The organism is Brevundimonas sp. (assembly GCF_044239655.1).
GTDB lineage: Bacteria > Pseudomonadota > Alphaproteobacteria > Caulobacterales > Caulobacteraceae > Brevundimonas.
In genome coordinates, this window is the sequence record NZ_JBIIAY010000005.1 from 1 (window position 1) to 54,357 (window position 54,357).

The following is a 54,357-nucleotide window of genomic DNA, read 5'->3' on the forward strand; positions in this document are numbered from 1 at the left end:
TAGCCGAGCCCCGCCGCCGTACCATTGACCGCACAGATGATCGGCTGGGGCATCGAACGCATCAGGATCGGGATCTGACCCAGCAGTCGCATCGTGTATTTGCCGGACTGGATACGGCCCAGGCCTGGCCTGACCCAGGCCGGCTTCGATCCTGCCCGCACATCATGTCCGGCGCAGAAGGCGCGCCCTTCTCCCGTCAGGATGATCACCCTGACGTCCGGATCATCGCGCAGCCCCTCGAATGCGACCGTCAGCGCCTCGTACATGTCGAAGGTGAAGCTGTTCAGCGCCTCCGGCCGATTCAGGGTGATCCGGGCCACGCCCTCGGCGGGGGTGTCGATCAGGATGTTGTGTTCGGTGTCGCTCATGAGGGACCTTACCGCGGCAGACCGAGCGCGCGCTCGGCAATCACGGTCTTGAGGATTTCATTGGCCCCGCCCGAAATAGTCCAGGCGTAGCTCAGAACGAAGTCGTGCATGACATTCCCCGTCTGGTGCCCGCCGCCGAACACGATGGGTGCCTTGATCTGTCCGTCCAGCCCGGCCAGGCGCACCCTGAAATCGGTGTAGCGGCGAAGAAGCTCCGAAAAATGGACCTTGATATAGGTCGGCATCGTCGGAGAGACCGTGTGCGGATCGGCTTCGACCTCTTCCATCATCGCCCGGATCATCAGACGCAGCGCGATCATATCGCTATAGGCCTTTGTAAATTCTCGCCTCAGCTGATCATCCTTCAACCAGGCCGCATCAGTGCGTTTCGCCTCCGCCAGATCGGCGTCCAGCGTTCTCGCCATCCGCTCCGACAGCTCGAAGATGATCAAACCTCGCTCGGCCGAGAGTGTCGACTGGGCGATGGTCCAGCCCGCATTCTCCTCGCCGATCAGGTCCGCAACGGGGATTTCGACATTGTCGAGGAAGACCTCGCAGAACTCGGCCTGGCCGGTCGCCTGACGGATCGGGCGCACGGTCACGCCCGTGGCCTTCATGTCGAGGATGAAGTACGAGATCCCCTGCTGCTTCTTGGGCGCATCCGGATTTGTCCGGGCCAGCAGCAGGCAATAGTCGGCGAAGGCTCCGTACGACGACCAAACCTTCTGGCCGTTGATCACATAGACGTCGCCCTTGCGCTCGGCACGGGTCCGCAGGGACGCCAGGTCGGATCCCGCTCCCGGCTCGGAAAACCCCTGACACCAGACCTCGCCCCGCTCCTTGACCCCCGTCAGATAGCGGTCGCGTTGGGCCTGCGAACCATGGCCGAACAGGGTCGCGGGCAGGTGATAGAGCGAAATCACAAACAGGTCAGGGTTCGGTGCCTGGGCCCGGGCGATCTCCTCGAAGATGATGATCTGGTGCCGGATGCCGATGTCGGCTCCACCCCAGTCGCGCGGCCAGTGCGGTGTCGCCAGACCCACCTTGCCCATCTCGGCGAACCACCAGCGCTGGAAGGCGACGTAGTCGGCCTCGGACGCGCCGCGCATCCGGTCATGCCAGTCGGCAGGCACAACGTCCTCGAGCCAGGCCCGGACCTCGGCGCGAAAGGCGTCCAGATCATCCTTGTGTGCCAGCGGATCGAACGAACCGTCGGTCGAAACGGGCGCGAGAACTGCGGTCATCGTCATCTCCGTCAAGCCGCCGCCAGCAGGCGATCCGAGACCGCGTCGAGCCACACCGTCGGCCCGCCGAACAGCTGCTCGTTCAGCTTGGCGCGCTTGAGATACAGATGGCAGGTGTGCTCCCAGGTATAGCCGATGCCGCCGTGCAACTGGACCGCATCCTGGGCGATCCGGGCATAGACCTCGCAGGCCAGGGCCTTGGCCGACAGGGCGTAGCGATAGGCGTCGGGTGTCCCGGCAGCGGCCCTGGCGACTGCCTCGGCAACCAGAGCGCTCGCCGCCACCAGAACGATCTTGTGATCGGCGCAACGGTGCTTCAGGGCCTGAAACGAACCGATCGGCTTTCCGAACTGCTGGCGCGTCTTCAAATATTCCAGCGTGATGTCGAGGATCGCTTCAGCACCGCCGATCGAGTCGGCTGCCAGGGCCAGACCCACATGCTGGATCAGGACGTCTGCGATGGTGCCCGCGTCTCCGGCCAGAACCCGCCCGACAGGTAGAGCGACACCCTCGAACACCGCCCGCCCCAGATGCCGGGTACGGTCCATCAGTTCGACCTTCTCAAGCCTCACACCATCCACGGCGGGTTCGACCAGAACCCAGCGCAGTGTGTTACCCTCCCGCGCTGGCAGCAGCAGGACACCCGCCGCCGCACCGTCCAGCAGAGTGTCCACGACGCCGTCCAACACCCAGCCTCCAGTGCCCTCCGACGACAGGGTCAAGGTCGTGGAGAACCCGGCGGCCGTGAGCAGCGGGACCGTGCCGACCAGATCCCCGGCCGCCAGACGTGGCAACCACGCGGTCTGCTGATCCGCATCGCCGCCCTGAATCAAGCCCTCGACGACCAGCAACGTCCCAAGCATCGGCAAGGGCGCGACCGCCCGGCCCAGCTCCTCGTACACCACCGACAGCTCGCGGGCGCCCAGCGCCAGGCCGCCGTGATCCTCGGGCACCAACAAGGCCAGCCACCCCAGCTCCGCTGAAAATCCCCACAGCGTCTGGTCCAACGTCCCTTGCCGGTCCGTGAAGGCTACGACCGCCTCGTGCGACGCCTGTACCGACAGCACCCCGCGCACGCCGTCGCGCAGAGCCTCCAGATCCATGCCGCTGTCGCTGTCGGTCATCGGCCGCTCCTCAGAACAGGACGTCGGTGGTGAAGTTGGCGGGGCGCTTCTCGACCATGGCCGCCATGGCCTCGGTCGCCTCGGCACCGAAGAAGTTGACGATCTCCAAGGCGGACGACAGCTCGAAGATCGCCGCGTTCTGGCGCAGCCAGTGATTCAGCACGTGCTTGGTCATTCGCACCGCCGTCGGCGCAGCCGCCGCCAGTTCCGATGCAACCTCGATCGACGTCGTCTCAAGCGCCTCGGCATCCACAGCCAGCGAGACGAGGTTGTTCCGTTCGGCCTCCTCGCCGGTCATCGTCCGGTTGGTCAGCAGATAGTATTTGGCTTTGGCCATGCCGCACAGCAGCGGCCAGACGATCGCTGCGTGATCCCCCGCCGTAACCCCTATGCGCACGTGGCCGTCCAGCAACTTGGCCGTCCTGGACGCGATCGAGATGTCGGCCAGCAGGGCCAGCGCCAGCCCGGCTCCGACCGCAGCCCCGTTGATGGCTGAAACGATCGGCTTTCGCGCGTCGATGATGTTCTTCACCAGCCGCGTCGCATTCCCGAAATCCAGAGAGAACTGCTGGCCCCGATCCAGCGCCCCTGTCTCGTCCGGCATGTCATCCAACGCGCCGCCGCCACAGAAAGCCCTGCCTTCACCGGTGATGATGGTCACGCGCGTCTCGGGATCGGCATCGATCGCCGCCCAGACCTGTTCGAGCTGATGATGCATTCGGGGCGTAATGGCGTTGGCCTTTCCCGGATTGCTCAGGGTCAGGCGCAGCACCCCGGGCGCGGGCCAGTCGAACTTCAGTCGGTCAAAGGCGGCGTAGCGGTCGGTCATCAGTCGATCTCGAACAGACCGGCGGCGCCCATGCCCCCGCCGATGCACATGGTCACGACGACCCGCTTCGCGCCTCGCCGCCGACCTTCGATAAGCGCATGTCCGGTCAGACGCGAGCCGCTCATGCCATAGGGGTGGCCGATGGCGATCGCGCCGCCGTCCACATTGAACTTTTCCGGGTCGATACCGAGCGTGTCCCGGCAATAGAGGACCTGAACCGCAAAGGCCTCGTTTAGCTCCCACAGGTCGATGTCGCCGACAGTCAGCCCATGTCGGGCCAGAAGTTTCGGTACGGCCACGACCGGACCGATACCCATTTCGTCCGGCTCGCAACCCGCGACGGCGAACCCCTTGAATCGTCCCAGCGGTGTGAGGCCACGCCGCCGGGCCTCGTCCGTCGACATGACCACACAGGCGCTGGCCCCGTCGGACAGCTGGGACGAATTCCCGGCGGTAATGAGGGCGTCCTCGCCCATGATCGGCTTCAGACCCGACAGGCCCTCCAGTGTCGTCTCCGGACGATTGCCCTCATCCCTGGTGAGCAACACGTCTTCCTCACCAGTGACCTGACCGGCTTTGTCGGTGAGTTGTTTCAAACTCTTCAGCGGCGCGATCTCGGTGTCGAAGCGGCCGGCGGCCTGGGCGGCGGCCGTGCGCTTCTGGCTCTCCAGCGAATAGGCGTCCTGCGCCTCACGGCTGATCCCGTAGCGTAGCGCGACCGTATCAGCCGTCACGATCATCGGCGCATAGATGTCGGCCTTGTGCTCCAGCAGCCAGTCGCTTCGGTTGCGGTGGCGATTGATGAAATGATGGGTCAGCGAAATGCTTTCGACCCCGCCGGCGACGAAGACGGCCCCCTCACCCGCGATGACGCGCTGGGCCGCCAAGGCGATGGCCTGAAGGCCCGACGAACATTTCCGGTCCAGGGTAAAGCCCGGCACCGACACCGGGCAGCCTGCGCTCAATGCGGATTGGCGCGCTATGTTGTTCCCGGTCGGCCCCTCAGGCGTGGCGCAGCCCAGGATCACGTCCTCAACGGCGGATGCCTCGACGCATGCCCGCTCCAGCGCCGCCGCGACGACGTGACCGCCCAGGTCGGCCCCATGGGTGTTGTTGAAGGCCCCGCGAAAGGCCCTCCCGATCGGCGTACGCGCGGTGGAGACGATGACGGCTTCAGGCATCGGGGAATCTCATCATGGTTATGCTGCGTCCGACCGCCGGGTCAGTTCGGGCCACAGGCCGTCGGGACCGAGCGCGGCGACCCGGCGGCCGAGACGCTCTGCCCAGAAGCGGTCGCCGCCGAACTCGCATCGCCAGCCGGTCAGGCGACGTGTCAGCAGGTGCAGTGGATATTCCAGCGTGAATCCGATCGCGCCGTGGACCTGGTGGGCCAGGGCCGCGCCATGCCCAGCCGCCGTATTGGCCCGCAGCTTGGCCGCGGCGAACTCCAGCCCGGCGTCGCCCGCGTCCGCCGCTCGCGCCGCAGCCTGTGCTGCCGAGTTTACCGCTGCTGCCTCGACGGCGAAGATCGCCAATGTCTGCTGGACCGTCTGGAACTTCGAGATCGGCTTGCCGAACTGGACCCTGTCGTTGGCATAGGCGATCGAGGCAGCCAGTGCGGCGTCCAGCGCGCCCGCGATCTGGGCCGTTCTGAGGAAGGCTCCGCAGGCGAACAGATCGATGTCGGTCGGCGCGCTTTCCACGAACGTCCTCTCGAAGGTCAGATCCGCGCGCGGCTCACCGGCGGGGCTGACCCGCGGCTCCACCGAGGCGTCGGCGGTCGACAGCCGAACCAGCATGCCTTTCAGCACCGCGACGACGACCTCGGCCTCAGCACCCCAGGGAACCCCGCTCAGGACGCCGCTAAACCGGTCCACGGCGATCTCGCCCTCGGCGCTGCCCGCAATCGTCGCTGCGCCTACCACCGGCGTCAGGCCCGCGCTGTCCAGTGCCCAGGTTGCCAGCGCCGCTTCTCCGATGGGTAGCGGCAGCGCGTGAAACCCGGCCAGACGCGCCACGGCGAAAAGATCGCCCCAATCACCCCCGAACCCGACCCTGTCCTCGGACAGCAACAGATTGGCGAACCCCGCCTCGGCGACAGCGGGCCAGAGCGCCTCGAAGCCGCCCTCGCGGCCTCCGGCGAGGTCGGCGAACAGTCGGTCGGCCATTTCGACCAGAAGGGTGCGAGCGTCGCTCATCTTAGGCCCAGCCCCCGCGCGATGATGCCGCGAAGGATCTCGCGTGTGCCGCCCCTCAACGAGAACGACGGCGACACCTGCAACAGCAGCGCCAGCACCCGCGCCAGATCATTGCCTGCCGACAGGTCCCCCGAGCCGTCCAGAGCCGCTTGGATCGCGCGCGGCACCTCCTGCTCGAAACTGTTGCCAAGGTCCTTGACGATCGCGGCCTCCAGCGCGGGGTCGTCGCCTGTCGCCAGCTTGGCAGCCGTCGACTGGCTCATCTGGCGCAGCGTCCACAACTCGGCCGTCAGCCGCCCGATCAGGCCAGCCAGCACCGGCTCCGGTTCCGGTCCGGCGAACCGGATGAGTTCAGTCAGGGCGGCATAGCTCGACAGGTACCGTTCCGGCCCCGACCGCTCAAGCGACAGCTCGGCCGTCACCTGCTTCCACCCGTTCCCCTCGTGCCCTACTCGCGCCGAATCCGGCACCAGGACGTTGTCGAGGAACACCTCGTTGAAGTCGTGCCCGCCGACCAGGTCGATGATCGGCCGTACGATGACGCCGGGCGTGTCCATCGGGACCAGGAACTGGGTCAGACCCTCGTTGCGCTGCGAATCCTCGACGGTGCGCACAAGGGCGATCATCAGATGGGCGTTGTGGGCGTTGGTCGTCCAGACCTTTTGGCCGTTGATCCGCCAACCGTCGCCTTCGCGCACGCCTGTCGTGCGGATGGCTGCCAGGTCCGATCCGGCACCCGGCTCGCTCATCCCGATACACACATAGGTCTCGCCGGCAGCGATCGACGGCAACCAGCGCTGCCGCTGTTCCTCGGTCCCGTATCGAAGCAACAGGGCCCCGCTCTGGCGATCGGCGATCCAGTGCATCCCCACAGGCGCGCCCGCCGCCAATAGTTCTTCCAGCACGACGTAGCGATGCAGGGGATGCCGCGCGCGGCCGCCGTATTCCTCGGGCCAGATCATCCCGATATAGCCTGCCCGACCCATGGCCCGGCTGAACCCGGCGTCGCAGACCGCCCATGAGTTCGCGCGACCCGCAGCGTCGCTCGCCGGGGCTTCGCGCGCAATGAACTCGCGCACTTCGCGACGAAGCGCGTCAACACCCGCAGGCGGATCGAAAGGATGAGCGTCAAAGGTCTGCACAGGGTCCAGATTGCCCGACCGCCCTCGCCCGACAAGATCGGCCCGGTCCCTATCGCAGCCGCGATATGGCCCCGTCGCCGGCCCCGCTTCGGCTCGTCATGACCGAGTAGCCGGTGCTAAGCCGATGCGCATTCAAGGAGTGAAATGACATGGCCATCGACCTGACGATCGAAGACGGCGTCGCGATCATCACCATCAACCGGCCGGAGCGGAAGAACGCCATCCTGCTGGCGATGCGCATCGACATCGAACAGGCCTTTCTGAAATGCCAGGACGACGACAGCGTTCGCGCCATCATCCTGACCGGGGCCGGATCGGACTTCAGCGCCGGTGCCGACGTGGGCGAAATGGGCGGCGGCGGGGTGCGGGGCTCGCTCTACCGCATGCGCCACATGCACCGGATGTCGCGCGCCATCGCCAGCACAAACAAGCCCGTGATCGCGGCCGTCGAGGGCGTCTGCATCGGCATGTCCTGGGCCATGGCCCTGTCGACCGACATGGTCGTGGCGGCCGAGAACGCGCGCTTCCAGTTCGCCTTCCGCCATATCGGCCTGGCCCCCGACGGCGGTGCCGCCTTCCTCCTGACCCGCTATGTCCCCATCCAGCGCGCCAAGGATATCATGTACTCGGGTCGCTTCGTCAGCGGCACCGAGGCGGCCCAGCTGGGTCTGGCCCTCCACGCCACTCCACCAGGTGAGGCCCTGGCGAAGGCAAAAGAGCTGGCGGCCAGCTTCGCCGTCGCCCCAACCATCGCCATCGGTATGGCCAAACGCCAGTTCGAGGCCGCCACCGCCCAGACCTTTGATCAGGCCCTGGACTTCGAGGCCAATATCCAGCCGCTGATGGTCCAGACCGAGGACTTCAAGGAGGGGACGACCTCCTTCAAGGAGAAGCGCAAAGCCGTCTTCGTGGCGAACTGATCCCGTGTCCGCCGACGCCCTTCCCGTTACCCATCCCGACATCGAGTTCCGCGCCTTCCTGGCCGAGGGCCGGTTCATGATCCAACGCTCCAGAAGTTCCGGCGTATCCGTCTTCTATCCCCGCGCCGTCGCTCCGGGCACGGGAGCGCGCGATCTGGAATGGGTCGAGGCGTCGGGCCGGGGTGTCGTCTATTCGACGACCGTGGTGCGCAAGAAGCCGCCTGAGCCCAACTACAACGTCGCCCTGATCGACCTGGCCGAAGGGCCGCGGATGATGAGCCGAGTCGACGGTCTCGATCCTACAGCCGTCAGAATCGGGTCAGCCGTGCAGGCCCGGATCATCAACCAGGAGGGCGAACCCGTCGTGGTCTTCGACCTGGTGGAGCAACCGGCATGAGCGACTTTCCGCGCGGCCGCACCGCCATCGTCGGGGCGGCTACCTTCGGCCAGGGCAAGGCCCCCGGCTACGAAGCGTCGGACCTCGCCGCCATCGCCAGTTCCATGGCGCTCGAAGATGCCGGCCTGTCCCTCGCCGACGTCGACGGCCTGTTCTTCTGCCACCCGACAGACACCATGGGCGGCCTGTCCTTCGCCCAGTACCTCGGCATCCAGCCCAGGGTCACCGACAACAATCGTACAGGTGGTTCGGCCTTTCAGACCTATGTCGAACACGCCGCCTATCTGCTGGATGCGGGTGCCATCGACTGCGCCCTGATCGCCTACGGCTCCAACCAGGCCACCTCGACCGGAAAGCTGGTCTCGACGGTTCTCCCGATGCGTTACGAAGCGCCCTACAAGCCGTTGAATCCGGTCAGTTCCTACGCCCTCGCCGCAGCCCGCTACATGCACCAGTACGGCGCGACCCGCGAGCAATTGGGGGCCGTCGCGGTCGCGGCACGTCAGTGGGCGATGCTGAATCCCGAAGCTTTCAAGCGCGAACCGCTGACCCTCGACGAGTACCTCGCATCGCGCTTGGTGTCGGATCCGCTGTCGGTCCTCGACTGCTGCCTGGTCACTGACGGGGCCGCCGCCGTGGTCATGACCCGGGCCGACCGTGCGCGCGATCTGAAGAAGACGCCCGTCGCCGTCCTCGGTGCCGCCGCCGAAACCCATCACCGAGAGATCGGCTGGCTCGACGACCTGACCGTCACCGCCGCCAGACGCTCTGGCGAACGCGCCTACGTCCGCGCCGGCCTGACGCCGGCCGACATCGACGTGGTGCAAGTCTATGACGCCTTCACCATCAACACGATCCTGTTCCTGGAAGACCTCGGCTTCTGCCCCAAGGGCGAGGGTGCCCATTTCGTTCAGGACGGCCGGATCGCCCCCGGCGGCCAGCTTCCCGTCAACACGAACGGCGGTGGCTTGTCCTGCTGTCACCCCGGCATGTACGGCCTGTTCCCCATCATCGAGGCGGTGCGCCAACTTCGCGGTGAGGCCGGAGACCGCCAGGTTGCCGACGCCGCCCATGCGATAGCCCACGGCAACGGTGGAGTCCTGTCCAGCCAGGCCACGGTGATCCTGGGCCGGGCATAGACCGAAAAAAAGGCCGCGCCTTTCGACGCGGCCCTGTGAAGGTTCAGGAGGAGTCGGTTCAGGCGAAGCGGCGCTGAGGCTCGGCATCGAGATTGAGCGGCTCGGCCAAGGGACGCGGTGCCGTCGGATTCGTCAGGCGCGCGATCGACCCCCGCGTCATCTGCAGCAGCCAGTCGCGGTTCTCGGCAAAGAAGGCCGCGTCGCCATGGATGGTCAGGACCAGCGGCGCAGCGTCGCGCGACAGCGAGACCAGCATCGACAGGCTGGCCAGATCATCTTCGACCGCCATGGCATAGCCCTGGATGCTGGCGGCACGCAGTTCGTCCGCCAGTTCAGTCGCACAGATACGCGGAGCCGACTCGTGAGCCTCAGCATTGATGCGGTGGACCAGCTTGCGGACCAGGTTGGGATCGAAGGTCGCCAGCAAGGCCTTGCCTGCGGATGACGACGCCAGACCAGTCGCCGTACCAACACCCGCAGGCGTAGCGTGACCGGCCGGGCGAACCAGGTGGATGTACTGCATCGACATCCCGACCTTGTGGGCCAAGGTCACCGCGACACCGGCCTCTTCGGCCAGGTGATCGAGGATCGCCAGGAGACGACCCTTGCGGAACAGGTCGGGCTGGACCGAGGATCCGATGACGGCGACACGCGCGGTGGGGCGATAGGTCCGGGCGTCACGATCACGGTCCAGATAGCCGAGGGCCACCAGGCAACCTAGCAGTTCGGACGTGCTGGACTGCGGGTAGTTCATGGAGCGCGCGATATCCATGACCGTGGCGGTCGGACGCTCGTCCGTGAAATACTCCAGCACCTCCAGGGCGCGTTGGGCGGACTTGATCTTTTTCGGGTCCAGAGACTTCACGACGACCTCCCTTGTTTCTTTCTTATGATGTCATGCTGTCATAACAAGTAGAGTCGCGCAATGGGTCGCACGGCAATTTTCATTTTTCTCGAATGGTGTTCAGTTATCGCGCCGCGATGGCAGCCGGTGTCAGGCGCGGCTATCGGCGTTGAACTCGATCACATAGCTGTAGCGTGACGGGTGATAACGAACGAACGCCGCCTCGATCACCTGACCGTTCGGCAGGAAGTAGGCGCGCGTGACCAGCAAGACAGGATCTGACGGCTGAAGTTCCAGGTGCGCGGCGGCGACTTCTCCGGCGACGCCCGATTCGATCTTCTGTTCGGCCCGGCTGACCCGCACGTTCAGGCGGCGCTCCACCGCCCTGATGATCGGCACCCCTGCGGTCTGGAAGTCTGTCTCTTCAAGCTGACGGCCCACTTCGTTCGGGAAATAGATTTCCAGATAGGCTGCCGGTTCGCCGCCGATCCGGCTGAGCAGCTTGACGCAGGTCAGTTGGGCGTCATCGGGCAGGTTCAGGATCGCCGCCGCAGTCGGGTTGCGCGCATCGCGCGTCAGGGAAAGGTGATCGGGCTCCATCACCCCGGCCCCCGACAGGAATTCATCCAGCGAGCCCTTCAAACGAATGGACCGTGCGCCGACGCGGGCTTCGGCGACGAAGGACCCGACTCCGCGTCGCTTGACGATAAGCCCTTGGGCAATCAGGGCGTCCAGCGCCCGGCGGACCGTGATCCGGCTGACGCCGTACTGCTCGCAGATTCGCTCTTCCGACGGCAACAGGTCGCCCGGTTGGAACTCGCTGCCGTTCACCCGGGCGCGCAGGTCCTGTTCCAGCTGGTGATATAGGGGAAGAGGCCCGGCCTGGAGCAGCATTCGATACCCGACGTGTCAGCGCCGATCAGGGCGTATCGACAACCTAACGTCCCTTTCGCCAGCATCAAACTATGGACGTTTCAAATCGCGCCCCTGATCGCTGCGATGCAGCATCAATCCTTGCGCAGGGATACGATTCCGTCGCCGAAAGGCGCGTCGCGATTGGTCAGCGCGGTCTTCAGGCCATGCTCGGCCATGTCGGCCTTAAAGCCCGTTCGGCGCGGCCCTTTGGACAGATGTGCGCGGGCGTCGTTCTCGGCCGCCAGCCTCTGGATCGTCCGGGCACCCATACCCTCAAGCGCCAGGTTGACGATCCGCTTGTGCGCGGAGAGCAACTCGTTATCCACGAACGACAGCCGTCGGGCTAGCTCGTCCACGGCCGCGTCCAGCTGATCGGCCGGTGCCGATTCGAGAGCCAGGCCTATGGTCACGGCGTCCTGCCCGCGAATGCTGTCGCCGGTCATCAGGATGCGCTTCGCCCACTGCGGCCCGCAATGATAGATCCACATATGGTTCGGCGGCGAGCCGTTGGCTCGGGTCGCCGGAAATCCGATCTTCGCCTCATCCGAAACGATGACAAAGTCGCACATCAGGGCCAGGTCGGTGCCTCCGGCCAGACAGTTGCCCTGCACCCGGGCAATGACCGGCTTGTGTAGGTCGAAGATGACCGTCGTCAGCGCCTGCTGTCGTTCCATGAACCATGCGTCGTCGTCATAGCTGCCGGACGAGCTGCGATAGGCGGAAGTGTCGATCTCGCTTTCGGCCCGCCGGCCGGCATAAACCCCCGCCAGATCGTAACCCGCGCAGAAGTCCTTGCCTGCGCCTTGGAGGATGATGACGTTGACGTCCAGCCGGTCGTCGGCCTCCAGCATGGCGTCGTGCATTTCCTGGAGGGTCAGCGGCGACAGGGCGTTGCGCTTGTCGGGCTTGTTCAGGGTGATGCGGGCGATCCGGTCGGAAACCTCGAAAAGGACCTCCTGGGGGTCGTTCAGCCATTTGCCGCGATAGGTCATCAGACGCGTCCGGTCACGGGGATCAGGGCGCCCGTCACCGCGCTGGCCGCATCGGAGCCCAGGAACAGGATCACCGATGCCAGCTCATCCGGGCTGACCCAGGTCGAAAAATCGGCGTCCGGCATGTCTGCGCGGTTCGCCGCCGTGTCGATGATCGACGGCAGGACGGCGTTGACGGTCGCCTTACCCTTGTACTCCTCGGCCAGGGCCTCGGTCAGGCGATGAACACCCGCCTTGGATGCCGCGTAGGCCCCCATGCCGGTCCCGGCCTTGACCGCGCCGTTCGCCCCGATGTTGACGATCCGTCCAGCCGCACTCTGGACCAGCAGCGGCATCGCCGCGCGACAGGCGTTCAAGGTTGTCATGACGTTCAGGCCGTGCAGTCTGTCCCAGGTCGCGACATCCCCCTCCCCGACCGTCTCCCAGGCGAAACCGCCAGCAATGTTGATCAGGACATCGACCCGCCCGGCTGAGGTGATCGCCGCCTGGGCGGCCATTGCGTCGGACAGATCGACTTCGCCCTTGATCAGCGCACCTTCACCCAGGGCCTCGACCAGGCCGGCCGGAGGCTCGGGCGCATAGTCGACGGCGACGACGAGCGCTCCCTCTGCAGCGGCTCGCGCCGCGACAGTCCGGCCCAGAGCGCCGAAGGCTCCGGTGATGACGACGATCTTGCCCTGCATGTCGACGGCTCCGGTCAGGCGCCGGTGAACGCCGGCTTGCGCTTTTCGGCAAAGGCGCGAATGCCTTCCTTGTAGTCCGAGGACGCATAGCAGGTCTGGAACATCTCCTCGCACTTGGCCAGATCACGATCCGCCGGATCCTTGAGGATGTTGGCCAGAGTGAACTTCACCTGCTTCGCGGTCAGGGGGGCTCCACCGGCGATCTGGACCGCCGTCTTCTTGATGAAGGCGTCGAACTCCTCGCCCTCGGCGACGACCCGACCGACCAGGCCCTTGGTCAGGGCTTCCTCGGCGGTGAATTGCAGCCCCCCTAGCAGCATGTCCTTGGACGCCGGCACACCGATGATGTCCACCAGCCGCGACAGGCTCTTGTAGCGATAGCCGATGCCGTAGCGCATGGCCGGCTGACCGAACTTCGACTTGGACGAGCAGTAGCGCAGGTCGCAGGACACGGCGACCGAGATGCCGCCGCCGATGCACCAGCCGTCGATGGCCGCGATCGTCACCTTCTCAGAGTTATAGACCGCCGACAGACCGCGTTCGCCCGTCTGGGCATAGTGTTCCTGGGCGTTCTCGCCCATCCGCTCTTCCTCGTATTTCGAGACGTCAGCACCGGCGATGAAGGACACGCCGCCGGCGCCCGAGATCACGATGACCCGGACCGAGGGGTCGCTTTCGAAGTCGGCCATGATCGTCGACATGCCTTCCCACATCTCCAGAGAGATGGCGTTCAGCTTGTCCGGATTGTTGAAGATCATGTGGCCGATCGCGCCGTCCTTGCGGCTGAGAATCTTGTCGGTCATGGCGGTGGTCCTTGAGGTGCAGTGGCGCGTACGCCGGGAGGGGTCAGACGGCGCGGGCGCGCCGAAGTGCCTGGATTTCGTCGGGCGAGTAACCCGCCCCGGCCAGAATTTCGTCGGTGTGCTGGCCGACGAGGGGCGGCGCGGAATAGTCCTCGATCGGAGTCTCGGACAGCCGGATCGGATTGCTTAGCACCTTCATGGAACCGGCGACCGGATGGGCAATCTCGCGCACCATCTCGCGGTGCTGGATCTGCGGATTGGCCAGGGCGTCGGCGATGTCGTTGACGATGCTGGACGGCACGTCGGCCGCGTCCAGGCGTTCCAGCCAGTCGGCCGCCGTCCGGGTCAGGAAGACCGCGTCCACGATGTCCAGCAGAGCGTCGCGGTTGCAGATCCGGCCGGCGGTACTGTCGAACCGGGGGTCGGCGATCAGGTCAGGTCGCTCCAGAACCCGACACAGGCGCGCGAACTGGGGATTGTTGCCCGCCGTCAGAAACAAGTCGCGGTCCGAGCAGCGGAAGGTCTGGGACGGGATCCCGCCGTATCCGCCGTTGCCGCGCCGTGTCGGGATGTCCCCCGACACCAGATAGCTCATGGCGAAGTGGCTCAGAGAGGCGACGCCGCAATCCAGTAGCGACAGATCGATGTGCTGTCCCGGGCCGTTCGACACATCCCGGTGATGCAGGGCCGCAAGGATCGCGCTCGACGCATAGAGGCTGGTCAGGATGTCGACCATGGAGATGCCGACCTTCATGGGGCCGCCGCCCGGCACGCCGTCGGGCAAGCCGGAGACGCTCATCATCCCGCCCATGGCCTGAAACACCCCGTCGTAGCCGGGCTTGTGAGACAGGGGCCCCGTCTGGCCGAACCCGGTGATCGAGCAATAGATCAGCTGCGGATTGACTGCCTTCAGGCCTTCGTAGTCGAGGCCGTACTTCTTCAGCGCCCCGGTCTTAAAGTTCTCGAGCACGACGTCGCTGTTCGCGGCCAGTCTCCGAATGACCTCCTGACCGTCGGCCGAGGCCAGATCGACCGTAAGCGAGCGTTTGTTGCGGTTGCAGCTCAGGTAGAAGGCGGCGTCGGTGGTCGGATTGCCGGCCTCGTCGGCCAGGAAGGGCGGGCCGTACTCGCGCGATTCGTCGCCGCCGCCGGGGCGTTCGACCTTGATGACCTCGGCGCCGAGGTCGGCCAGCATCTGGCTCGCCAGCGGCGCGGCGAGCACCCGGCTCAGATCCAGGATCCTGACACCCTGCAGGGTCTTGGACGACATAGGCGAAAACTCCTCCCTCACGCCCGCTGCCGAGCGCACCTCTCAGCCTCTCATGGTCGTGAAGTCGCCCCGGGAGACAAGGCGTGGCGGTGCGTCATCGTGTGACCGATATGTCTGGCCCGGATCGGACGTGGTGCTTGTGGCAGGATGCGTTTCCCGGTGGTTTGCCGCCACGCAACCCCGGCCTCCGGGAGGAAGACCTACGCCATGCGCGAACCCTTCGTTCTCTACGAAACCCGGGGCCGGATCGCCCTGCTGACCCTCAATCGACCCGACAGGCGCAATGCGATAGGCGAACATTCCGATTGCGCCGAACTGGTCGAGGCCGTGGAACGGGCCAATGCCGATCGCAACGTGTCCGTGCTCGTGCTCACCGGCGCAGGATCGGCCTTTTCCGCGGGCGGGAACCTTGAGGGCATGCGCGACCGCAACGGCATCGGCCCCCTGGCGACCCCCGCCGATACCCGCGACAACTACAAGAAGGGCGTCCAGAAGATCGCCCTGGCCTTTGCGGGGCTGGAGATCGCCTCCATCGCCGCGGTCAACGGCCACGCCATCGGCCTGGGCTGCGACATCGCCTGCCTGTGCGACATGCGGGTGGCGTCGGATGCTGCCAAGTTCGCGGCCAGCTTCGTCAAGATGGGCATCGTTCCCGGTGACGGCGGGGCCTGGATCCTGCCGCGCATCGTCGGCTATGCGAATGCCGCTGAGATGATCCTGACCGGCGATACATACACGGCCGCAGAGGCCAGGGGCATGGGCCTGGTCAACAAGGTGGTTCCCGCCGACCAGGTCATGGACGAGGCGTTCAAGCTGGCCGACCGGGTCGCCGCCAACCCTCCCCGGGCCGTGCGCATGGCCAAGAAGCTGCTGCGCGAGGGCCAGCATTCCCGCTTGCCCGACGTGCTCGAGCTTTCGGCCGCTTTCCAGGCCCTGGCCCACGAGACCGCCGATCACAAGGAAGCCGTCGAGGCCTTCCTCGACAAACGCCCGCCCAACTTCACCGGGGCCTGAGACCGACATGAGCCATACCGACCAGATCACGCCACTGACCGCCCGCCCGGCCCAGCCCTATATCCGCGTCGACGACAGCGGGGCCTGGGTCGAGGGGCGGCGCTGCACCGTCTGTGATGCCCGGACGGCCGCCGTCCACCTGGCCTGCCCCGCCTGTGGCGCCCGAGGATCCATCGAGACCTATCGCGCGCCCACGACCGGAAAGCTCCATGCCTATTCGATCGTGCGCCGGTCCTATCCCGGCGTGCCGGTTCCGTTCGTCTCGGCCATCATCGACCTGGACGACGGCCTGACGCTGAAGGGCAATCTGATCAATGTCGCGGCAGAGCCGGAGGCCCTGCCGGCCGGCCTGCCCGTCCGCATGGTGTTCGACGACGCCATGGGCCGCACCGACAAGGACGGCGCGTCCTATGTCGCCTTCTTCTTCGAACCCGCCTGAGGACCTGACATGAGCGAGACCGTCTACATCCTCGGCATCGACATGCTGAAGTTCGGCAAATATCCGGACCGCACCTTCGCCCAGCTGGGTGGCGAGGCGGCGCTTCTGGCCCTCGACGATGCGGGCCTGACCGTCCACGACGTCCAGGCCATGTATTGCGGCTCGGTATTCGGGGCCTATGACATGACCGGCCAGGCGATCATGCGCGAGATCGGCCAGACCGGCATCCCCGTCACCAACATCTCCAACGCCTGCGCGACCGGTGCCTCGGCGTTCCGCGAGGCCTGGATCGCCGTGAAATCAGGGCTCTATGACGTCGTCCTGGCGGTCGGGGTCGAGAAGATGCCGCGCGGCATGCTGGGCGCGGGCCACGAGACGGGCATCTCGCTGGAGGGCCTGTTCGGCTCGGCCTCCATGCCCGCCGTCTTCGCCGAATCCGGCATGGAGCATGCAGGGCTGTGGGGCACGACCTTCGAGCAGTTCGCCAAGGTGTCGGTGAAGAACCACCACCACTCCACCATGAATCCCAAGGCCGTCTATCAGAAGGAGACGCCTCTCGAAGAGGTCATGGCCTCTGAGATGATCGCCTATCCCAACACCAAGCTGATGTGTTCGGTGAACGTTGACGGGGCCGCGGCCGTGGTCGTGGTGTCCGAGAAGAAGGCGCGCGAGATGGGCCTGACCCGGGCGATCCGCGTCCTGGCCTCGGCTCTCGCGTCCGATCCGTGGAACCCGCGCAATCCCATCATGCCGGACGTCAACGGCTGTACGCAGCTGGCCGCGAAATCAGCCTATGAGCAGGCGGGCATTGGGCCGTCGGACGTCAGCCTGATCGAACTGCACGACTGTTTCGCCACGGCCGAACTGCTGCACTACGAGAACCTGGGCATCTGCGAGCCCGGTCAGGCGGGGCGGCTGATTGACGAGGGGGTCACCGCGCTCGGCGGCCGCGTGCCGGTCAATGTCTCGGGCGGGCTGCTGTCCAAGGGCCACCCGCTGGGCGCGACCGGGATCGCCAACATGTACGAGGTCGCCCTGCATCTGCGCGGCGAGGCGGGGGCCCGTCAGGTCGAGGGGGCCAGGGTCGGCCTGACCCACGTGGTCGGCCTGGGTACCGCGGCCGCCGTCCATCTGTTCGAGAAGGCCTGAGGCCGTGGCCGAGCCCAGGACGCCCCAGGACGAACGGCGTGGCGACTATCGCTGGTGGCTGGATATCCCGACCCGCTGGGCCGACGGCGACCCCTACGGCCACGCCAACAACATCATCTATTATAGCTGGTTCGACACGGCGGTGACGCGGATGCTGTTCGAGCGGAAGGTGATCTGGTTGCCGGACTCGCCCTCGATCGGCCTGTGCGTCGAGAGCCATTGCAATTTCCTGGCCCCCGTCGAGTTCCCCGAGATCGTTCAGGCGGGGGTCCGCATCGGCCGTCTCGGGGACAAGTCCCTGCGTTTCGAGATCGGCCTGTTCGGCGAGGGTCGCGAGGGCCCGGTGGCCGCCGGATACTTCGTCCACGTCTATGTCGATCGAGCAACCCGCAGACCCCTCTCGCTGACGGCGGAGCAGAAGGCCTCGGTCGCCGACCTGGTGGTCGGCTAGGTTGATCGACACACAGGTCGGATCGGGTGTTCACGGATGGCGGTGGCGGTCTTGAAAACAGGCCGCCAAAGCGCCAAACCGCCACGGTCGTACAAGCAAAAACAGTGACTTGGGCGGCAGGCCCGGAAACCACCGCCAGATTATGTGAAATCCGATGCTGTCGCGACTTCCTCCACGATCTGACTTTTCAAAAAATCGACAAGGCAGATGGTGGTGACAGATGCAGGACGCAAGGGCGAAGAAGGAATAAACTCCTCAAGCTGCTCGGATTGCCGTGAAGCCGCAGACATCCTGCCGGCCTGAGGCCTGGACCCGGGCGACATCGCAGGACCGATCCCCTGCGCCCGCGCTTGACATTCGAGGCTGAATACAGAAAACGGAACGTCATTCGACTTTTGATGCCGACCCTCGATCGGCTGGAGGCTGTTCATGTCCGCCCAGGACCTTTCCGACATCCAGAACGCCGGCTGGCGCTACAAGGGCCCGATCTTCGACGCCGACACCCATCTGTATGAAACGCCCGAGGCCTTCGACGTCTATGTGCCCGCCAAATACAAGGCCGACTGGGGCCTGAACTACAAGGTCGCGGACGACGGCCAGTTCGCCCTGCACGTCGGCAAGCGCAAGGTCGAGATCAGCGCCGACTATATGACCGAGGACTTCCTGATCCCGCCCCCCGGCAAGCTGCACGAATGGCTGCGGGCCCAGAAGGAAGGCAAGGCCGAGGTCGATCTGCGTGTGCCGATCACCCCCACCATGACCGACCCCGTCGAGCGCGAGAAGATCCTCGACAAATGGGATGTCCGCTCTTCGATGCTCTATTGCGGCAATTTCGTCTCGGCGATCAGCTATCTGGACGAGCCGGACCCGGCCTACGCCATCCTGAATGCCTATAATCGCTGGATGCTTGACCAGTGGAAGTTCAACTACAAGAACAAGATCTTCTCATGCCCCGTGGTGACCCTGGCTGACCTGCCCCAAGCAATCGAACAGGCGAAATGGGTCGTGGCCAACGGCGCGAAATTCGTCCTGATGCCGATGGGTCCCTACAACGGCAAGGCTCCGGCACACCCTGACCATGACCCCTTCTGGGCCATCCTTAACGAGGCCGGCATCGGCGTCGTCTTCCACGTGTCGGAGGCCATCTATCTTAAGGATCATATGGCCGTGTGGGGCGAGCCGATGCAGAAGTCCCGCCTGCGCCAGACCGCCTTCATGTGGATGCACGGCTATTCGGAACGGCCGGTAATCGAGACCCTGTCCAGTTTCATCCTGCTGAACTTCTTCGAGCGGTTCCCGAACATCACGCTGATTTCGGCCGAGAACGGCGCCGAATGGGTGCCGTCCATGCTGGTCAAGATGGACAAGGTCCGGGGCATGGCCAAGAACGGCTACTGGCCCGCCGGCCAGCTCAAGGAGCGGCCGTCGAAGATCTTCAAGCGGCACGTCAAGATCGTCGCCTATCCCGAAGACAACATCGGCGAAATCGTTCGCCAGACCGGCGACGCCGACTGGCTTCTGATGGGGTCCGACTATCCCCACTCCGAAGGGGTCGAGGAGCCGCGCATTTTCGCTGACGAGGCCTGCAAGGACCTGACCGACGCCGACACCGCCAAGGTCATGTACGGGAACGGGATGAAGATGGCCGGCCTGGCCGTCTGATCCCTCCGACGTCGCGGGAACCCGCAAGTTCCTCCGCGATCAGACGGCCGCCATGCCTCCCGAGGCATGCGCGGCCGTCTTGACGACCGCCGCCGTCAGGGCCTCCCGGTTGGCGACGAGCCGATCGGACGGCGCGCCCAGCGAAATGGCGGCCAGGATCGCACCGTCAGGTCCAAAAACCGGTGCCGCCACCGCGGCCGAATCCTCGACCGACTCGCCCAGGCTGACCCAGAGCCCCGTCTGTCGCACCTCTTCAAGCTGACGGCGCAGCACATCGCGGTCGGTGTTGGTTCGATCGGTCAAGGCGACCAGCTTCGCCTTGGCGATATAGTCGTCCTGATAGTCCGGCGTCTGATAGGCGAGCAGCACCCGACCCGCCGCCGTCGAATACAGGGGACCGCTCATCCCGAGCCGCATCGCGTACCGGACCGGCCGCGAACTCTCGATCACGTCGATATAGACGAAGCGGCGCATCTCCTGATCCAGCACGGCCAGACAGACCGATTCCTGCGTCTCTTCGGCCAGCGCACGCAGATAGCCCCGCACCATGCGCGGAAGATCATAGGCCGAGCCGATCGTCGCCGCGAGCCGGAACGCGCGCGGTCCCAGCCGGTAGAGGACGCCCTCGACCACCAGGAAGTCATCGACTACCAGCGGCCTGAGGCTGTTCAATAGAGTGCTCTTTGGAACCCCCAGCGCGACCGAGATGTCGGCCAGCGGCAGTCCCACCGGCGTGCGCGCCAGCAGCTCCAGCAGGGCCAGCACGCGGCCCATGGCGCGCGGCCCGCCGCTTTCACCCTTGTCAATTTCGTCCGCCACGGCGACTCCTTGTTCCGACGACAGGTTAAGCGAGGTCGCCGGTTCGCGACACCCGTCAGGACGCTCTCTGATCGCGCTCACGATCCTGTCGCCGCAAGCCTTCCCCGAACGCCGCCCCCGTGCTTTCGCAGGCGTCATGGATACGATCGAATGCGTGGTGATCGGGGCCGGGGTCGTCGGTCTCGCGGCGGCGCGCGCCCTGGCGATGGCGGGGCGCGAGGTCATCATCCTGGAGCGGGAAACGCACATCGGATCCGGCGTCAGCTCGCGCAATAGCGAGGTCATTCATGCCGGCATCTATTATCCGCAGGGCTCGCTCAAGGCCCGGCTGTGCGTCGAGGGCAGGCAGGCCCTCTATGACTATTGCGCCAGCCGCCACATCCCGCACCGCCGCTGTGGCAAGCTGATCGTGGCGACCCATGCCGATCAGATCCCGGAGCTACACCGAATCGCCGCAGCCGCCGCGGCCAACGGCGTCGATGACCTGACCTGGCTCACAGCCGAGCAGGCCCGGGCGATGGAGCCGGCCCTGGCCTGCGTTGCCGCCCTGCTCTCCCCGTCGACCGGCATCATTGATTCCCACGCCTATATGCTGTCCCTGCTCGGCGAGGCCGAGGCCGGGGGCGCGATGATCGCCTATGGCACGCCTGTCACGAGGCTGCGGCTGGATGCCGACGGCGTGGCCCTGACCACCGGCGAAGACGACGAGCCGCGCCTAAAGGCGCGGCTGGTGGTCAACAGTACGGGTCTCGACGCCCCCGACCTGGCCGATCGCGTCGAAGGCCTGACCCCGGATCACCAGGCGACCGCTCATTACGCCAAGGGCAGCTATTTCACCCTGTCGGGCCGTTCGCCGTTCAGCCGGCTGATCTATCCGACCCCCGAGCCCGGCGGACTGGGCGTCCACCTGACCCTCGACATGGGCGGTCAGGCCAAGTTCGGACCCGACGTCGAATGGGTCGCGGCCCCCGACTATGACGTCGATCCTGCCCGGGCGGACAAGTTCTACGGCGCGGTACGCAGATACTGGCCGGCCCTGGCCGATGATGCGCTGACCCCCGGATACGCGGGCGTGCGGCCCAAGATATCGGGGCCTGGCGAACCGGCCGCCGACTTTCGCATCGACGTCGCGCCGGGTGATCAGCGGACCGGGCTGATCAATCTGTTCGGCATCGAAAGCCCCGGCCTGACCTCATCGCTCGCCATCGCCGATGTCGTCGCGGCCCATGCGGCGGAGATCCTCGATGTCTGATCTGGGCGCCTTCGACTTCATCATCGTCGGGGCGGGTTCGGCGGGCTGCGTCCTGGCCAATCGGCTGAGCGCCGACGGCCGTCACACGGTGCTGCTGCTCGAGGCGGGCGGCGCAGACACCAATCCCTGGATCCATATCCCGCTGGGCTACGGCAAACTGTTCAACGACCCCAAGGTCAACTGGCTCTACAAAACCACGCCGCAACCCGGCCTGAACGACCGGATTATCAACCAGCCGCGCGGCAAGGTTCTGGGCGGGTCGAGCTCGATCAACGGCCTGGTCTATGTCCGGGGCCAGCACGAGGATTTCGATGGCTGGCGTCAGCAGGGCAATGTCGGCTGGGGCTTCGACGACGTCCTACCTTTCTTCAAGCGGGCAGAGGATCAGGCCCGGGGCACCGACGCCTGGCACGGTCAGGGCGGCCCTCTGCCCGTCTCGGACCAGTCCGAGCCCCACCCGCTGTGTGACGCCTTTATCACCGCCGCCGAACAGGCCGGCCATCCGCGCAACCCCGACTTCAACGGCGCGACCCAGGAAGGCGCAGGCTATTATCAGACGACCTCGCGCCACGGCCTGCGGGTCAGTTCGGCGGTGGCCTATCTGAATCCGGCCAAGCGTCGTCCGAACCTGACCATCGTCACCAAAGCCCATGCGGGGCGCATCCGCTTAGACGGCCGACGCGCCGCCGGTGTCGAGTGGACCGTCGAGGGGCGGCCCTTTCACGCCTCGGCTTCGCGCGAGGTCGTTCTCTCGGCCGGGGCCATCGGCTCGCCGCAACTGATGCAGTTGTCCGGCGTCGGCCCGGGCGCGCTGTTGCACGGCGTCGATATCCCGGTCATCCATGACCTGAAAGGCGTCGGTGACGATCTCCAGGACCATTTGCAGGTCCGAATGGTGATGCGCAGTACCCGCGCCTTCACCTTCAACGACGACATGCGTAATCCCTTCCGGATGGCGCTGGTCGGGCTGAAATTCGCCTTGCAGAGACGCGGCCCCCTGACGGTCAGCGCGGGCTATGCGGGAGCCTTTCTCAAGACCGATCCGGCCCTGAGCCTGGCCGACACCCAGATCCACTTCATCAACTTCTCGACCACCAAGATGGGCGACAGGCTGCATGACTTCTCGGGCTTCACCGCCTCGGCCTGCCAGTTGCGTCCCGAAAGCCGGGGCACGCTGAAGATCGTCAGCCGGGATCCGTCGGTCCAGCCCGCCATCGACCCCAACTATCTCGCCACCGAGACCGACCGGCGCGTCACGATCGGCGGCCTCAAGGTTTTGCGCGACATTCTTCGTCAGCCCACCATCGCCCCCTTTGTCGCGGCCGAGGTCGAGCCGGGTCTCGAATGCATGAGTGATGAGCAGTTGCTGGCCTATTGCCGGGCCTCGGGAAGCACCATCTATCATCCGACCTGCACGGCCCGGATGGGAGCCGATCCCGGCGCGGTCGTGGACGCCCGGCTGCGCGTCCATGGCCTGACGGGGCTGCGGGTCGCCGACGGCTCGATCATGCCGTCGGTCCTGTCCGGCAACACCCACGCCGGCATCGTCATGATCGCGGAAAAAGCCGCCGCCATGATCCTCGAAGACGCCCAGGCCTGAAGGCCCAGAAGGAGAGACCGATGGCTGACTATACGGCGCTCGCCCTGTTCATCGACGGCCGCTTCCGTTCCGGCGAAGGCCGCGCCAGCGAGCCTGTGTTCAACCCGGCCACCGCCGCATCCCTGGCCGACCTGCCCCACGCTTCGGCCGCCGATCTGGACGAGGCGCTGGCGGCCGCCCACCACGCCTTCCCCGCCTGGGCCATGACGACGGCGCTGGAGCGGTCCGCCGTCATGCGCCGCGCCGCCCAGCTGATCCGCGACCGCATCGAGGCGAGCGCGGTCATCATGACGCTTGAGCAGGGCAAACCGGTCGCCGAATCGCGAGGCGAACTGAACCACGCCGCCGACGTCATCGACTGGTATGCCGAGGAGGGTCGCCGCACCTATGGCCGGGTCGTCCCCAGCCGCGTGCCCGGCGTGCGCATGACCGTGACCCAGGAGCCGGTCGGCCCGGTCGCGGCCTTCACCCCCTGGAACTTCCCGGCCCTGACCCCGTGTCGCAAGATCGGCGGGGCGCTCGCGGCCGGCTGCACCATCGTGCTCAAGGCGTCCGAAGAGGTGCCCGGCACAGCCGTGGAGATCGCCCGCGCGTTTGCGGACGCAGGCCTGCCTGCGGGGGTGCTGAACCTGGTGTTCGGCGATCCGGCGACGGTATCGACCCACCTGATCGCCTCGCCCCTGATCCGCAAGGTGTCCTTCACCGGCTCCACCGCGATCGGCAAGCACCTGACCCGGCTCTGCGCCGACGATCTGAAGCGGACCACGATGGAGCTGGGCGGTCACGGCCCGGTCATCGTGTTCGACGACGTCGATGTCGATGCCGTCGCCGAGACCGCTGCTCTGGGCAAGTACCGCAACGCCGGACAGGTCTGCGTCTCGCCGACACGCTTTTTCGTGCAGGAGGCCGTCTACGACCGCTTTCTGGCCCGGTTCATCGAGGTCGCGCGCGGGATCAAGATCGGCAGCGGGCTGGACATCGGCGTTCAGATGGGGCCGCTGGCCAATCCGCGCCGGGTTGAGGCCATGGAGGCGCTGGTTCAGGACGCGGTCGATCGGGGCGGCGTGGTCGAGACGGGAGGCCAGCGGCGCGGCAACGTCGGCTGGTTCTATGAGCCGACCGTGCTGTCCGGACTGAACGACGACGCCACGATCATGACCGAGGAGCCATTCGGCCCCGTGGCCCCCATCGCGCCGTTCGCTGACTTCGACGAGGTCGTCACGCGCGCCAACAACCTGCCCTACGGTCTGGCCGGCTATGCCTTCACGACCTCGGCCCGGCGCGTGGCCGATATCGGGGCGGCGTTGAAATCGGGCATGGTCGGGATCAATACCTTCGCCATCTCCCAGCCCGAGACCCCGTTCGGCGGTGTGCTGGAGTCCGGCCATGGTTCAGAGGGCGGCACCGAGGGCCTTCAGGCTTATCTCGACACCAAACTGACCTCGGTCGGCTAAAGGGCGGTGTAATAGCCGCCGTCGACGTTGACCGTCTGGCCGGTCACGAACCGCCACAGGTCGCTGCACATGGCCACGGCCGCCGGGCCGATGTCGTCTCGCATGTCGCCCATCCGGCCCAGCGGAAAGCTCTTCATCGCCTGACGCGTCCGTTCGGGATCGTCCGCCAGATAGGCCGCGGCTGCGTTGGTCAGGGCGGCGGGGGCCAGGGCGTTCACGACGATGTCGTGCGGTCCCCATTCCCGGGCCAGCGCCTTGACAAAGCCCCGCTGTGCCGCCTTCAGCGCCGTATAGGCCGGGTTCATCGCCCCGCCGTGCTGGCCCTGCGCCGACGACAGCACCAGAAACCGCCCCCGTCCCGTGTCCCGCAGATACGGCAGGGCGGCATGGGCCAGATGATGCAGGGCATCCAGCGACACCCCCGCCTGTTCAGCCCAGTTCGCCTCGTCGAGATCCTCGAGCGCTGTCGACGTGGCCATGGTGCTGGCCGCGTTGTGGATCACGATGTCGAGCCGGCCGTACCGCTCCACCGTCGTCGCGACGGCACGCGTGACGGCTGCTGCATCTGAAACATCCGTCGCCACGAACAGGGCCTGGCCGCCGTCGCCGACGATCTGATCGACGGTCTCCTGACCGCCCGTCGGGCTGCGTGCTGCGACAACCACCATTGCGCCCGCCAGAGCCAGTGCCCGCGCCAGCCCCCGGCCCACGCCGCCGCTCGCACCCGTCACCAGCGCGACACGGCCGCCCAGCAGGCCCGACGCACCGGTCCAGTCCATCGCCCTTGATCCGGTCATGGCACCATCCATTCGCCGCCGTCGATCAACAGGGTGGCACCGGTCACGCTTCGGCCGGCCGGGCCTGCCAGCCAGGCCGCCATCCCGGCGATCTCGTCCGCACTGGGCCTTCGTCCGAGTGCCACAGGCACCGCGTCGCCTTTGGACGCCAGATCCGCGCCCTCGAAATGATCGGACAGGCCACGCGGCGCGGCCGCCAGCCAGTTCACCGTCACGCCCGAAGCCCCCCACTGCCGCGCCGTGGACTTCATCAGACCACGCTGACCTTCCAGCGCCGTACTCAGCCCAACCAGTCCTGCGCCGCCGACCAGCGACAGGGACGGGGCCACGAACACCACCGCCCCACGCCCCGACGGCTTCATCCGCCTGCCCAGCGCCGTCAGCACCCGCATGGCGATCCGGATCGGATCCGACGCCGCCTGCTTCCAGGTCTCCAGATTGGTCCCTTCCAGCGACGCGATCGCTGTCGCCTGTGGGGTCAGCAGGCTCAGCACCACCAAGGTCGGCATCGTCTCGCCCAACCCCGCAATCAGCGCGGCCTCGACCGCATCTACGGACATACCAAGCGCCGGATGCTCCAGCGTCACGACCGTCGCGCCGCGTGCCGTCAGCCCCTCAGCGATCCCGGCCAGCATCGGCAGGCCGAGCGAGATGATCAGGGCCGTCTCGCCGTCGAGGCGGGCGCTGTCGCGGCCCATCATCCGCGCTCCATCTCCAGATCAATCAGGGTCAGCTGCCGGAAGCCGCGCCCGACGGGATGTTCCTCGGTCACCCCGATGCCCCCATGCAGCTGCACCGCCGTTTGCGCCACCAGCCGGGCCGCCTTGCCGACCACCGATCGCACCTGGCTGGATGTCAGGGTCCGCGCCGCCGGATCATCTTCGTCGACAGACAGGGCCGCCAGCATGGCCATGGAGCGTGACTGTTCCAGCGCGATCAGCATCTCGGCGGCCTTGTGGCGCAGCGCCTGAAACGACGACAGGGTCTCGCCGAACTGACGCCGTGTCTTTAAGTGATCGATGGTTGCGTCCAGCATGGCCTGCATCAGTCCCACCGCCTCGGCCGCACGATAGGCGACGCGGTGCTCGCGCGCACGCCCGATCAGGACAGCGGCCGCGTCGCCCCGGGCCAGCACGGCCCCAACCGGCGCGTCGATGAACGTCACCTCCGCGACCGGCGTGCCGTCGAACAGTTTGTAGTCCCGGATGGCCAGGCCTGCCGCGCCGGGCCCGATCACCACCACGGTCGGCTCTCCGGCCAGGGTCGCGGTGACCACCAGCGATCCCTCCGGCGTCGCCCAGGCCACATCGGTCTTCACACCGGACACCGTCCAGCCGTCGCCCGCAGGTCGCACGACGGTGACGCGAGCGGCGTCGGGTCCGCGACCGGCTTCGTCATGCGCCCAGGCGATGACATCGTCTCCCGCCGCCAGGGCCGCGATCGTGTCGGACCGGCGCTCCGGCGCCAGCCGCAGGGCGGTTCCCGCCGTCGCGATCGAACCGGCATAGGCCGACACGACCTGGGCCCGACCGGCCGCCTCTCCGACGATCATGGTCTCGATCGGCCCCAGGCCGAGCCCGCCGTCCTCTTCCTCGAACGGCGCCGCCAGCAGGCCCATTTCGGCCATCCGCGCCCAGAGCCCGTCGCCCCCCTCAGCGAACAGTTTCTCGGCCGTGTCCTTCAGCATCGCCTGGTCTTCGGTCAGATCGAAATTCATCTCAAAGACCCAGGACGCTGGAGGCGATGATGTTCTTCTGCACCTCGGATGCCCCGCCATAGATCGACGCGGCCCGCAGGGTGAAATAGTTCGACGCCGCCTCGGATGGTGCCTCGCCGTCGCCTTCGTAGACGAAGGCGTAACCGGCCGGCCCGGTCGCGCGCAGCAACAGTTCCGACGCCGCCTGCCGAAGTTCGACGCCCTTGATCTTGAGGATCGAGGAACGGGGGTCAGCCTGCCCTGCCTGTTGAGCCGCCAGCACCCTGAGCTGGGTGATCTCCAGCGCCCTCAGATCGGCATGGATGACCCTGGCCTCGTGGACGAACCGCGCGCTTTCGGCGTCGGACCAACCGCTGTCGGCCGCCGCCAGCACCGTCTCGACCCGCGCCAGCACCCGCCGCGTCATGCCGATGCGCGCGATGCCGGTCCGCTCGTTGGACAACAGGTATTTGGCATAGGTCCAGCCCTGGTTCTCCTCGCCGATCCGGTCGCTGACCGGCACCCGTACATCTTCCAGGAAGACCTCGTTGACCTCATGGCGCCCGTCGATGGTGATGATCGGACGGATCGTGACGCCGGGAGATTTCAGGTCGACCAGCAGGAAGCTGATGCCCCCCTGCTTCTTGGGCGCGGTCGGGTCGGTGCGGACGAGGGTGAACATCCAGTCCGCCCGCTGCGCCATCCCCTGCCACAGCTTCTGACCGTTGACGACATAGTGGTCGCCGTCACGAACCGCGGTCGTGGACAGCGCCGCCAGATCGGACCCCGCGCCGGGCTCGGAGAACCCCTGCGCCCACCAGACGTCCAGATTGGCCGTTGCATTCAGGAACCGCGCCTTCTGATCGTCATTGCCGTACTGGATCAGCACCGGCCCGATCATCGACACGTTGAAGGACAGGGGTTCGGGCGCACAGGCCGCGTACAGTTCATCCATGAAGATGTAGCGCTGCACGGCGCTCCAGCCGGGACCGCCAGCCGACGCGGGCCAGCTCGGCGTCGCCCAGCCCCGGGTATTCAGCGTTCGCTGCCAGTCGACCACGTCGGCCTTGTCGAGGGCCCGGCCCTCCTCGACCTTGCGACGGGTCTCAGGCGACAGATTGGCGGCGATGAACGCGCGGACCTCGTCGCGGAACGCCAGATCCTCGCTGGAAAACGTCAGGTCCACGCAGTCATCCAATCCGGACCAGGGCGTCGCCCAGCAGGGTCACCGGCCCATCGATCACGGCGGCCTGAAGTGTCAGTCGCGCCAGGCGCTCGCCGTCCTGTTCCAGAACCTCCTCGACCTGACCGGTACAGACGACCGAGGCCCCCAAGGGCGTGATCGCGGCAAACCGGACCCCGAACCGCTTGACCGACGTCGGACCGGCCCAGTCTGTCAGGGCTCGGCCCAGCCAGGCCATGGACAGCATCCCGTGGGCGAAGACGTCGGGAAAGCCGCCGGAGGCCGCGAAGGCCTTGTCCACATGGATCGGATTGTGGTCGCCGGACCCGCCCGCGAACAGGGCCAGGGTCAGGGGCGTCACGGGCCGGGCCGTCAGGGTTGGCAGGGCGTCACCCGCCTTCACACCGGAAAGGTCATATGCCGTCACTCTAGTTCCTCACCACAGCGACGCTCTTGAGCGTGCAGCAGACGACGTCGTCCTGATTTCGGGCCGTGGTTTCCAGCACGATGAACTCCAGCGCCCCGCCCTTCTTGTCGTAGATGTCGGCGACCGTCTGTTTCAGGCGGATGGTGTCACCCACAAAGATCGGGTGGTGATGCTCGAACGTCTGCTCGCCGTGCAGCATCCGCGCCAGGTCGACCTTGATGACGTCGAGCACCAGGTTCTTCGCGAACGGGCTCAGGTTCAGCAGGGTCTGGGGATAGGTCGGGGGCGTCGGGATTCGGTCATGACCGGCCGCGCGCGCGGCGCCGGCATCCCAGAACACCGGATCGGTCTCGCCCGTGGCCTGACAGAACAGCCGCAGCTGGCTGCGCTCGACGACGATGGAGACCTCTTCCGTCTCGGCACCGATGTGACTGTGATCGATCATGGGTTCCCTTTGGCATGCCCGGCACCCTGAATTCCACGCCGGGGCGAGGTGCGCGAGTCCGGCGTCGCGCCTATCGCTGTTGCGATCACGATCCGGGCGCGCTTGCCGCGCCACGGGGGCCTCGCGATGGTCTGACGGCACAGGGAGCCGCCGGCATGGACCTCGGAATCGCGAACCGGACGGCCATCGTGGCGGGAGGCAGCCGGGGCTGCGGCCGCGGGATCGTCGAGGCTCTCGCCGCAGAGGGCACGCGCGTCCTGTTCACGGGCCGGAACGCGGATGCGGTGAACGCGACCCAGGCCGAGGTTCGCAGCAACGGAGGTCAGGTCACGGGTCTGGTCGCCGACATGACCACAAGGGACGGCGTGACGGAAATCATGGACGCGGCACGCGCAGCCTATGGAGATCCAGACATCCTCATCGTCAACGCGCCGAACGCCTTTCCCAAACGCAGCGGCCATCTGCGCGGATTCGAGAACTGCGCGGACGAGGATTACCTCGAGACCTTCGACAACCATGTGCTCAGCGTCGTGCGGCTGACCCGCGCGGTACTGCCCGCGATGAAGGCGCGACAGTGGGGACGGCTGCTCAACATCGGCACGATCGCCTTCAAGACCCCCCATCAGGAAGACCCCATGCCCGCGACCGACGTCCGCATCGCCGTGGCCCCGCTTCAGCGCATCCTGGCCCACGAATACGGTCGCTGGGGCATCACCGCCAACATCATCGCCACCGGCCCTTTCGAGAGCGAGCTGTCGCGCGACTATCTGGCCTCGATCCCCGAGATCAAGACGCCGGAATGGTACCTGCGCATGCTGCCTGTCGGCCGTTGGGGCCAGCCGATCGAGATGGGCTGGCTGGCCGCCTTTCTGTGCTCGGACCGCGCCGCCTTCCTGACGGGCGAGGTCATCCGGCTGGACGGCGGCTATACCAAGAGCCTGTTCTGATCCCATCGTCGTCGCGATGAGACGTTTGCCGGGGCGACGCGCACGGCGGGGCCCACTAGTCTGATCCGGTACGACAGGGAGCGAACTCATGGGACGGCTGGCTGGACAGGTCTCGATCATCACCGGCGCGGCCTCGGGCATCGGTGCCGGGACCGCCGGCCTGTTCGCGCAGGAAGGCGCCCGCGTCGTCATCGCCGACATCGCCCTGGACAAGGCCGAAGAGGTCGCCGCTGACCTCCGCGCGACCGGTGCCGACGCCATCGCCGTTCATTGCGATATCGGCTCCGAGGCCTCGATCAAGAGCGCCGTCGCCGAGGTCATCGACCGCATGGGCCGGATCGACGTCGTCGTGAACAACGCCGCCGCCACCCTGATGGCCGCGACCCAGGACGGGCCCCTGCTGAAACAGACGGTCGAGCTGTGGGACGCCCTGATGGCGATCAATCTGCGCGGCCCGATGCTGCTGTGCCGCGAGGTCGTGCCGCATATGGTGGCGCAAGGGTCCGGCTCGATCATCAACATCTGCTCGAACTCGATGCTGGCGGGCGACCTGGGCCAGACGGCCTATGCCTGTTCCAAGGCCGGACTGGCGACCCTCACCCGCTATATCGCGGCCCAGCACGGGCTTCAGGGTGTCCGCTGCAACGCCATCTCGCCGGGCTATATCCCGGTCAAGCCGGTCACCGACGACCGCCGGGCCCAACTCGACAAGGCGGTCCGCCGCCAGAACATTACCAACCGGGGCGGTCTGCCCACCGACATCGGCTGGATGGCGGTCTTCCTGGCCTCGGCAGAGTCCGGCTTCGTCAACGGCCAGATCTATCAGGTCGATGGCGGGGCCCAGTCCCACGCCGCCCACCTGCCCGACCTGCGCGACCTGTTGGCCGCCCTCTAGCCGTCCACCATTGATCTGAGTCGGCCGGAGATCACGGCCTCCGCCTCGGCCATGATCGCGGCGATCAACTCGGCCACCGTCGGCACATCATGGATCAGGCCCTGCACCTGACCGGCCCAGAACAGACCGGCGTCCATGTCGCCGGTCTCCAGCAGCCGCCGCCCCTCGACGCCCTTCACCAGTGACGCCACGTCCGCGAAGGTCGCGCCCGGCCGGTCCAGCAATTCGACCACCCGGTCCGAGACGCTGTTGGCCCCTACGCGTGCGGTGTTGTGCAGCTTGCGGAAGATCAGCCGCGTTCCCCGCTCGTCGTTGTCGACCATGGCCCGTTTGACGTTGTCGTGGATCGGTGCCTCTCGCGTCGCGCAGAACCGGGTGCCCATGGTGATCCCCTCGGCCCCCAGAGCCAGCGCCGCTGCCAGACCGCGTCCGTCCCCGAACCCGCCGCTGCCCAGCACGGGAATGGACAACCGATCGACTGTCGCCGGGATCAGGATTAGGCCGGGAATGTCGTCCTCGCCGGGATGGCCGGCGCATTCGAAGCCATCGATCGACACTGCATCGACACCCAGCCTCTCCGCCGTCACCGCGTGCCGCACCGAGGTGCATTTGTGGATCACCCGGATGCCATGGGCTTTGAAATCCTCGACGTGCTCGGCCGGCTTGGACCCCGCCGTCTCGACGATGGTGACCCCGCTGTCGATGATGGCACGGCGATATTCGGCATAGGGCGGCGGGCTGATCGAGGGCAGGACGGTCAGGTTCACCCCGAACGGCCGGTCGGTCATCGTCCGGCACCGTTCGATCTCGCGTCTCAGGTCGTCCGGCGTCGGCTGGGTCAAGGCGGTCAGGATACCCAGCCCACCGGCGTTCGACACCGCCGAGGCTAGCTCGGCCCGACCGACCCACATCATCCCGCCCTGGACGATGGGATGCGTAACGCCGAACAGTTTGGTGAACCGGGTCTTCATGCTGGCCTCAATCGTAGCGGATGGTCATGCCGCCATCTACGGCCAGGGTCTGGCCGTTGACGTAGCCCCCGGCATCGGAGGCAAGGAACACCACCGCCCCGGCGATCTCGTCCGGGTCCCCGATCCGGCCGATCGTCGAGCGTGACAGCTCGCGTGCCAGCGCCGCGGGATCGTCGATCAATCCCGCCGCCATATCGGTGCGCGTCAGTCCCGGCGCGACGGAGTTGGCCCTGATCCCCGCCACCCCATGTTCGACGGCCAGGTTGCGGACGTACTGGATCGCGGTCGCCTTCGACAGGGTATAGCTGTGATAGACACCCGAGCCGAACAGCGCGGCGATCGACGACAGATTGATGATCCGGCCCCGGCCCCGCGCGATCATGCCGGGTAGCAGGCGCTGGCTGAGCCGGTGCAACGCCATGAAGTTCGCGTCCATCGTCTTGGCCAGGACGGCGTCGGACATCTCCGCGCTCGGCCCGACATGGATGTGTACCGCCGCGTTGGCGACCAGCACGCTCACCGTTCCAAACGCCGCTTCGGCGGCCTCGCACAGAGCCTCAAGGTCATCAGCCCGGGTCACATTGCAGGCGACGGCGACAGCTCGGCCAGAGTTCGGCGAGGCGTTGATCTCGTCCGCGACCGTCTGCGCCGCCTCGATCTTGCGGCCGCTGACCACCACGTTCACCCCATGCTGGGCCAGGCGCAGCGCGATGGCTCGCCCGATGCCCCGGCTGGACCCGGTCACGATCGCGACCTCGCCCGCCAGGTCGAACAGGGTTCCGGCGAACCGCCTGTTCATTTCGGCTGGTTCCGCTTCTGGCGATCGATCATCCCCTGCACGATGGCGGCGTGTTCGGCGCTTTGGGTCCGCTCGAACTGAAGCGCCAGCACCTCTTCGAGCGTGGTCGCCATATGGGCCTTGATATAGCCGTTCAGGATCGCCTTGGAGTGCTGCAAGGCCTCGCGCGGCTGGGCCGCCAGTCGATGCGCGAGGGCCAGGGCCTCCGGCATCAGGTCGTCACTGGCCACGACGCGGTTGGCCAGACCACAGGCCACCGCCTCGGTCGCCGAAATCCGGTCCCCCGTCAGAATGTATTCCTTGGCCTTGAGCAGGCCCATGTAGAGGGGCCAGGTAATTGAGATCCCGTCGCCCAGGACCAGCCCGATATTGACGTGAGGCTCCGAAATGAACGCCCCGTCGGCGATCAACACGATGTCGCACAGCGCCGCCAGTGTCCCCCCGAACCCCACCGCCGGTCCGTTGATCGCCGCCACGATCGGCGCCTTCAGATCCTGCATCGCCGTGATGAAGCGGCGCGAGTTGTCCAGCGTGGCCCGCGACACCTCCGGCTCCTTCGACGAGCGCACGAAATGCTGGAAATCGCCGCCCGCACTGAACGCCCTGCCTGCCCCGGTGATGACCACCGCCCCGACGTCGGCATCCTCGTTCAACCGGACCACCAGATCGGTCAGGGCGAACAGCATGGCCTTACTGACCGCGTTCCGCTCATCCGGCCGATTCAGGGTGACGATGCGAACCGGCCCGTCCACCTCGACCCGGATTTCGTCGGGAGCATCATAAAGCGAGGTCATTCACGTCTCTCCGGTCGCAAGTGCGTCACGGCCCATTTCGCCAGCGAAACAGGTTCGATGCCCCACAATCGCATCCCATCGGGGCGGGCCGGATAGCCCGCGACGTTCATCCACGTCTGGGTCTTGACCCAGCCCGGGTTCTGTCCTCTTGCGATCAGGTCCTCAGGCAACCGGGTTTCCGGACGGATCGTCTCGCCCCAGGCCTGTGAAAGGGTGCTCGCGACCTCGGGCATGGTCAGGACATCACCCGCCAGTTCGATCTCGGCGTTCGCAAACCGGCTCGGCTCGGCAAATGCGGCGGCCGCGACCCGTCCGATGTCGTCGGCCGCGATGAAGGCGACCTCTGTCGTCGACTCCACGGAGGTCAGGATGCGCCCGTCGGCCAAATCGGGAAACATCCAGGCCGCCTTGGGCGCGATCAGATTATCCATCATGAAGGCCGGCTTCAGCACGACCGCCGAACCAAAGCCTGCGTCCAGCACGGCCCGTTCGATCGCCGCCTTGTTCTCCCAATAGTCGCGATCCCAGCGGCCTTCGGACCAGCCGGTCATCGTCCGATGCGCCCCGGTCCCCGACACGGAGGACTGGACAAACACCTCGACCCCGGCCGCGCGAGCCGCCTGAACCAGGGCCCCGGCCTGGCGGGTCTCGGACGGGATGTCCCGTGGGTTGTAGAGCTGAACGGAGAAGACCCCCTGCGCGCCGACCATCGCCCGCTCCAGCGAGGGCCCGTCGTCCAGGTTTCCCGTGACCAGCACGACCCCTTGGGCCGCCAAGGCTCTGGACGCCGCACTCTCGGCATCCCGCACGAGGGCGCGAACCTCGCCTCCACGCGCCATCAGCGCACGGACCACGGCCCCGCCCTGGGCTCCGGTAGCGCCGACAACGACGACCGGCGTTGCTGCCATGGTGAGATCGGTCATGCAGCCACCTTGACCCAAACGATCGTTTGGGTGAATAGGCAGACCGGGTGGCGGCCTTCTGATCGCGCAGACGATGGAGCGGGTGATGATCCTTGCCGACGCCCGTCAGGGCATGACCGCCCGGCGCTGGACCGTCTTGCAGGCGGTCGCCGCGACCTTTGCTGAGCGCGGGTTTCAGGGCGTCGGCATGCGCGAGGTTGGTCTGGCCACCGGCCTGAACCCCGGAACCCTGTACCACCACTTCAAGTCCAAGGATGATGCGCTGCTCAACGTCTGCAGGCTTGGTCAGGAGCGTACCCTGGCCGACCTGGAAGCGGTGCTTTCGCGTCACGCCGGGCTCGCCCCACGGATCGACGCCCTGTTCGCCTGTCACATCCAGTCGCTGGTCAAGGCCGGGGACTTCATTCAGGTCTACAGCAATCACCGTCTCGAACTGCCGCCCGCGATGTCACCGCCCCTGACGGAGGGCTGGGAGGCCTATCGTCGGAGCCTGCAACGGATGTTCGACGAGGCGATAGCAGGCGGCGAGATAGAGGCGGGATTGAACCCAGGACATCTGGGGCGAATGCTGATCGGTCAGATCCGCATCGTAAACCAGCTTCACCGCAAGGGTCGGGCCGAGGAAATTCCTGACTTCGTCACTCTCGCGACCCGCATGTTCCTCGGCGCAGTCAGGGCCGACGCGTGATCGCAGAGACGTCCTGCCCCGCCCAGAAGGTCGTCCAGCTCGGGAAACGGGGCAGCATCATCGGTGGGTTGTGTTTGGGCGTCGGCCCGGGCCAGCGGACGAAATCCACATCCTGCGGCCGCTCGAGCACGTCGCAGGTAAAGAAGAAATCCTCTTCCCGGCCCGCGAAATACCAGACCCCATCCCGACGCTCGTAGGTGTCGTGATAGACACAGGCCATCACGATCCACTGGTCACCGAACTCGTGCTCGGCACGGCAGTAGACCCGACCCCGGGCGCGATCACCATCGATCTCGTCGATGGCGTGGCCGGTGATCTGATGGACGGTCCGATAGAAGTCGCGCACCGCCGGCTCGATGAAGGTCCGCAGAGCCTCGCGTCCCTTGCCGCGCCGACCACAGTCGATGTCATCGACGAACATCCCCAGCCAGGTCTCGACGTCGCGCGCGTCCACGGCCATCGCATAGCGGACGGCCAGTTGCTGGATCGCCTGATGGGACTCGATCCGGTCGATCCGGTCCAGCAGCGCCTGATCCATCACGCAGCCGCGTCGATGAAGACCCGGCCGTTCTCCACCCGACCCCGCAGACCGGTGTCGAGCCGGGCGTAGCGTGCGGCGCGGTCAGAGCCCGAACTGACCCGCAGACGACCCTCGCCGTCCGCCTCGACCGTCCACTGGCTCGTGTCATAGGGCGCGCCCTCGCCGGGTGCGGCCGTCAGCAGGAGCGGCCCCAGCAACGTCAGTCGCCAGGCTGTCAGTCCCGCGGCTTCCAGTTCCGACGCCGCCGGCTCACGCGCGATCAGCAACGGCACCTTGGCGAACACCCTGGCCGAGTCGTGCCCGAATGATCTGAGCCCCTCGGTCGTCGCGCCGCCGATCCCCATGACCAGCGCCAGGTCAAACCGGCGCGTGTACATCTCCGTCCGGCCCACATCCCAGGGCGTCGCCATACCGTTCATGACCGGCGCACCCATGGCGGCGGCGGCCATATAGTAGGGCCAGAACTGACCGCATTCCCGGTAGTTGTGGACGAAGTCCAGCAGCGCACCCCGTGCCACACCCATGGCCTGCAACCGCTCCCCGGCCCAACGGGTATCGGCGACCATGTCGCGGTTCGAGACCGGGTAATCGATCAGCCCGTCGGCCGTCTCCGCCGCCCCCACGGCCCACAGGGCGTCGGGAGCATCAGGATCGAACGCCGCCTGGGTCGCGGCCGGCGCGGGGGTAAGAACATCGGTCATCGGTCAGGCCTTGGCGACGCGCGGGATCTTGTGGGGAGGGCCGAGCTTGATCAGTTCGCTGTTGGGCGTCATTTCGATCTCCGGGCGGACGCTGACGCGCTTTTCGACCTCGTCGGCGACGCGCCGCGCGACATCCGCGAGGTCTTCGGGCGTACCCTCGTAGCCGACCCTCAGCTTCAGTTCGGTCAGTTCGCGCTGCGGCCGGATGATCTGGAACAGGCCGGCGGACGTCTCCTCGACCTGTTCGACCGCCGTCCAGACGTCGCGCGGCAGGATCGAGGTTCGATTGACGATCACCTCGTCACCCAGCCGCCCCAGCAGGGTCATGCGCATGTGGGTCCGGCCACAGGCGCATTTCTCGCGGGTGTGCCGGATGAAGTCGCCGGACCGATAGCGGATCAGCGGATCGGTCTTGTTGTGCAGGGCCGTGACGACCAGTTCGCCACCCTCGCCGTCGCCGACCGGCTCGTCCGTGCCGGGTTTCAGCACCTCGACAAGACCGACATCCTCCCAGGCGTGAAAGCCGTCGTGTGCCTCGCATTCCCAGGTCGTGCCGGAATCCCCCAGGCTGGAGAACTGGAACAGGTTCACGCCCCAGCGATCCAACGTCTCCTTCATGCGCGGACCGACCGGCTCGCCACCATAGACGCAGGCGCGGAAGCTGGAGAACAGATCGACCATGTCGATCCCCTTCTCGCGCTCCAGCCGCTCCAGCCCGTAGATCACCGGCGTCGACAGATGGAAGAAGATCGTCGGCCGGTATTTGCGGATCAGGTCCACCGCCGCCTCGACCTCGTTCGGATCGTGGTTCAGCATCAACGGAATGGCCCCCGCCGCGCGCGTGATCCGGTGGCCCACGCCTCGCATGACCGTGCTCATCTCCAGCACATAGTCGCCGGGACGCAGGCCCAGCATCCAGTATTCGCGAGGGGTGAACGGCCCCTCATAGCCCCGGTCCCAGCGCTCGGCGAAGATGGTCGGGTCGCCGGTGGTGCCGGAGCTGGATCCGATGTTGTGAAGCTCGCTGCAATCGACGCACAGCACGCCGCCGAAGGGGTCGTCGGTCCGGTCCCGGAACGCCCGGATATCGTCCTTGTCCATGAACGGTGCCCGCGCCTTGTAGTCGGCGAGCGAGGTGATGCTCAGCGGATCGACGCCGGCCTTCTTCCATATCTCGCTGACCAGAGCCGACCGCGTCGCGATCCACTTCAGCTGATCCAGCAGAAGCCTTTCCTGCGTCGCCTCGATCTCTTCGCGCGGAGCCCCCTCGATGGCGTCGAAGAATTTCTGCTCGCCCCATTTAGACGCGTTGGCGACCTGATACGCCAGTCCGTTGCCGGAAGGATTCAGGGTCCGGTCCTGGAGGGTGGCGGAGGCGTCCGGCATCTGTGTTCCTGTCCCATGACGGCGGTCTGGAGCCGCGTCTTTGAACCAGCATAGACCGGCCGCTCCAAGCCGTCGAAGCACGAAGTCGGCTTGATCGGTCATGCGATCACAGGTTCAAGACGCTGGCGCCTGCGTTGGCCGGACGCCACCCTCTGGCCCTGCTCGACCGGATGACGCCATGACCTCCAGCCCCCTGTTCCAACCGCTGACGGTCGGCCCCCTGACGCTGGCCAACCGGGTCGTGATGGCCCCCATGTCGCGCTATTTCTGTCCCGACGAGATCCCGCACGACGATATGGTCTCCTACTATGCACGTCGCGCACGCGGCGGCTGTGGATTGATCATCACCGAGGCCACCTATATCGGCCACCCGTCCGCCCACTCCTACGAGAACGTGCCCCGCTTCTACGGCGAGGCATCGCTGGCCGGCTGGAAGCGGGTCGTGGACGCCGTCCACGCCGAGGGCGGCAAGATCATGCCCCAGCTCTGGCACACCGGCAGCTTCCGCGAACTCGGCATGGCCCCGGACCGCGACGTGCCCGGCTTTGGCCCCTCGGAGAACCTGAACGCCTTCGAGAACACCACCCACGTCACCAAGCCGATGACCGAGACCGACATCTCCGACGTCATCGACACCTACGCCGCCGCCGCCGCCAACGCCCAGGCACTCGGTTTCGACGGGGTCGAGCTGCACGCCGCCCATGGCTATCTGATCGACACCTTCTTCTGGCACGAGACCAACCGTCGCGACGATGCCTGGGGCGGAGAGACTCTGGCCGCCCGCGCCCGCTTCGGCATCGAGGTGGTCAGGGCGATCCGGACCCGGGTCGGCCCCGACTTCCCCCTGTCGTTCCGCTGGTCCCAATTCAAACAGCAGGACTATCGCGCCCGCCTGGCCCAGACGCCGCAGGAACTTGAGACCCTGCTGGGCCCGCTGTCGGACGCCGGTGTGTCCATATTCCACGCCTCGACACGGCGCTTCTGGGAGGTGGGCTTTAGCGAGGTCTCGGAGCGTACCCTGGCCGGCTGGACCAAACACATCACCGGCAAGCCCGTCATCGCCGTCGGCAGCGTCGGCCTGGCCGGTGTCGCCTCGACGGCCAAGACTTCGCCGACCCAGATCAACACCCAGACCATCAGCTTCGGAGATTCCGGCCTGGACGGGGTCGAGAAGGTCGAGGCCCTCATGGCGGCGGGCGAGTTCGACATGATCGCCGTCGGCCGCGCCATCCTGGCCGACCCGGACTGGGCCGAAAAGGTTCGCACCGGCCGGATGGACGAGCGGGTTCCCTTCGCCAAAGAACTGCTGTCGAGCCTGTTCTGATGCCCGGCCTTGAGGCGCTCAGGGGGCGGACGGCATTGATCACCGGCGGCGCGAGCGGCATCGGCCTCGGCCTGGCCCGCGCGCTCGCTCATCGGGGCATGATGGTCGTGCTGGCCGATATCGACGCGGACGCCGCACGCCGAGCCGCGGTCGGGATCGAGGAAAGCGGCGCGAAAGCCCTCGGACTTGCGCTGGATGTGCGTGATCCGGACGGCTGGACCACCACCCTCGACGCGGCCGAGGCGGCGTTCGGGCCCCTGTCTTTCCTGTGCTCCAACGCCGGTGTCGCGGGCAGTGTCCGCCCCCTGACAGAGACCACGGCCGAAGGCTGGGATTGGACCATGGACGTCAACCTGCGCGGCGCGTTCAACGCCATCCGCCACGGCGTGCCCCGGTTGAAAGCCTCGGGCAGCCCCGCCTGGTTCGTCGCCACCTCATCGCTCGCGCCCTTCTCGCCCTCGGCGCACAACGGCGTCTATGCGGCGTCCAAGGCGGCCGTGATCAGTCTCTGCGAGTCCTTGCGCGTCGAGCTGGCCGGCGGACCGGTCGGGGTCTCCGTCCTGGTGCCTGGCCTCGTGAAGACCGGCCTGCTTGCGCACTCAGACCATCTGGCCCCGTCCGACGCAGATGCCGGCCGCCACAGCGCCAAGGTCGAAGCTGCCATGGCCGCCGCCGTCTCGCCGGACCTGATCGCCAAAGCCGTTCTGGCCGGCGTCGTGCAGGGTGCCTTCTGGCTGTTCCCCGATCCACTCAGTCGCGCCCTGATCGAGTCACATATGGCCGACATGCTGTCAGGCCTCGCCGACTGATCCGGCCGCCGCGACCATCATCGCCATCGGTCCATAGGCCTCGACATCGGCGAACTGATCCACCGATCGCAGGCCGATGACGCCGGCGAACCCCAGGGCCGCAAGGGATACTCCCGCCACCGTCTCGACCCGTCGCGGGACGAACATCAGCCACTGCCGCGTGATCAGCAGGTTGTAGCCGGGCAGCAGCGGTCCCTCGCCGACCGGAAGCGTTTCATAGGCTTCGAGAATGCAGGCCAGCAGCCGGTCCGTGGCTCGCGCGGGGTCGTCGAAGGCCACGTCCGGTATCCCGTACAGCCGGTGGGCGAAGGGCAGTGCCTCGGCTCGTGCGGCGGTCCACGGGGTTTCGGGCCGCTGGATCAGCCCCTCGACCGGCGCCCGAAACCCGGGCAGAAATTGCAGATGCCGGTGCGACTGGCTGGCTCCCGCCTCCGGTCCGCTGTTGAAGAAAACCAGCCCGTCGTCCTGCGCCAGCAGGTCCACGCAGGCCGCGACATCCGCTCGCTCCAGCGCTGCCGACTGTTCGACGAAGGCGCGGGTGATTATCACCAGATGCCCGGGCAGCGACTGGAACTTGTTCAGGATCGCGACATGGGTCTCCGACAGATCCGCGACGAACAGATCCTGCTCGAACGGGAGGAAGGGATTGGTCGTGGACCGGTCCCCCGCGCGGGGCAATCTGGCCGCCAGATCCTTCATCGCCAGGCTGGACAGCCAGGTCGCCTCGAAGGTCATGCCGCTGTCCGGAATGATCCGCGTGTCCATCAGCACGGGCAGCAGGGCACCGGTCGCCAGGGCATGCGCCTCGGCGCGGGCGATCCGGGTCGAAAGGGTGTCTGCGAGCATCGGCGTCTCCTGATCTCGTCGCATGATCGCGAGGACCGGGCCGGTTCGCGAGCGCCCCGCCGTCGGCATCGCCCATCCGATGCCTTGACCAGGACCGCTCGCACCGGTGGGCCCGGCCCGGTATCGCCGACCCGCACATCAGGAGATCACCATGGCCGCATCCCCCTTCGATCTGACTGGACGGACAGCCCTGATCACGGGGGCCTCATCCGGCCTCGGCGCGCGGTTCGCCCGGATGCTGGCATCGCAGGGCGTCAAAGTAGTCGCCGGTGCCCGCCGCCTGGACCGCCTGACCGCCCTCGCCGACGAGATCCGCGCCGCCGGCGGTCGTATCGAGCCGGTCGAGATGGATGTCGAGGACGAGGCGTCCATCATCGCCGCCTACGACCAGTCCGAGGCCGCCTTCGGCACGGTCGACACCATCATCGCCAATGCCGGGGTCAACGCCCAGGGCCCCGCTCTGGACCTGCCCAGCGACGACCTCGGCCAGTTGCTGCGCATCAATGTTCAGGGCGTCTATCTGACGGCGCGCGAGGGGGCGCGTCGCCTGATCGCCTCGCCGGATTCGTCGCGCGGCCGGATCATCCTGCTGGGCTCGGTCGGGTCGCAGCGGCCGCTGGCGGGCCTGACCGCCTATTCGACCTCCAAGGCCGGGGTCGCCATGCTGGGCAAGGGGCTGGCGCGGGAATGGGCGCGCCACGGCATCAACGTCAACACCATCTGCCCCGGCTGGATCGTCACCGAGCTGAACGCCGAATGGCTGGCCGGCGAAGGGGGTCAGAAGCTGATCAAGACCTTCCCGCGCCGCCGCGTGATGAACCCCGACGACCTGGACGGCATCGTCACCTTCCTGGCGTCCGACGCCGCGCGGACCATCACGGGCGGGGTGTTCGCCGCCGACGACGGCCAGGTCCTGGCCTGAAGCGCGTTATGTCACTGTTCTAAAATTCCGGGTGACATACCGTGCCATTCCCGCCCGAACCCCATTAGAATCAATGAATTAGCGCCCGATAGGTTTGTCACCCTGCCGGATTATGAGAAATTTCCGAGGCCGACCCCTCCGTCAAGTGACCCCGTTCGCGCTGTCAACGACCCGCCAAACCACATGGGAACCATCGCGCGTGCCGACAAGGGCCTCAAGCGATTATATTCCTATCTGATACAGTGTTCGGGCCGTGACGCCTATCGTGTGCGCGATCAAGGCCGGGCCTCAACGCCCGCAAGGTTGAGGTCGCATCGGGCGCACGCCTAAGACGGACCCAGCCTAGCCCTGGGAGCGTCCATGTCCGCCGTCGAATACACCGTCGAAAATCAGGTCGCCGTCCTGACCGTCAACTATCCGCCGGTCAATGCGCTGAGCCTGGCGGTCCGCACCGGCATATCCGAAAGCCTCGCCCAGGCCCTGGCTGACGATGGGGTCAAGGCCGTCGTCCTGATCGGGGGCGGGACGACCTTCATCGCCGGTGCCGACATCTCCGAGTTCGGTACCCCCAACAGCGCCGCAGAGCCGCGCCTTCAGACCCTTCAGGCCGCCTTCGAGGCCAGTCCCAAACCCATCGTCGCCGCCATTCACGGCACGGCCCTGGGCGGAGGTCTCGAACTGGCCCTGACCGCCCATGCGCGGGTCGCCGTCGCCAGCGCCAAGGTCGGTCTGCCCGAGGTCAAACTGGGCCTCCTGCCCGGTGCCGGCGGCACGATCCGCCTGCCGCGCCTGACCGGGGTCGAGGTGGCGCTGGACCTGATCACCACCGGCCGTCACATCGGCGCGGCCGAGGCCAACAAGCTGGGCGTCATCGATGCGCTCGTGTTCGACCTGCGGGCCGATGCCGTCGGCTATGCCCTGAAGCTGGCGTCCGGCCCGCTGCCCCTTCCGGTCCGCGACCGCAACGACCGGGTGACCGGCGTCGATCCCAAGGTGTTCGCCGACTTCCGCGCGAAGAACGCCAAGAAGTGGCGCGGCCAGGTCGCCCCGGCGCGCATCGTCGATGTCATCGAGGCGGCGACCACCCTGCCCTTCGCCGACGCCAAAGCGTTCGAGAACGATCAGTTCAAGGGCCTGATGGAAGGCCCTCAGCGCAAGGCCCTGATCCACGCCTTCTTCGCCGAGCGCGAGGCCCGCAAGATCCCCGACGTCCCTGCCGACACCAGACCCCTGCCGATCAGGAAGGTGGTCGTCATCGGCTCTGGCCTGATGGGCGGCGGCATCGCCATGTCGTTTGCCAACGCCGGGATCGCGGTCAAGCTGCTGGACGTCAATGCCGAGGCGCTGGAGCGCGGCATGGCGGCCTTGAAGAAGACCTATGAGACCTCGCTGGGTCGCGGTTCGATCACGCAAGGACAGATGGCCGAGCGGCTCGGCCGCATCGAACCCATCGGCGGCTATGACGATCTGGGCGACGTCGACATGGCGATCGAGGCCGTGTTCGAGGACATGGAGCTGAAGAAGTCGATCTTCGCCCTGCTGGACAAGGCGACGCCGCCGCACGCCATCCTGGGCACCAACACATCCTCGCTCGACATCGACCAGATCGCCTCGGCGACCAGCCGTCCGGACAAGGTCATCGGCGCCCACTTCTTCAGCCCGGCCAACGTCATGAAGCTGCTGGAGGCCGTGCGCGGTTCAAAGACCAGCGCCGAAACCATCGCCACCGTCATGGCGGTCGGCAAACAGATCGCCAAGACGCCGGTCCTGGCCGGAAACTGCGACGGCTTCATCGGCAACCGGATGCTCCAGTATTACACCGTCAACGCCGAATACATGCTGGAGCGCGGGGCCACGCCGGAACAGATCGACCGCGCCGCCGAACAGTTCGGCATGGCCATGGGACCGCTGGCCATGCGAGACCTCGCCGGCATGGCCCAGGCCGTCAATGTCCGCGCCGTCCGCAAGAAGACCCTGCCCGCCGACGAGCGGATGCCGGAACTGGTCGAGCGCATGGTCGAGGCCAGCCGTATCGGCCAGAAGTCGTCGGCCGGCTTCTATCGCTACGAGGGCCGCGACCGCCTGCCCGATCCCGCCGCGCTGGAGATCATCGCGGCCGAGGCGAAACGCCAGGGCATCGAACAGCGCACCTTCACCGACGAGGAGATCGTCGCCCGCCTGTTCCACCCCCTGGTCAATGAAGGCGCCAAGGAGCTGGAGGAAGGCATCGCCATCCGCGCCAGCGACATCGATGTCGCCTGGGTCAACGGCTACGGCTTCCCCATCCACACCGGCGGCCCGATGTTCTGGGGTGAGCAGATCGGCCTGGACAAGGTTCTGGCGACGGCCCGCACACTGGGTGCCGAGAACGGCCAGACCCGCTGGGGGCCGTCGAAGCTGCTGGAAAAACTGGTGGCCGAGGGCAAGGGCTGGAAGGACGCCCCTGCCGTGATCGCCGCAGGCCTGTAAGGTCCGCCCATGGCCTTCCTGTTCGACGATGACCACCGACAGATCGTGCAGGAGGCCGAGCGCGTTCTCTCGGCCGGTTTCTCGCCTGAGCGGCTGCGCGACCTGCTGGAAACGACCGGTGCCGTCGACGATGCCTTCTGGTCCACCTGCGCCGAGATGGGGTGGACCGGTATCGCCATCGAAGAGGATCACGGCGGCCTGGGCCTCGGCCCGATCGAGCTGGGTCTGACCGCCCAGATGGCCGGGCGTTTCGCCGTCGGCGCGCCCTTCCTGACGACGGGTTTTGGCGTCGCCGAGGCCCTGCGACTGCATGGGACCGACGACCTGAAGTCGGCCCATCTGCCCGGTCTGGCCGACGGGTCCGTGATCGGTGCGATCTGGCTGACGACCGCGATGGAAAGCGGTGCCCTGCCGACCCTGGCCGAAGGTCGATTGACCGGCGCGATCGGTCCGGTGGCGGCGGGGCTTCAGGCCGGGTTGCTTGTCACACTCGCGCGCACGCCGGAGGGTTCGGACGCGCTCGTGCTGATCGAACTGGATGCCTCCACGCGCCGCACCGCCGTCCAGACCTTCGACAACTCCAGGGGTTACGCCGACCTGACCTTTGACGGGGCACCGGCGATCGTCCTGAATGGGGCCGATGCTGGCGCGGCCTCGCTCGATCTGATGGCCCGGGTCGCCGTTATCGTCGCCTTCGAGCAACTGGGGATCGCCGAAGCCTGTCTCGACCGCGCCCGCACCTTCGCCAACGAGCGCGAGGCCTTCGGCCAGCCGATCGGAAAGTTCCAGGCGATCAAGCACCGGATCGCCGAGATGTATGTCACCAACGAACTGGCCCGAGGCGCGACCCTGCGCGCCGTCCTGGCCGTGCGCGACGGCACCCCCGACCTGATTGCCCTGGCCGGTGCCGCCCGCCTGATGGCCATCGATGCGGCCGAGTTCGCCGCTCGCGAGGCGATCCAGACCCACGGCGCGATCGGCATCACCTGGGAACACGACCTGCACCTCTTCTATCGCCGCAGCCGGGCGCTGGCGCTGGAGCTCGGTGCCCCCGCCGCCTGGCAGGACGTCGTCGCGGGCCGTGTCATCGGAGCAGCGGCATGAGCACCTTCTCGCCCGAACTCGAAGCCTTCCGCGCCCGCGCCATCGCCTTCATGGAGCCCCACCTCGCCGAGTTCGGTCAGGCCGCCCGCAACGGCCTGTCGCTCGACGAAGACATCGCCCTGGCCCGGCGCTGGCAGGCCACGAAGCAAGCGGCAGGCTTCGCCGGCATCACCTTCCCGACCGAGTACGGCGGCGCAGGCCTGGGCCAACTGGAACAGGTGATCTTCGTCGAGGAGGAGTCCGCGCGCGGCTTCCCCTCCCCCTATTTCGTGATCAGCCTGTCGATGCCGATCCCGATGATGCTGCGCTACGCCACCCCCGAGCAGAAGGCGCGGTTCGTGCCAGCCGCCCTGCGCGGCGAACAGATCTGGTCCCAGCTGTTTTCCGAACCCTCGACCGGGTCGGACCTGGCGGCGGTGCGGACGCGGGCGACCCGCGACGGCGACGACTGGATCCTGTCGGGCCAGAAGGTCTGGACCACCTTCGCCCAGTATTCCGACTATGGCGTCATCGTCGCCCGCAGCGACCCGGACGCGCCCAAACATCGCGGCCTGACCTATTTCTTCGTCGACCTGAAGGCGCCGGGCGTCACCGTTCGCCCGATCAAGCAACTGCACGGGGCCGAAGAGTTCAACGAGGTCTTCTTCGACGACGTCCGCATCCCCGACGCCTGGCGGCTGGGCGAGATCGGTGCCGGCTTCCGCCTGGCGGTCGAGACCCTGATGATCGAGCGCTATACGGCCGCCTCGGACGAGACCGGCTTCGGGCCGCCGCTCGAGGCCCTGATCGCGATCGCGCGAGACACCGCGATCAACGGCCGTCCGGCGACCGAGGACGGCCGGGTCCGCGCGGTCATCGCCCGCAACTGGGCCGTCCAGCAATCGCTGTCCTCGATCCACGAGAAGTCGGTGATGGAACTGGCCGCTGGTCGCGAGCCGGGTCCCGAGGGCTCGATCCACAAGCTGGTCGGTAGTCGGGGTCGCCGCGAGGTCGCGGTCTGTGCGCTGGACCTGCTGGGTCCCGGTGGCCTGCGTTTCGACGCCGCGTCTCACCCCCGGCCCAAGACGGACTTCGCCATGTCCTGGATGGACCAGCCGACCCTGCGCATCGCCGGCGGCACCGACGAGATGCTGCTCAACACCGTCGCCGAACGCATCCTGGGCCTGCCCCAGGACTATCGCCCCGACAAGGTCGCGAAGGCCTGACGACGGATCCGGCGCTCAGCGCCGCCCCGAGAACATGGCCCTGAGCGAGTCCTGTTCCTCCGGGGAATAGACTGAGGTGTCGAGCGTCACGGTCACGCCTTCGATCCTGCCCTGGTACGGAAACGCATCCGAATAGGCCAGGCTGACCGGCACGCCGCCGTTCCGTCCGACCTCCAGCCCCTGGTACGGTCTGCCGAAGATCAGGCGACGCTCGGCGATCTCGCCCACGACGACGTCATCCACCGACAGCGTCAGACGGCCGATGAAGGGTCTCTGACGCATCCTGCATTCCAGCCGGATAACGCGTGCGTCCTTCGGCAAGGCAACGCTCATCTCGATGGCATAGCGATGCGGCCGGGCCTGGGCTTCGTAGATCAGCCGGCCGTCCTTCACATAGAGGGCGCAACCCAGGAACATATTGCCATAGGCGACCAGAACCCCGTCGCCGACACCGCCGGGTGCCAACCTCACCTCGATGACGTGGGACCGCCCAAAAAGCGCCGGTGCCCCATGGGCCAGCAGCCGTTCCATCGGCGGCACGATATCCCAGCGCGAGCGGCCACCGCCCTCGGACATACTGGTGAAATAGCGCTCGGCCGTGGTGCGCAGATCCATGGGCAGGACCTGATAGTGCCGCGCCGCCGCCCACCATTTTCGGTCCAGCTCGCTCAGCTTGTCAGGGTGTTCGGCCGAGACGTCGGTGGTCTGGTTATAGTCGGTGGAGACGTCGAACAGCTCCCACCGATCGACGTCGAGAGGCTGTCCGTACTGGCGCGACGAGACGATCTCCCAGCCGTCGGCGTGATAGGCACGTTTGCCCTCCATCTCGAAATACTGCTCGCGCCGAACGGTCGGCGCTGCGGGATCGCTCAGGGTGGCGGCGACGCTCAATCCCTCGATCGGCTTGGCCCGCGCGCCGGCGGGCGTGGTCGTCAGAGGAACGATCCCGGCAGCGTCCATCAGGGTCGGAATCAGGTCGATGACGTGCAGGTACTGGCGCCTGAGCTCGCCCGGCGCCTTCACGCCCTTGGGCCAGCGCACGATCAGTGGGTCGGCCACGCCACCGCCGAAGGTGTGGTGCTTGTACATCCGGAACGGCGTGCAGGACGCCATGGCCCAGCCGGTCGAATAGGCGACGCAAGTATCCCGGCCGCCGATCTCGTCGATCATCGCGTGCGCCTGGGTGGGCGTCACCCCGCCCGCTCCACCGGCCAGCAGGTTCGGCGATCCGTTCGGCCCGGCGTCCGGCGATCCCCCGTTGTCCGACATGATGGCGACGATGGTGTTTTCGTCGAGTTGCAGATCCTTCAGGGCCTTCATCAGCCGACCCATGTTCCAGTCGATGCGGCGCACGACCCCGGCATAGGCCTCCATATACCGCGCATGCAGGGCCTGCTGTTCGGGCGGAAGGGTGCTCCACTCCGGCACATTGGCGTCGCGCTCGGGCAGGACCGCGCCTGACGGTGCGACCCCCGAAGCCTTCTGACGGTCCAGCCTCTCGCGGCGAACAGCGTCCCAGCCGGCGTCGTAGCGCCCCCGGACGGCGGTCATATCCTCGGCGCGCGACTGCAACGGCGAATGCGGCGCGGCGTGGGCGAGGTACATCAGGAACGGCGTGTCCGGCGACATGGCCTGATGGCGGCGAATGTCTGCGATGGCCCGGTCGGTGAGGTCGTCCGTGACGTAGTAGTCGTCCCTCGCCTCGATCTCGATGACGGAGTTGCCTTCGCGGAACTCGGCCGGCCGGAAGTAATCCGACGAGTGTCCATGGAACCAGTAGGCGCGGTCGAACCCGCGTTGCAGCGGCCAGTTGGCGGGATCCCCCAGGTTGGCGTCGGTCTTGACCGAGTTCACGTGCCATTTGCCGATGTGATAGGTGCTCCAGCCCCGCGCATGGAAATGCTCGGCGATCGTCGGGGCCGCATGGGTCATGTCGCCGCGATAGCCGGGCGTGCCGTTGTCGGCGTCGGCCAGCCAGCCCATCCCGGCCGAATGGTGGTTCAGACCGGTCAGCAGCGCGACTCGCGTCGCCGAACAGACCCCGGTCGTGTGGAAGTTCGTGTACTGAGCGCCTTCGCGGGCCATCGCATCGATATGCGGCGTCCCGATCTCGCCGCCGTAGCAATCCAGATCCGAATAGCCGAGGTCGTCCAGGAGGACGACGATGATGTTAGGCGCTCCGGCCGGAGCCGCTTCGACCTGACCGTGTGGAGTCGAGGCCTCGACCGGACCGGCCATTCCGGCCGTGCTTCCGGCAACCCCGGCCAGACCGAGGGTGGACAACAGGGTCCGGCGCGAGGGGGCTGTTCTGGACATTCGGATACTCCAACAAAAAGGGGCGAGACCCGACCGGACCCCGCCCCCAAAAGATCAGATCTCAGCCAGAAATCAGAAGTCGTACTTCAGGCGGATCCCGTAGGTGCGGGGCGTGCCAGGCGTGCGGCTCTCGAAGCCCAGCGAGGTGTAGATGTTGAGCATCGAGAAGCTGTATTCCTCGTCGAGCGCATTGCTGACGAAGGCGGCCAGAGTGACCGGCGTGCCGTAGACGTTCGACCATTCTGCATTGAGGTTCAGCAGGTCATATGCCTGGACATCGTTGAACACGGTCGGCGTGTCGTTAGCGAAGAACTCGTCCGAGTGGAAATAGCTCGCGCCGAACGACAGCTCGCCCATGCTGGACGGAATCTCGGGTGAGATGCGCGCCGACAGGCTCCAGATGTTCTTGGGCGTCCGTGCGAAGGGGTTGGCCGTCAGATTGACGTTTCCCGGTGCGATGAACTCGTCGAACTGAGCGTCGGTGTAGGACCAGAAGCCGGAGAATTCGAGCAGGCTGTTGGGGCGGAAGGTGAACTCGAACTCGCCACCCTTCACATTGGCTTCCTGGGCGTTGACCGTCACCGTCGTGATCGGGATGGTCGTGGGATCGGTCAGCAGACGCTGGATGTCCTTGTAGGCGCTGTAGTAGAGCGCGACGTTGGTGCGCAGGAAGGCACCGTTGTCGAACCGCCAGTCGGCCTTCACGCCGCCTTCGATATCGTCGACGATCTCGGGTTCGAAGGTGCGGCGAAGACCCGCCTCGGTCGCGGCGCGGGCGCCGAAGCCCCCGGTCCGGTATCCGTGGCGCGTGGCCAGATAGACCAGTTTGTTGTCGCCGAACTTGTAGTCGAGGCTGAGGTTGTAGGTCGGTTCGCTGTAGTCCACGTCAAGCGGCAGGCGGCAGTTGGCCAGGCTGGTAACGGCGACTTCCGCCGTCGCGGGATTGCCGTCGGCATCGACGGTGAAGCGACAGGCGGCCTGGGTCCGGTTCTTGACCAGGGCGTGACGGCTGTCCCAGTTCTGACGGATGCCGGCGGTCAGTGACAGGCCCGGAACAGAGCCGAACTCATAGGTACCCTGGGCGAACACGGCGTAGCTGGTGTTCTGCGACGTCACCCAGGTGTTGGAATAGGCGGGATAGGCGATGACCCGCGTCGGCTGGACATTGCCGGGATCCGTCCCGCCGGTGACGCTGAGGCCCTGATCCGAGCCCTCTTCCCAGAAGTAAAAGGCGCCCGCGATCCAGTTGAAGTTCCCCATGTCACCGAGCAGTTGAAGCTCGTCCGAATACTGGTGCTGCTCGAACTTGCGCTCGATTTCCAGCAGCGGGATCGGCAGGCCGTCGGTGTCCTCATAGCTATGCGAGGTCACCGAGCGGAAGCCGCCGATGTTCTTCAGCGTGATCTGGTCGGTAAGCTGATAGGTAACGGTGTCGGCGATCGTCAGGCTGTCGACCCGCGAGAAGGCCGGGGTGCCGCTGGCCGTCCGGCGGTTGCCGCGTGCAACCTGGCTGGCCAGCATCGATTCCAGTGTCGGATAGTTGCGCGCCGCGCGGGCAGCGGCCGAGTTGAACGAGCCCGCCGGATTGACGTTGCGGATGAACGAGCCCGAACCGCCTTCGTTGGAATGGTAGGCGTCGACCACGAGGACGTTCATGAGCCGGTCGGTCGGCGTCCAGCGCAGCGAGGCGCGCAGGGCCTGATTGTCGGTATAGTTGACGTTGGTGCCGCGCAGCTCGTCGTAGAGGAACCCGTCGCCGGTGTTGTTGGTCACCGCGATACGGGCGGCCAGGGTCTCGGTCAGCGGCATGTTGACGACCGCCTCGGTGTTGAGGGTGCCGAAGTTGCCGACGGTGACGCCGAGATGGCCGCCAAACTCATTGGTCGGAAGGTTGGGCGTCAACTGGACGATACCGCCGGTGGAGTTGCGCCCGAACAGGGTGCCTTGGGGCCCCTTCAGCACCTGGACCGAGGCCAGGTCGAACAGGGCACCGTTCGCACCCTGCGAGCGCGGGGCGACGATATCGCCGATGTAAAGGGACACGGACGGGTCGGCCAGGATGGTCAGTTCCTGCTGGCTCTGACCGCGAATGCTGAACGTCGGGATGCTGCGGTTGGCGCCCAGGCCGGGCGTGATGACCAGGGCCGGGGCCTGGGTTTGCAGGGCGATGACGTCGGTAATGTTGGCGCGCGCCAGCGCCTGTGGTGTGACCACCGAGACGGCCAGCGGCACGTCCTGGAGGCGTTCGTCACGGCGACGGGCGGTGACGATGACGTCGTCGACGTTGGCGGCCGGCTCCGGGCTGGACTGAGGCGCGGTCTGAGCCTGCGTCACAGCCGGCAGGCTGCACAAGGCCGTCGTGACGCACGCAGCCAGACGCCAATTCCTGCGAATACCCATCAGAGGTTCCCCTTCCCTATTGTTGGCCATCCAGCGATCTGGATGGTTCGAGGCACGCTCTGTCGGCGCGCTCTCATGGCGACACCATATCCATGGCGGCGCTCGTGACTATTGGACCGCCCGCCTGATCGCCATGGCGATATGCAGGTCGGCGGACTGCGCCTGGCTGGACGCCCCGCTCTGTAGTCGAGACCCTGATCCGTGCCGAATTCATTCGCGCGCCATCTGTGAGATCGACCGATGACCCCATCCAAGGCCTTGGCCAAATCCTGGTTCGTGACCGGCGTCTCCAGCGGCCTGGGGCGGGCCATCGCCGAGGCCGCCCTGGCCCGAGGCGACACGGTGGTCGGCACCCTGCGCAAGCCTGATCAGTTCGCCGCCTTCGAGGCCCTCGCGCCGGGCCGGGCTCATGCCATCGCCCTCGACGTCACCGAATCCGCGGTCGTGCCCGGTGCAGTCGACAAGGCCGTCGCGCTGACCGGAGGCCTGGATGTGATAGTCAACAACGCCGGCTACGGCCTGGTCGGTGCGGTCGAGGAGCTGACCGAGGCCGAGGCCGGGCGCCAGATGGACACCAACTTCTTCGGCGTATTCCGCGTGGTGAAGGCGGCGATCCCGCATCTGAAGTCACGCGGCGGCGGATCGATCATCAACATCGGTTCGGTCGCCAGCGCGAGGGGCTTTCCCAGCATGGGGATGTATTCGGCCTCGAAATTCGCCGTGGCGGGCCTCAGTCAAGCGCTGTCGAAGGAACTGGCCCCCTTCAACATCCGGGTCACCGTGGTCGAACCCGGCGGCTTTCGCACCAACTTCGGCTCCGGCAGCATGGGCTGGGCGGCCAACCCCCTGCCCGACTATGCCCGCACGACCGCCTATATGCGTGAATCGATGGAGCGGCCCAAGGCCCCGGCCCAGAACGATCCGGCGCGCGGTGCCCTGGTCATCCTGGCCCTCGCCGATATGGACACGCCGCCGGTCCATATGGCGCTGGGCGCGGACGGACGGAAATATGTGAAGGATGCGATTCGGGCTCGGCTCGCGGATTACGACCAGCATGTCGAACTGGCGGAATCGACCGCCTATCCCGACTGAACGTCAGACGGAGTCGACAGCGACCCGGCGCAGGGGCGGCGGCGCATAGGTCTTGTTTCGCAGTTCCAGCGATGGCCCGTACAGCCGCCCCACCACCTGAAACGGCCCCGCCGGTATCGGCAGCCAGTCACCGAGACGATCGGCCGGTGGCGTGGCGTTCTGCAAGAGCAAGGTGAAGCCGCCCTCGGCGTTTCGACGGATATCGGCGTCCCGGTCCCCCCGCTTGTAGCGACCTGACGGATGCGGCACGAGCAGCCGGGTCGCGGCGTCATAGATGGTATAGGACCAGAATCCCGACACCGGCGGCGCCGCGTAGAAGGTGATCTCGTAGGCCGCATCCGCGCCGTCCACCCGCGCCCCGTCTACATCGATCTCGGCGACCATATAGACCACCTCCTCGGCGCCCGGCCCCCAGATCGCGTATTTGGCGCCCACCGCTCGCGCCAGATAGGCGGCCGGGCTGCCGGTCAGCCGATCCCGCCCACCGCGCAGATCCAGCGGATAGGTCCAGCCGTTGATCGGGGTGTCGATATTGGCGAGCCGGTGCTCGATACGCGCCAGCCCCGCGTCGATCCCGGCCTGGATCGCGGCGGCCTGGTCGGGCGTCAGGGCCGCGACGTCGAACGCCGCGCCCGGCTCCACACCGATGCGCGAGAACCGCTCGAACAGGGCCGCCTCGTCCGGCTGGATCGCCGCCTGGGTCATCAGATGGTTCAGCGTGCCGATGAAATCCGGCGTCGGCTGTTCGAAGAAGCCGCGACCCCGCATGCCCGACGCGGGAGGGGCGGGGAAGTCCGCAGCGTCTGATGCCGGCGGCGGCTCGACACCCCGATACCGGCTCAGCGGGTCGAGGCGATACTGGTCTTGCAGGGCATGGATCGCCGGCTCATCACCTGGCCCCTCGACGATGATCCGTGTGAACAGTTTGATGATCCAGCTGTCGGCGACGACCACCTCGTCCACCCCGTCCGGCTTTGCACCGCTCCACCCCGGCCCGGCGAGCAGATAGCGCCGGGCACCGTTGCCGACGTCCCGCGTGCCCCGGGTGAAGAAATTCATCGTGTACCAGTCGGCGGCCTGGACGTTCTGGAACCGGTGCGGCTCGAACGCGGGCACGCCCAGCACCATCGGCTCGCGCCTCAGGTCCAGCCAGACGGCCGAATACAGGGTGTCGGTATTGATCCACGGAATGGTGTTGTTCAGCGTCGGACTGCCCAGGGTCCGGAAATGGGTGAACCGCCCGATCGCCTGCTTCTCCGGCGCATCCGGCCCCATGGTCTGGCGATGGAAGAAGCCATAGGCGATCATCATCGGATAGGCGAAGAGATAGGCCTCCTCCGCGATGGACGTAAGTTCTGCCGGGGTCAGGGTGGGGTCCAGGGCGGCGGTCACAGCGCTCTCCTCAGCCCGCGAACCGGCGGTCGACCGGTATAGCGTAGCGTTGCTGATAAAAGGCCATGCGGCGGCGCAGATCGCCGACATCGAGACCAAAGTCCTCCGCCGCATAGTCGTGGCCCCCATGCTTTCCCTGCCGGTTATCGTCGATCCACGCCTGCATCGCGCCTTGCGCTTCGGCGCTCAGCGTGTCGCCCGCCGCGGCATAGATGCGCTGCACACAGGCCAGGGGCTCAGCCAGCAGGTCGGTGAACTGAATATCGACGAACCGGGAATCGTCTTCAGGCCGATCCTCGACACCCTTCTTCAACAACCGCTCGACGATCGCGGCCATGTCAAAGCCTACGGCGTGGGGGTTCGGATGATCGAAATAACGCCGCCCGCCATAGGTGGTCAGGCTGGCCAGGGAGATGATCGCCGGAACCGGATCGCGATGCGTCTGCACCAAGATCGCGTCCGGGAACACGGCCAGCAGGGGCTTGAGCTGCTCCAGATGCTGCGGCGCCTTCAGCACCCATCGCTCGCCGCCGCGCAGCCATTGCAGCGTCTGCAGCACCTTGCGGAAATAGCGATA

The 54,357-nt window shown here is 66.7% G+C and carries 53 protein-coding genes; 21 read left to right on the forward strand and 32 right to left on the reverse strand.

From position 1 onward, the window contains the following. The 7 genes from ACILQR_RS01385 to ACILQR_RS01415 form a co-directional block, all read right to left on the reverse strand. On the reverse strand, positions 1-368 hold a 368-nt coding region (locus ACILQR_RS01385), incomplete at its 3' end, for an enoyl-CoA hydratase/isomerase family protein (protein ID WP_395649733.1). Between the two features lie 8 nt (positions 369-376). Next, the gene (locus ACILQR_RS01390; protein ID WP_395649734.1) at positions 377-1,612 is read right to left on the reverse strand and encodes an acyl-CoA dehydrogenase family protein; all 1,236 of its coding nucleotides are present in this window, start codon (positions 1,610-1,612) and stop codon (positions 377-379) included. Positions 1,613-1,623: 11 nt separating this feature from the next. Next, the gene (locus ACILQR_RS01395; protein WP_395649735.1) at positions 1,624-2,736 is read right to left on the reverse strand and encodes an acyl-CoA dehydrogenase family protein; all 1,113 of its coding nucleotides are present in this window, start codon (positions 2,734-2,736) and stop codon (positions 1,624-1,626) included. Positions 2,737-2,746: 10 nt separating this feature from the next. Continuing rightward, positions 2,747-3,565, reverse strand: a complete 819-nt coding sequence (locus ACILQR_RS01400) for an enoyl-CoA hydratase/isomerase family protein (protein WP_395649736.1) — start codon at positions 3,563-3,565, stop codon at positions 2,747-2,749. Next, positions 3,565-4,746: an acetyl-CoA C-acyltransferase gene (locus tag ACILQR_RS01405; RefSeq protein WP_395649737.1), complete on the reverse strand. Its 1,182-nt coding sequence runs from the start codon at positions 4,744-4,746 to the stop codon at positions 3,565-3,567. The genes ACILQR_RS01400 and ACILQR_RS01405 overlap by 1 nt, the downstream gene beginning before the upstream one ends. Before the next feature lie 18 nt (positions 4,747-4,764). Further along, a complete protein-coding gene (locus ACILQR_RS01410) occupies positions 4,765-5,763 on the reverse strand; it encodes an acyl-CoA dehydrogenase family protein (protein WP_395649738.1) in 999 nt (332 codons plus the stop codon). After that, positions 5,760-6,905, reverse strand: a complete 1,146-nt coding sequence (locus ACILQR_RS01415; RefSeq protein WP_395649739.1) for an acyl-CoA dehydrogenase family protein — start codon at positions 6,903-6,905, stop codon at positions 5,760-5,762. Before ACILQR_RS01415 ends, ACILQR_RS01410 begins: the two co-directional genes overlap by 4 nt. A 149-nt stretch (positions 6,906-7,054) precedes the next feature. Between ACILQR_RS01415 and ACILQR_RS01420 the strand changes: the two genes are divergently transcribed. The 3 genes from ACILQR_RS01420 to ACILQR_RS01430 are packed head-to-tail and all read left to right on the forward strand — an operon-like array spanning position 7,055 to position 9,361. After that, positions 7,055-7,825 (forward strand): enoyl-CoA hydratase/isomerase family protein, encoded by a 771-nt coding sequence (locus tag ACILQR_RS01420; protein ID WP_395649740.1) that lies wholly within the window; start codon positions 7,055-7,057, stop codon positions 7,823-7,825. Between the two features lie 4 nt (positions 7,826-7,829). Beyond that, on the forward strand, positions 7,830-8,222 hold the full coding sequence (locus ACILQR_RS01425) for a Zn-ribbon domain-containing OB-fold protein (protein ID WP_395649741.1): 393 nt from the start codon (positions 7,830-7,832) through the stop codon (positions 8,220-8,222). Continuing rightward, positions 8,219-9,361, forward strand: coding sequence for a thiolase (locus tag ACILQR_RS01430; RefSeq protein WP_395649742.1), 1,143 nt, complete (start codon positions 8,219-8,221; stop codon positions 9,359-9,361). Before ACILQR_RS01425 ends, ACILQR_RS01430 begins: the two co-directional genes overlap by 4 nt. 58 nt (positions 9,362-9,419) lie before the next feature. On the opposite strand, the gene ACILQR_RS01435 is transcribed toward ACILQR_RS01430, so the two are convergent. The 6 genes from ACILQR_RS01435 to ACILQR_RS01460 form a co-directional block, all read right to left on the reverse strand. After that, a complete protein-coding gene (locus ACILQR_RS01435; protein ID WP_395649743.1) occupies positions 9,420-10,226 on the reverse strand; it encodes an IclR family transcriptional regulator in 807 nt (268 codons plus the stop codon). Positions 10,227-10,355: 129 nt separating this feature from the next. Then, a complete protein-coding gene (locus tag ACILQR_RS01440) occupies positions 10,356-11,099 on the reverse strand; it encodes a GntR family transcriptional regulator (RefSeq protein WP_395649744.1) in 744 nt (247 codons plus the stop codon). Between the two features lie 113 nt (positions 11,100-11,212). Next, entirely contained in the window at positions 11,213-12,112 is a 900-nt protein-coding gene (locus ACILQR_RS01445) for a crotonase/enoyl-CoA hydratase family protein (protein ID WP_395649745.1), read from the reverse strand. Then, positions 12,112-12,795 (reverse strand): SDR family NAD(P)-dependent oxidoreductase, encoded by a 684-nt coding sequence (locus tag ACILQR_RS01450; RefSeq protein ID WP_395649746.1) that lies wholly within the window; start codon positions 12,793-12,795, stop codon positions 12,112-12,114. The genes ACILQR_RS01445 and ACILQR_RS01450 overlap by 1 nt, the downstream gene beginning before the upstream one ends. 14 nt (positions 12,796-12,809) lie before the next feature. After that, a complete protein-coding gene (locus ACILQR_RS01455) occupies positions 12,810-13,745 on the reverse strand; it encodes an enoyl-CoA hydratase (protein WP_395649784.1) in 936 nt (311 codons plus the stop codon). After that, positions 13,642-14,868 (reverse strand): CaiB/BaiF CoA transferase family protein, encoded by a 1,227-nt coding sequence (locus tag ACILQR_RS01460; RefSeq protein ID WP_395649747.1) that lies wholly within the window; start codon positions 14,866-14,868, stop codon positions 13,642-13,644. Before ACILQR_RS01460 ends, ACILQR_RS01455 begins: the two co-directional genes overlap by 104 nt. A gap of 207 nt (positions 14,869-15,075) precedes the next feature. Here ACILQR_RS01460 and ACILQR_RS01465 point away from each other — a divergent pair, with 207 nt between their 5' ends. The 5 genes from ACILQR_RS01465 (at position 15,076) to ACILQR_RS01485 (ending at position 19,583) form a co-directional block, all read left to right on the forward strand. After that, a complete protein-coding gene (locus ACILQR_RS01465) occupies positions 15,076-15,882 on the forward strand; it encodes a crotonase/enoyl-CoA hydratase family protein (protein ID WP_395649748.1) in 807 nt (268 codons plus the stop codon). Between the two features lie 7 nt (positions 15,883-15,889). Further along, on the forward strand, positions 15,890-16,321 hold the full coding sequence (locus ACILQR_RS01470; protein ID WP_395649749.1) for a Zn-ribbon domain-containing OB-fold protein: 432 nt from the start codon (positions 15,890-15,892) through the stop codon (positions 16,319-16,321). 9 nt (positions 16,322-16,330) lie between these two features. Further along, on the forward strand, positions 16,331-17,470 hold the full coding sequence (locus ACILQR_RS01475; RefSeq protein WP_395649750.1) for a thiolase C-terminal domain-containing protein: 1,140 nt from the start codon (positions 16,331-16,333) through the stop codon (positions 17,468-17,470). Between the two features lie 4 nt (positions 17,471-17,474). After that, complete coding sequence (locus ACILQR_RS01480) at positions 17,475-17,921, forward strand: acyl-CoA thioesterase (protein ID WP_395649751.1); 447 nt, start codon at positions 17,475-17,477, stop codon at positions 17,919-17,921. Between the two features lie 429 nt (positions 17,922-18,350). Next, entirely contained in the window at positions 18,351-19,583 is a 1,233-nt protein-coding gene (locus tag ACILQR_RS01485; RefSeq protein ID WP_395649752.1) for an amidohydrolase family protein, read from the forward strand. 39 nt (positions 19,584-19,622) lie between these two features. On the opposite strand, the gene ACILQR_RS01490 is transcribed toward ACILQR_RS01485, so the two are convergent. Continuing rightward, positions 19,623-20,402: an IclR family transcriptional regulator gene (locus ACILQR_RS01490; protein ID WP_395649753.1), complete on the reverse strand. Its 780-nt coding sequence runs from the start codon at positions 20,400-20,402 to the stop codon at positions 19,623-19,625. A 136-nt stretch (positions 20,403-20,538) separates the two neighbouring features. On the opposite strand from ACILQR_RS01490, the gene ACILQR_RS01495 reads away from it, so the two are divergent. From ACILQR_RS01495 to ACILQR_RS01505, 3 genes are read left to right on the forward strand one after another with little or no spacing between them, the layout of a single operon-like run. Beyond that, on the forward strand, positions 20,539-21,654 hold the full coding sequence (locus ACILQR_RS01495; RefSeq protein WP_395649754.1) for an NAD(P)/FAD-dependent oxidoreductase: 1,116 nt from the start codon (positions 20,539-20,541) through the stop codon (positions 21,652-21,654). Then, the gene (locus ACILQR_RS01500; RefSeq protein ID WP_395649755.1) at positions 21,647-23,254 is read left to right on the forward strand and encodes a GMC family oxidoreductase; all 1,608 of its coding nucleotides are present in this window, start codon (positions 21,647-21,649) and stop codon (positions 23,252-23,254) included. The genes ACILQR_RS01495 and ACILQR_RS01500 overlap by 8 nt, the downstream gene beginning before the upstream one ends. A gap of 20 nt (positions 23,255-23,274) precedes the next feature. Further along, on the forward strand, positions 23,275-24,708 hold the full coding sequence (locus tag ACILQR_RS01505; RefSeq protein ID WP_395649756.1) for an NAD-dependent succinate-semialdehyde dehydrogenase: 1,434 nt from the start codon (positions 23,275-23,277) through the stop codon (positions 24,706-24,708). Here the strand turns inward: ACILQR_RS01505 and ACILQR_RS01510 are convergent. Genes ACILQR_RS01510 through ACILQR_RS01535 form a run of 6 tightly spaced genes read right to left on the reverse strand, consistent with a single transcriptional unit; the run spans position 24,705 to position 29,256 of the window. Next, a complete protein-coding gene (locus ACILQR_RS01510) occupies positions 24,705-25,505 on the reverse strand; it encodes an SDR family NAD(P)-dependent oxidoreductase (protein WP_395649757.1) in 801 nt (266 codons plus the stop codon). The genes ACILQR_RS01505 and ACILQR_RS01510 overlap by 4 nt on opposite strands. Further along, positions 25,502-26,206, reverse strand: coding sequence for an SDR family oxidoreductase (locus ACILQR_RS01515; protein WP_395649758.1), 705 nt, complete (start codon positions 26,204-26,206; stop codon positions 25,502-25,504). Before ACILQR_RS01515 ends, ACILQR_RS01510 begins: the two co-directional genes overlap by 4 nt. Beyond that, positions 26,203-27,222, reverse strand: a complete 1,020-nt coding sequence (locus tag ACILQR_RS01520; RefSeq protein WP_395649759.1) for an acyl-CoA dehydrogenase family protein — start codon at positions 27,220-27,222, stop codon at positions 26,203-26,205. Before ACILQR_RS01520 ends, ACILQR_RS01515 begins: the two co-directional genes overlap by 4 nt. 1 nt (position 27,223) lies before the next feature. Continuing rightward, positions 27,224-28,387, reverse strand: a complete 1,164-nt coding sequence (locus ACILQR_RS01525; protein ID WP_395649760.1) for an acyl-CoA dehydrogenase family protein — start codon at positions 28,385-28,387, stop codon at positions 27,224-27,226. Between the two features lie 4 nt (positions 28,388-28,391). Next, complete coding sequence (locus ACILQR_RS01530) at positions 28,392-28,811, reverse strand: MaoC/PaaZ C-terminal domain-containing protein (RefSeq protein WP_395649761.1); 420 nt, start codon at positions 28,809-28,811, stop codon at positions 28,392-28,394. Between the two features lies 1 nt (position 28,812). Next, complete coding sequence (locus ACILQR_RS01535; RefSeq protein WP_395649762.1) at positions 28,813-29,256, reverse strand: MaoC family dehydratase N-terminal domain-containing protein; 444 nt, start codon at positions 29,254-29,256, stop codon at positions 28,813-28,815. Between the two features lie 155 nt (positions 29,257-29,411). Here ACILQR_RS01535 and ACILQR_RS01540 point away from each other — a divergent pair, with 155 nt between their 5' ends. Further along, complete coding sequence (locus ACILQR_RS01540; RefSeq protein ID WP_395649763.1) at positions 29,412-30,203, forward strand: SDR family oxidoreductase; 792 nt, start codon at positions 29,412-29,414, stop codon at positions 30,201-30,203. Between the two features lie 88 nt (positions 30,204-30,291). Next, the gene (locus tag ACILQR_RS01545; protein WP_395649764.1) at positions 30,292-31,098 is read left to right on the forward strand and encodes an SDR family NAD(P)-dependent oxidoreductase; all 807 of its coding nucleotides are present in this window, start codon (positions 30,292-30,294) and stop codon (positions 31,096-31,098) included. On the opposite strand, the gene ACILQR_RS01550 is transcribed toward ACILQR_RS01545, so the two are convergent. The 4 genes from ACILQR_RS01550 to ACILQR_RS01565 are packed head-to-tail and all read right to left on the reverse strand — an operon-like array spanning position 31,095 to position 34,585. Continuing rightward, positions 31,095-32,069, reverse strand: coding sequence for an NAD(P)H-dependent flavin oxidoreductase (locus ACILQR_RS01550; protein WP_395649765.1), 975 nt, complete (start codon positions 32,067-32,069; stop codon positions 31,095-31,097). The two genes, ACILQR_RS01545 and ACILQR_RS01550, sit on opposite strands and share 4 nt — an antisense overlap. Positions 32,070-32,076: 7 nt before the next feature. Then, on the reverse strand, positions 32,077-32,868 hold the full coding sequence (locus tag ACILQR_RS01555; protein WP_395649766.1) for an SDR family NAD(P)-dependent oxidoreductase: 792 nt from the start codon (positions 32,866-32,868) through the stop codon (positions 32,077-32,079). Then, complete coding sequence (locus ACILQR_RS01560; RefSeq protein WP_395649767.1) at positions 32,865-33,662, reverse strand: enoyl-CoA hydratase/isomerase family protein; 798 nt, start codon at positions 33,660-33,662, stop codon at positions 32,865-32,867. The genes ACILQR_RS01555 and ACILQR_RS01560 overlap by 4 nt, the downstream gene beginning before the upstream one ends. Beyond that, positions 33,659-34,585, reverse strand: coding sequence for an NmrA/HSCARG family protein (locus ACILQR_RS01565; protein ID WP_395649768.1), 927 nt, complete (start codon positions 34,583-34,585; stop codon positions 33,659-33,661). The genes ACILQR_RS01560 and ACILQR_RS01565 overlap by 4 nt, the downstream gene beginning before the upstream one ends. Before the next feature lie 85 nt (positions 34,586-34,670). Between ACILQR_RS01565 and ACILQR_RS01570 the strand changes: the two genes are divergently transcribed. Further along, a complete protein-coding gene (locus ACILQR_RS01570; protein WP_395649769.1) occupies positions 34,671-35,273 on the forward strand; it encodes a TetR/AcrR family transcriptional regulator in 603 nt (200 codons plus the stop codon). Here the strand turns inward: ACILQR_RS01570 and ACILQR_RS01575 are convergent. The 3 genes from ACILQR_RS01575 to ACILQR_RS01585 are packed head-to-tail and all read right to left on the reverse strand — an operon-like array spanning position 35,257 to position 37,901. Further along, the gene (locus ACILQR_RS01575; protein WP_395649785.1) at positions 35,257-35,811 is read right to left on the reverse strand and encodes a nuclear transport factor 2 family protein; all 555 of its coding nucleotides are present in this window, start codon (positions 35,809-35,811) and stop codon (positions 35,257-35,259) included. The two genes, ACILQR_RS01570 and ACILQR_RS01575, sit on opposite strands and share 17 nt — an antisense overlap. After that, a complete protein-coding gene (locus ACILQR_RS01580) occupies positions 35,811-36,515 on the reverse strand; it encodes a hypothetical protein (protein WP_395649770.1) in 705 nt (234 codons plus the stop codon). The genes ACILQR_RS01575 and ACILQR_RS01580 overlap by 1 nt, the downstream gene beginning before the upstream one ends. A 3-nt stretch (positions 36,516-36,518) precedes the next feature. Then, complete coding sequence (locus ACILQR_RS01585) at positions 36,519-37,901, reverse strand: phenylacetate--CoA ligase family protein (RefSeq protein WP_395649771.1); 1,383 nt, start codon at positions 37,899-37,901, stop codon at positions 36,519-36,521. Positions 37,902-38,079: 178 nt separating this feature from the next. On the opposite strand from ACILQR_RS01585, the gene ACILQR_RS01590 reads away from it, so the two are divergent. Together ACILQR_RS01590 and ACILQR_RS01595 are read left to right on the forward strand one after the other, a co-directional pair. Beyond that, complete coding sequence (locus ACILQR_RS01590) at positions 38,080-39,225, forward strand: NADH:flavin oxidoreductase (RefSeq protein ID WP_395649772.1); 1,146 nt, start codon at positions 38,080-38,082, stop codon at positions 39,223-39,225. Next, positions 39,225-40,034 carry an SDR family NAD(P)-dependent oxidoreductase gene (locus ACILQR_RS01595; protein ID WP_395649773.1) on the forward strand — a complete coding sequence of 270 codons (810 nt, stop codon included), beginning with the start codon at positions 39,225-39,227 and terminating at the stop codon, positions 40,032-40,034. The genes ACILQR_RS01590 and ACILQR_RS01595 overlap by 1 nt, the downstream gene beginning before the upstream one ends. Here the strand turns inward: ACILQR_RS01595 and ACILQR_RS01600 are convergent. Continuing rightward, positions 40,017-40,880, reverse strand: coding sequence for a hypothetical protein (locus tag ACILQR_RS01600; protein WP_395649774.1), 864 nt, complete (start codon positions 40,878-40,880; stop codon positions 40,017-40,019). The genes ACILQR_RS01595 and ACILQR_RS01600 overlap by 18 nt on opposite strands. A gap of 151 nt (positions 40,881-41,031) precedes the next feature. Here ACILQR_RS01600 and ACILQR_RS01605 point away from each other — a divergent pair, with 151 nt between their 5' ends. The 4 genes from ACILQR_RS01605 to ACILQR_RS01620 all read left to right on the forward strand — a co-directional run bounded on the left by ACILQR_RS01605 (position 41,032) and on the right by ACILQR_RS01620 (position 46,580). Continuing rightward, positions 41,032-41,802, forward strand: a complete 771-nt coding sequence (locus ACILQR_RS01605; RefSeq protein ID WP_395649775.1) for an SDR family NAD(P)-dependent oxidoreductase — start codon at positions 41,032-41,034, stop codon at positions 41,800-41,802. Between the two features lie 360 nt (positions 41,803-42,162). Then, positions 42,163-44,271, forward strand: a complete 2,109-nt coding sequence (locus tag ACILQR_RS01610) for a 3-hydroxyacyl-CoA dehydrogenase NAD-binding domain-containing protein (protein ID WP_395649776.1) — start codon at positions 42,163-42,165, stop codon at positions 44,269-44,271. A gap of 9 nt (positions 44,272-44,280) precedes the next feature. Further along, entirely contained in the window at positions 44,281-45,375 is a 1,095-nt protein-coding gene (locus ACILQR_RS01615) for an acyl-CoA dehydrogenase family protein (protein WP_395649777.1), read from the forward strand. Further along, positions 45,372-46,580, forward strand: a complete 1,209-nt coding sequence (locus ACILQR_RS01620; protein ID WP_395649778.1) for an acyl-CoA dehydrogenase family protein — start codon at positions 45,372-45,374, stop codon at positions 46,578-46,580. The genes ACILQR_RS01615 and ACILQR_RS01620 overlap by 4 nt, the downstream gene beginning before the upstream one ends. Before the next feature lie 15 nt (positions 46,581-46,595). Here the strand turns inward: ACILQR_RS01620 and ACILQR_RS01625 are convergent, their stop codons facing one another. Together ACILQR_RS01625 and ACILQR_RS01630 are read right to left on the reverse strand one after the other, a co-directional pair. Beyond that, positions 46,596-48,896, reverse strand: coding sequence for an arylsulfatase (locus tag ACILQR_RS01625; RefSeq protein ID WP_395649779.1), 2,301 nt, complete (start codon positions 48,894-48,896; stop codon positions 46,596-46,598). A 72-nt stretch (positions 48,897-48,968) separates the two neighbouring features. After that, positions 48,969-51,296, reverse strand: a complete 2,328-nt coding sequence (locus ACILQR_RS01630) for a TonB-dependent receptor (RefSeq protein ID WP_395649780.1) — start codon at positions 51,294-51,296, stop codon at positions 48,969-48,971. 240 nt (positions 51,297-51,536) lie between these two features. Between ACILQR_RS01630 and ACILQR_RS01635 the strand changes: the two genes are divergently transcribed. Further along, a complete protein-coding gene (locus ACILQR_RS01635) occupies positions 51,537-52,388 on the forward strand; it encodes an SDR family NAD(P)-dependent oxidoreductase (RefSeq protein WP_395649781.1) in 852 nt (283 codons plus the stop codon). Positions 52,389-52,391: 3 nt separating this feature from the next. Here the strand turns inward: ACILQR_RS01635 and ACILQR_RS01640 are convergent, their stop codons facing one another. Together ACILQR_RS01640 and ACILQR_RS01645 are read right to left on the reverse strand one after the other, a co-directional pair. Next, the gene (locus ACILQR_RS01640; RefSeq protein WP_395649782.1) at positions 52,392-53,780 is read right to left on the reverse strand and encodes a DUF1254 domain-containing protein; all 1,389 of its coding nucleotides are present in this window, start codon (positions 53,778-53,780) and stop codon (positions 52,392-52,394) included. A 10-nt stretch (positions 53,781-53,790) separates the two neighbouring features. Next, positions 53,791-54,357 (reverse strand): sulfotransferase family protein (locus ACILQR_RS01645; RefSeq protein ID WP_395649783.1); only part of this gene is annotated, 567 nt, incomplete at its 5' end.

What these genes read in the sequence shown, in the direction of transcription:
- ACILQR_RS01430 (WP_395649742.1), top strand. Translation starts at nt 8,219, where the DNA reads ATGAGCGACTTTCCGCGCGGCCGCACCGCCATCGTCGGGGCGGCTACC.
- ACILQR_RS01570 (WP_395649769.1), top strand. Translation starts at nt 34,671, where the DNA reads ATGATCCTTGCCGACGCCCGTCAGGGCATGACCGCCCGGCGCTGGACC.
- ACILQR_RS01515 (WP_395649758.1), bottom strand. Translation starts at nt 26,206, where the DNA reads ATGATGGGCCGCGACAGCGCCCGCCTCGACGGCGAGACGGCCCTGATC.
- ACILQR_RS01420 (WP_395649740.1), top strand. Translation starts at nt 7,055, where the DNA reads ATGGCCATCGACCTGACGATCGAAGACGGCGTCGCGATCATCACCATC.
- ACILQR_RS01475 (WP_395649750.1), top strand. Translation starts at nt 16,331, where the DNA reads ATGAGCGAGACCGTCTACATCCTCGGCATCGACATGCTGAAGTTCGGC.
- ACILQR_RS01555 (WP_395649766.1), bottom strand. Translation starts at nt 32,868, where the DNA reads ATGAACAGGCGGTTCGCCGGAACCCTGTTCGACCTGGCGGGCGAGGTC.
- ACILQR_RS01635 (WP_395649781.1), top strand. Translation starts at nt 51,537, where the DNA reads ATGACCCCATCCAAGGCCTTGGCCAAATCCTGGTTCGTGACCGGCGTC.
- ACILQR_RS01410 (WP_395649738.1), bottom strand. Translation starts at nt 5,763, where the DNA reads ATGAGCGACGCTCGCACCCTTCTGGTCGAAATGGCCGACCGACTGTTC.
- ACILQR_RS01505 (WP_395649756.1), top strand. Translation starts at nt 23,275, where the DNA reads ATGGCTGACTATACGGCGCTCGCCCTGTTCATCGACGGCCGCTTCCGT.
- ACILQR_RS01395 (WP_395649735.1), bottom strand. Translation starts at nt 2,736, where the DNA reads ATGACCGACAGCGACAGCGGCATGGATCTGGAGGCTCTGCGCGACGGC.
- ACILQR_RS01470 (WP_395649749.1), top strand. Translation starts at nt 15,890, where the DNA reads ATGAGCCATACCGACCAGATCACGCCACTGACCGCCCGCCCGGCCCAG.
- ACILQR_RS01630 (WP_395649780.1), bottom strand. Translation starts at nt 51,296, where the DNA reads ATGGGTATTCGCAGGAATTGGCGTCTGGCTGCGTGCGTCACGACGGCC.
- ACILQR_RS01500 (WP_395649755.1), top strand. Translation starts at nt 21,647, where the DNA reads ATGTCTGATCTGGGCGCCTTCGACTTCATCATCGTCGGGGCGGGTTCG.
- ACILQR_RS01545 (WP_395649764.1), top strand. Translation starts at nt 30,292, where the DNA reads ATGGGACGGCTGGCTGGACAGGTCTCGATCATCACCGGCGCGGCCTCG.
- ACILQR_RS01440 (WP_395649744.1), bottom strand. Translation starts at nt 11,099, where the DNA reads ATGCTGCTCCAGGCCGGGCCTCTTCCCCTATATCACCAGCTGGAACAG.
- ACILQR_RS01460 (WP_395649747.1), bottom strand. Translation starts at nt 14,868, where the DNA reads ATGTCGTCCAAGACCCTGCAGGGTGTCAGGATCCTGGATCTGAGCCGG.
- ACILQR_RS01625 (WP_395649779.1), bottom strand. Translation starts at nt 48,896, where the DNA reads ATGTCCAGAACAGCCCCCTCGCGCCGGACCCTGTTGTCCACCCTCGGT.
- ACILQR_RS01615 (WP_395649777.1), top strand. Translation starts at nt 44,281, where the DNA reads ATGGCCTTCCTGTTCGACGATGACCACCGACAGATCGTGCAGGAGGCC.
- ACILQR_RS01595 (WP_395649773.1), top strand. Translation starts at nt 39,225, where the DNA reads ATGCCCGGCCTTGAGGCGCTCAGGGGGCGGACGGCATTGATCACCGGC.
- ACILQR_RS01540 (WP_395649763.1), top strand. Translation starts at nt 29,412, where the DNA reads ATGGACCTCGGAATCGCGAACCGGACGGCCATCGTGGCGGGAGGCAGC.
- ACILQR_RS01485 (WP_395649752.1), top strand. Translation starts at nt 18,351, where the DNA reads ATGTCCGCCCAGGACCTTTCCGACATCCAGAACGCCGGCTGGCGCTAC.
- ACILQR_RS01620 (WP_395649778.1), top strand. Translation starts at nt 45,372, where the DNA reads ATGAGCACCTTCTCGCCCGAACTCGAAGCCTTCCGCGCCCGCGCCATC.
- ACILQR_RS01585 (WP_395649771.1), bottom strand. Translation starts at nt 37,901, where the DNA reads ATGCCGGACGCCTCCGCCACCCTCCAGGACCGGACCCTGAATCCTTCC.
- ACILQR_RS01565 (WP_395649768.1), bottom strand. Translation starts at nt 34,585, where the DNA reads ATGACCGATCTCACCATGGCAGCAACGCCGGTCGTCGTTGTCGGCGCT.
- ACILQR_RS01450 (WP_395649746.1), bottom strand. Translation starts at nt 12,795, where the DNA reads ATGCAGGGCAAGATCGTCGTCATCACCGGAGCCTTCGGCGCTCTGGGC.
- ACILQR_RS01600 (WP_395649774.1), bottom strand. Translation starts at nt 40,880, where the DNA reads ATGCTCGCAGACACCCTTTCGACCCGGATCGCCCGCGCCGAGGCGCAT.
- ACILQR_RS01405 (WP_395649737.1), bottom strand. Translation starts at nt 4,746, where the DNA reads ATGCCTGAAGCCGTCATCGTCTCCACCGCGCGTACGCCGATCGGGAGG.
- ACILQR_RS01445 (WP_395649745.1), bottom strand. Translation starts at nt 12,112, where the DNA reads ATGACCTATCGCGGCAAATGGCTGAACGACCCCCAGGAGGTCCTTTTC.
- ACILQR_RS01520 (WP_395649759.1), bottom strand. Translation starts at nt 27,222, where the DNA reads ATGAATTTCGATCTGACCGAAGACCAGGCGATGCTGAAGGACACGGCC.
- ACILQR_RS01400 (WP_395649736.1), bottom strand. Translation starts at nt 3,565, where the DNA reads ATGACCGACCGCTACGCCGCCTTTGACCGACTGAAGTTCGACTGGCCC.
- ACILQR_RS01605 (WP_395649775.1), top strand. Translation starts at nt 41,032, where the DNA reads ATGGCCGCATCCCCCTTCGATCTGACTGGACGGACAGCCCTGATCACG.
- ACILQR_RS01580 (WP_395649770.1), bottom strand. Translation starts at nt 36,515, where the DNA reads ATGACCGATGTTCTTACCCCCGCGCCGGCCGCGACCCAGGCGGCGTTC.
- ACILQR_RS01610 (WP_395649776.1), top strand. Translation starts at nt 42,163, where the DNA reads ATGTCCGCCGTCGAATACACCGTCGAAAATCAGGTCGCCGTCCTGACC.
- ACILQR_RS01575 (WP_395649785.1), bottom strand. Translation starts at nt 35,811, where the DNA reads ATGGATCAGGCGCTGCTGGACCGGATCGACCGGATCGAGTCCCATCAG.
- ACILQR_RS01560 (WP_395649767.1), bottom strand. Translation starts at nt 33,662, where the DNA reads ATGACCTCGCTTTATGATGCTCCCGACGAAATCCGGGTCGAGGTGGAC.
- ACILQR_RS01510 (WP_395649757.1), bottom strand. Translation starts at nt 25,505, where the DNA reads ATGACCGGATCAAGGGCGATGGACTGGACCGGTGCGTCGGGCCTGCTG.
- ACILQR_RS01550 (WP_395649765.1), bottom strand. Translation starts at nt 32,069, where the DNA reads ATGAAGACCCGGTTCACCAAACTGTTCGGCGTTACGCATCCCATCGTC.
- ACILQR_RS01465 (WP_395649748.1), top strand. Translation starts at nt 15,076, where the DNA reads ATGCGCGAACCCTTCGTTCTCTACGAAACCCGGGGCCGGATCGCCCTG.
- ACILQR_RS01390 (WP_395649734.1), bottom strand. Translation starts at nt 1,612, where the DNA reads ATGACCGCAGTTCTCGCGCCCGTTTCGACCGACGGTTCGTTCGATCCG.
- ACILQR_RS01535 (WP_395649762.1), bottom strand. Translation starts at nt 29,256, where the DNA reads ATGATCGATCACAGTCACATCGGTGCCGAGACGGAAGAGGTCTCCATC.
- ACILQR_RS01590 (WP_395649772.1), top strand. Translation starts at nt 38,080, where the DNA reads ATGACCTCCAGCCCCCTGTTCCAACCGCTGACGGTCGGCCCCCTGACG.
- ACILQR_RS01495 (WP_395649754.1), top strand. Translation starts at nt 20,539, where the DNA reads ATGGATACGATCGAATGCGTGGTGATCGGGGCCGGGGTCGTCGGTCTC.